41 protein-coding genes and 1 pseudogene (2 of these 42 running past the window's edge) are annotated in these 57671 nt (G+C 70.4%); 20 read left to right on the forward strand and 22 right to left on the reverse strand.

Annotation, left to right across the window (positions count from 1 at the left end; all coding sequences use genetic code 11):
• The 3 genes from ABT009_RS24120 to ABT009_RS24130 form a co-directional block, all read left to right on the forward strand.
• Positions 1-48, forward strand: partial view of a sialidase family protein gene (locus tag ABT009_RS24120; protein WP_351298476.1) — the 3' portion only. It extends 1038 nt beyond the left edge of the window; only the last 48 of its 1086 coding nucleotides appear in the window; its start codon lies off the left edge, out of view; the stop codon is at positions 46-48.
• Between the two features lie 97 nt (positions 49-145).
• Positions 146-862, forward strand: a complete 717-nt coding sequence (gene npdG, locus ABT009_RS24125) for an NADPH-dependent F420 reductase (RefSeq protein ID WP_351298479.1) — start codon at positions 146-148, stop codon at positions 860-862.
• Positions 863-962: 100 nt separating this feature from the next.
• Complete coding sequence (locus tag ABT009_RS24130; RefSeq protein ID WP_351298482.1) at positions 963-1205, forward strand: hypothetical protein; 243 nt, start codon at positions 963-965, stop codon at positions 1203-1205.
• 54 nt (positions 1206-1259) lie between these two features.
• Here the strand turns inward: ABT009_RS24130 and ABT009_RS24135 are convergent, their stop codons facing one another.
• A complete protein-coding gene (locus tag ABT009_RS24135) occupies positions 1260-2060 on the reverse strand; it encodes a site-2 protease family protein (RefSeq protein WP_351298484.1) in 801 nt (266 codons plus the stop codon).
• Positions 2061-2277: 217 nt separating this feature from the next.
• Here ABT009_RS24135 and ABT009_RS24140 point away from each other — a divergent pair, with 217 nt between their 5' ends.
• Entirely contained in the window at positions 2278-5982 is a 3705-nt protein-coding gene (locus ABT009_RS24140) for an AfsR/SARP family transcriptional regulator (protein ID WP_351298487.1), read from the forward strand.
• Between the two features lie 22 nt (positions 5983-6004).
• Here the strand turns inward: ABT009_RS24140 and ABT009_RS24145 are convergent, their stop codons facing one another.
• The 3 genes from ABT009_RS24145 to panB form a co-directional block, all read right to left on the reverse strand.
• The gene (locus tag ABT009_RS24145; protein WP_351298490.1) at positions 6005-6832 is read right to left on the reverse strand and encodes an ABC transporter permease; all 828 of its coding nucleotides are present in this window, start codon (positions 6830-6832) and stop codon (positions 6005-6007) included.
• Positions 6829-7860 carry an ATP-binding cassette domain-containing protein gene (locus ABT009_RS24150; RefSeq protein ID WP_351298492.1) on the reverse strand — a complete coding sequence of 344 codons (1032 nt, stop codon included), beginning with the start codon at positions 7858-7860 and terminating at the stop codon, positions 6829-6831. The genes ABT009_RS24145 and ABT009_RS24150 overlap by 4 nt, the downstream gene beginning before the upstream one ends.
• Before the next feature lie 269 nt (positions 7861-8129).
• Positions 8130-9014, reverse strand: a complete 885-nt coding sequence (gene panB, locus ABT009_RS24155) for a 3-methyl-2-oxobutanoate hydroxymethyltransferase (RefSeq protein WP_351298495.1) — start codon at positions 9012-9014, stop codon at positions 8130-8132.
• Between the two features lie 235 nt (positions 9015-9249).
• Here panB and ABT009_RS24160 point away from each other — a divergent pair, with 235 nt between their 5' ends.
• From ABT009_RS24160 to ABT009_RS24175, 4 genes are all read left to right on the forward strand, one after another.
• A complete protein-coding gene (locus tag ABT009_RS24160; RefSeq protein ID WP_351298498.1) occupies positions 9250-10836 on the forward strand; it encodes an MFS transporter in 1587 nt (528 codons plus the stop codon).
• Between the two features lie 139 nt (positions 10837-10975).
• Positions 10976-11575 (forward strand): TetR/AcrR family transcriptional regulator, encoded by a 600-nt coding sequence (locus ABT009_RS24165; RefSeq protein ID WP_351298501.1) that lies wholly within the window; start codon positions 10976-10978, stop codon positions 11573-11575.
• 211 nt (positions 11576-11786) lie between these two features.
• Positions 11787-12809 (forward strand): endonuclease/exonuclease/phosphatase family protein, encoded by a 1023-nt coding sequence (locus tag ABT009_RS24170; protein ID WP_351298504.1) that lies wholly within the window; start codon positions 11787-11789, stop codon positions 12807-12809.
• Positions 12810-12976: 167 nt separating this feature from the next.
• Positions 12977-14191: an MFS transporter gene (locus ABT009_RS24175; protein ID WP_351298506.1), complete on the forward strand. Its 1215-nt coding sequence runs from the start codon at positions 12977-12979 to the stop codon at positions 14189-14191.
• A 250-nt stretch (positions 14192-14441) separates the two neighbouring features.
• Here ABT009_RS24175 and ABT009_RS24180 read toward each other — a convergent pair whose 3' ends face one another.
• The 5 genes from ABT009_RS24180 to ABT009_RS24200 all read right to left on the reverse strand — a co-directional run bounded on the left by ABT009_RS24180 (position 14442) and on the right by ABT009_RS24200 (position 22227).
• A complete protein-coding gene (locus tag ABT009_RS24180) occupies positions 14442-16196 on the reverse strand; it encodes an NAD+ synthase (RefSeq protein WP_351298509.1) in 1755 nt (584 codons plus the stop codon).
• A gap of 129 nt (positions 16197-16325) precedes the next feature.
• Entirely contained in the window at positions 16326-17948 is a 1623-nt protein-coding gene (locus tag ABT009_RS24185) for a multicopper oxidase family protein (RefSeq protein ID WP_351298512.1), read from the reverse strand.
• 681 nt (positions 17949-18629) lie between these two features.
• A complete protein-coding gene (locus tag ABT009_RS24190) occupies positions 18630-20570 on the reverse strand; it encodes a S53 family peptidase (RefSeq protein WP_351298515.1) in 1941 nt (646 codons plus the stop codon).
• 305 nt (positions 20571-20875) lie between these two features.
• Positions 20876-21481, reverse strand: coding sequence for a DUF305 domain-containing protein (locus tag ABT009_RS24195; protein WP_351298774.1), 606 nt, complete (start codon positions 21479-21481; stop codon positions 20876-20878).
• A gap of 80 nt (positions 21482-21561) precedes the next feature.
• Complete coding sequence (locus ABT009_RS24200) at positions 21562-22227, reverse strand: thioredoxin-like domain-containing protein (protein WP_351298518.1); 666 nt, start codon at positions 22225-22227, stop codon at positions 21562-21564.
• 162 nt (positions 22228-22389) lie between these two features.
• Between ABT009_RS24200 and ABT009_RS24205 the strand changes: the two genes are divergently transcribed.
• Positions 22390-22824 carry an RrF2 family transcriptional regulator gene (locus ABT009_RS24205; protein WP_351298521.1) on the forward strand — a complete coding sequence of 145 codons (435 nt, stop codon included), beginning with the start codon at positions 22390-22392 and terminating at the stop codon, positions 22822-22824.
• Here ABT009_RS24205 and ABT009_RS24210 read toward each other — a convergent pair.
• Complete coding sequence (locus ABT009_RS24210) at positions 22821-24005, reverse strand: globin domain-containing protein (RefSeq protein WP_351298524.1); 1185 nt, start codon at positions 24003-24005, stop codon at positions 22821-22823. The two genes, ABT009_RS24205 and ABT009_RS24210, sit on opposite strands and share 4 nt — an antisense overlap.
• 332 nt (positions 24006-24337) lie before the next feature.
• Between ABT009_RS24210 and glnA2 the strand changes: the two genes are divergently transcribed.
• Together glnA2 and ABT009_RS24220 are read left to right on the forward strand one after the other, a co-directional pair.
• Entirely contained in the window at positions 24338-25699 is a 1362-nt protein-coding gene (gene glnA2 / locus ABT009_RS24215) for a gamma-glutamylpolyamine synthetase GlnA2 (RefSeq protein WP_351298527.1), read from the forward strand.
• A 438-nt stretch (positions 25700-26137) separates the two neighbouring features.
• The gene (locus ABT009_RS24220; RefSeq protein ID WP_351298530.1) at positions 26138-26872 is read left to right on the forward strand and encodes a hypothetical protein; all 735 of its coding nucleotides are present in this window, start codon (positions 26138-26140) and stop codon (positions 26870-26872) included.
• Between the two features lie 55 nt (positions 26873-26927).
• Here ABT009_RS24220 and ABT009_RS24225 read toward each other — a convergent pair.
• Together ABT009_RS24225 and ABT009_RS24230 are read right to left on the reverse strand one after the other, a co-directional pair.
• Positions 26928-27452 (reverse strand): annotated as a pseudogene (locus ABT009_RS24225) (pyridoxamine 5'-phosphate oxidase family protein).
• A gap of 92 nt (positions 27453-27544) precedes the next feature.
• On the reverse strand, positions 27545-27949 hold the full coding sequence (locus ABT009_RS24230) for an ATP-binding protein (protein ID WP_351298533.1): 405 nt from the start codon (positions 27947-27949) through the stop codon (positions 27545-27547).
• A gap of 704 nt (positions 27950-28653) precedes the next feature.
• Here ABT009_RS24230 and ABT009_RS24235 point away from each other — a divergent pair.
• Positions 28654-31647, forward strand: coding sequence for a bifunctional [glutamine synthetase] adenylyltransferase/[glutamine synthetase]-adenylyl-L-tyrosine phosphorylase (locus tag ABT009_RS24235; RefSeq protein WP_351298536.1), 2994 nt, complete (start codon positions 28654-28656; stop codon positions 31645-31647).
• Positions 31648-31840: 193 nt separating this feature from the next.
• Here the strand turns inward: ABT009_RS24235 and ABT009_RS24240 are convergent, their stop codons facing one another.
• Positions 31841-32728: a phosphatase PAP2 family protein gene (locus tag ABT009_RS24240; RefSeq protein WP_351298539.1), complete on the reverse strand. Its 888-nt coding sequence runs from the start codon at positions 32726-32728 to the stop codon at positions 31841-31843.
• A gap of 100 nt (positions 32729-32828) precedes the next feature.
• Positions 32829-33896 (reverse strand): LacI family DNA-binding transcriptional regulator, encoded by a 1068-nt coding sequence (locus ABT009_RS24245; RefSeq protein ID WP_351298542.1) that lies wholly within the window; start codon positions 33894-33896, stop codon positions 32829-32831.
• A gap of 537 nt (positions 33897-34433) precedes the next feature.
• On the opposite strand from ABT009_RS24245, the gene ABT009_RS24250 reads away from it, so the two are divergent.
• The 7 genes from ABT009_RS24250 to ABT009_RS24280 all read left to right on the forward strand — a co-directional run bounded on the left by ABT009_RS24250 (position 34434) and on the right by ABT009_RS24280 (position 47349).
• Entirely contained in the window at positions 34434-35708 is a 1275-nt protein-coding gene (locus tag ABT009_RS24250) for an extracellular solute-binding protein (RefSeq protein ID WP_351298545.1), read from the forward strand.
• A gap of 138 nt (positions 35709-35846) precedes the next feature.
• Positions 35847-36845, forward strand: a complete 999-nt coding sequence (locus ABT009_RS24255; RefSeq protein WP_351298548.1) for a carbohydrate ABC transporter permease — start codon at positions 35847-35849, stop codon at positions 36843-36845.
• A gap of 13 nt (positions 36846-36858) precedes the next feature.
• Positions 36859-37767 carry a sugar ABC transporter permease gene (locus ABT009_RS24260; protein WP_351298551.1) on the forward strand — a complete coding sequence of 303 codons (909 nt, stop codon included), beginning with the start codon at positions 36859-36861 and terminating at the stop codon, positions 37765-37767.
• 91 nt (positions 37768-37858) lie between these two features.
• Complete coding sequence (locus ABT009_RS24265; RefSeq protein ID WP_351298554.1) at positions 37859-39532, forward strand: glycoside hydrolase family 13 protein; 1674 nt, start codon at positions 37859-37861, stop codon at positions 39530-39532.
• A 333-nt stretch (positions 39533-39865) separates the two neighbouring features.
• A complete protein-coding gene (locus tag ABT009_RS24270; protein ID WP_351298557.1) occupies positions 39866-41248 on the forward strand; it encodes an alpha-amylase in 1383 nt (460 codons plus the stop codon).
• 240 nt (positions 41249-41488) lie between these two features.
• Complete coding sequence (gene pulA, locus ABT009_RS24275) at positions 41489-46897, forward strand: pullulanase-type alpha-1,6-glucosidase (RefSeq protein WP_351298777.1); 5409 nt, start codon at positions 41489-41491, stop codon at positions 46895-46897.
• 92 nt (positions 46898-46989) lie between these two features.
• Positions 46990-47349 (forward strand): 5-carboxymethyl-2-hydroxymuconate Delta-isomerase, encoded by a 360-nt coding sequence (locus ABT009_RS24280; protein ID WP_351298560.1) that lies wholly within the window; start codon positions 46990-46992, stop codon positions 47347-47349.
• A 102-nt stretch (positions 47350-47451) separates the two neighbouring features.
• On the opposite strand, the gene ABT009_RS24285 is transcribed toward ABT009_RS24280, so the two are convergent.
• The 3 genes from ABT009_RS24285 to ABT009_RS24295 all read right to left on the reverse strand — a co-directional run bounded on the left by ABT009_RS24285 (position 47452) and on the right by ABT009_RS24295 (position 50888).
• Positions 47452-48177: a TetR/AcrR family transcriptional regulator gene (locus ABT009_RS24285; RefSeq protein WP_351298563.1), complete on the reverse strand. Its 726-nt coding sequence runs from the start codon at positions 48175-48177 to the stop codon at positions 47452-47454.
• A 127-nt stretch (positions 48178-48304) separates the two neighbouring features.
• On the reverse strand, positions 48305-50272 hold the full coding sequence (locus ABT009_RS24290) for a hypothetical protein (protein WP_502989948.1): 1968 nt from the start codon (positions 50270-50272) through the stop codon (positions 48305-48307).
• An 85-nt stretch (positions 50273-50357) separates the two neighbouring features.
• A complete protein-coding gene (locus tag ABT009_RS24295; RefSeq protein WP_351298569.1) occupies positions 50358-50888 on the reverse strand; it encodes a tetratricopeptide repeat protein in 531 nt (176 codons plus the stop codon).
• A gap of 243 nt (positions 50889-51131) precedes the next feature.
• On the opposite strand from ABT009_RS24295, the gene ABT009_RS24300 reads away from it, so the two are divergent.
• Entirely contained in the window at positions 51132-51590 is a 459-nt protein-coding gene (locus ABT009_RS24300) for a hypothetical protein (RefSeq protein WP_351298571.1), read from the forward strand.
• Between the two features lie 72 nt (positions 51591-51662).
• On the opposite strand, the gene ABT009_RS24305 is transcribed toward ABT009_RS24300, so the two are convergent.
• From ABT009_RS24305 to ABT009_RS24325, 5 genes are all read right to left on the reverse strand, one after another.
• Positions 51663-53234 carry a DUF1996 domain-containing protein gene (locus ABT009_RS24305; RefSeq protein ID WP_351298574.1) on the reverse strand — a complete coding sequence of 524 codons (1572 nt, stop codon included), beginning with the start codon at positions 53232-53234 and terminating at the stop codon, positions 51663-51665.
• A 243-nt stretch (positions 53235-53477) separates the two neighbouring features.
• Positions 53478-54467: an NAD-dependent epimerase/dehydratase family protein gene (locus tag ABT009_RS24310; protein WP_351298577.1), complete on the reverse strand. Its 990-nt coding sequence runs from the start codon at positions 54465-54467 to the stop codon at positions 53478-53480.
• Positions 54468-54588: 121 nt separating this feature from the next.
• Entirely contained in the window at positions 54589-55296 is a 708-nt protein-coding gene (locus tag ABT009_RS24315; protein WP_351298580.1) for a winged helix-turn-helix domain-containing protein, read from the reverse strand.
• A gap of 424 nt (positions 55297-55720) precedes the next feature.
• Positions 55721-56749: a glutamine synthetase gene (gene glnII / locus ABT009_RS24320; protein ID WP_351298583.1), complete on the reverse strand. Its 1029-nt coding sequence runs from the start codon at positions 56747-56749 to the stop codon at positions 55721-55723.
• 330 nt (positions 56750-57079) lie between these two features.
• On the reverse strand, positions 57080-57671 hold the 3' portion of the coding sequence (locus tag ABT009_RS24325; RefSeq protein ID WP_351298586.1) for an SCO2207 family protein. 80 nt of this gene lie beyond the right edge of the window; the window shows 592 of its 672 coding nt (coding positions 81-672); its start codon lies off the right edge, out of view; the stop codon is at positions 57080-57082.

Consider the following 57671-nt stretch of genomic DNA (forward strand, 5'->3'; position numbering starts at 1 on the left):
GCGTACGAGACGATCACGTTCCGGCGGGTGCCCGTGGCGGACCTGTAGCCGTGGGCCGAGCCTGCCGGAGACGGTCGTACGGAGTGATCCACCACACTCTCTCGGCAAGGTGATCCGCGGCCGGACCCGCACGTATGGTCGCCCTATGACTTCCAGTGATGACGCGAAGACGGCTCCCGCCAAGGCCCCGGCCAAGGACCCCTGGGACCTGCCCGACGTGTCCGGTCTCGTCGTCGGCGTCCTCGGCGGCACGGGCCCGCAGGGCAAGGGCCTCGCCTACCGGTTCGCCAAGGCCGGCCAGAAGGTGATCATCGGCTCGCGGGCCGCCGACCGGGCGCGGACGGCGGCCGATGAGCTCGGGCACGGCGTCGAGGGCGCGGACAACGCCGAGTGCGCGCGCCGCAGCGACGTCGTCATCGTCGCCGTGCCGTGGGACGGGCATGCGGCGACCCTCGAGGCGCTGCGCGAGGAGCTCGCCGGCAAGCTCGTCGTCGACTGCGTCAACCCGCTCGGCTTCGACAAGAAGGGCGCGTACGCGCTGAAGCCGGAGGAGGGCAGCGCCGCCGAGCAGGCCGCCGCGCTGCTGCCGGACTCGCGGGTCACGGCCGCCTTCCACCACCTCTCCGCCGTCCTCCTCCAGGACCCGGAGGTCGACGAGATCGACACCGACGTGATGGTGCTGGGCGAGTCCAGGGCCGACACGGACGTGGTGCAGGCGCTCGCCGGGCGCATCCCCGGCATGCGCGGTGTCTTCGCCGGGCGGCTGCGGAACGCCCACCAGGTCGAGGCGCTGGTGGCGAACCTCATCTCGGTGAACCGCCGGTACAAGGCGCACGCGGGTCTGCGGGTCACGGACGTCTAGGCCGCTTCTCCCGTTCCGGTCGCCGGTTGCCGGCGCGGTGCGGGCATGGGGGACACTGGAGGGCGTACCACCTCTGAGTCCCGGACAGGAGCCGACCCCCATGCCCCGCCTCGCTCTGTACGCCCTCGTCGTCTGCCTCCTGTCCGTCGCCGCGGCCGTGGTCTCCTTCGCGCAGGGCAGCTGGCTGGGCATCGTGTGGGTGCTGCTGGCGGGGCTGTCGTCGAACATGACGTTGTACTACGCGCGCAGGGCGAAGGCGGCGAAGGCCCTGAAGGCCGCGCAGGCGGCGCACGCGGGGGCGGCGGTCCCGGGTCAGCCGCGGGGCACGTCCACCACGCGCTGACGGAAGACGGAACAGGTCAGGTCCATCACTCCCTGACCTCGCGGTTCGGCTCCGTCACGCGTTGACGGAGCAGATGGGGTTCGTGTCCGTCCAGAAGCGGTAGAGCGACTGGCCGCAGTAGCTCTGGAACTCGTCGATGCCGAGCCCGCGCAGAAGCGCGTGGACCGCGTCGAAGAACACGACGTTCACCTCTGGGATCCACAGGACCGCGAACACCGCCAGCAGCCCGAACGGCGCGAACGGCTCCACCTGCCGGCGGATCCGATGCGACAGCCAGGGCTCGATCACGCCGTATCCGTCCAGGCCCGGCACCGGCAGGAAGTTCAGGATCGCCGCCGTCACCTGCAGCAGCGCCAGGAACGCCAGCGCATAGCGGAAGACGACTGGCACGCCGTCCAGCGAGTCCAGCCAGAACGGCGCCGTGCACACGACCGCGAACAGCACGTTCGTGAGCGGCCCGGCCGCCGAGATCAGACTGTGCCTCCAGCGGCCCTGGATGCGGCCCCGCTCGATGAACACCGCGCCGCCCGGCAGACCGATCCCGCCCATCATCACGAAGAGGACGGGCAGCACGATCGACAGCAACGCATGGGTGTATTTGAGCGGGTTGAGGGTGAGATAACCCTTCGCCTCGATCGAGATATCGCCGCTGTGCAGCGCCGTACGCGCGTGTGCGTACTCGTGCAGGCAGAGCGAGACGATCCAGGCCGCCGTCACGAAGAGGAAGACGGCGAACCCGGGCTGCTCGGCGTAGCCGGTCCAGGTGGCCCAGCCCGCGACCGCCGTAACGGCCACGATCCCCAGAAAGACGGGGCTGATCCTCCGGTCGCTGCGGCGCATCGTGGCGGTGGCCATGGGCGGGTCTCCTGAGGGTTGGACGAGGGTGGGCGGAGGTGCGGGCGGGCGACGGTCGGGTTCGACCGTATCGGTGGTGTGGGGGGAACGTCCCGCGGACCGGCCGGGGTTCCTGGACCGCTCCGGTTCGTTCCTGTGGGTGTCGAAACCCACACGAGTGTCGAAACCCTCACGCGAGTGGAAACCCGGACGCGGTGCCGGGGCGTCCCCGGAGACAATGGACCCCGTGCGCTACCGCGTCCTCGGCACCACCCAGGCACTCCGCACCGACGGCACCCCCGTTCCGGTCGGCGGGGCGCGGCTGCGTGCCCTGCTGACGGTGCTCGCGCTGCGGGCCGGGCGCTCCGTGCCCGCGTCCGTGCTGGTCGACGAGGTGTGGGGCGATGAACCCCCGGCCGACGCCATGGGGGCGCTGCAGGCGCTGGTCGGGCGGCTGCGCAGGGCCCTCGGCGCGGACGCCGTCGCCTCCGTCGATGGCGGTTACCGGCTGTGCGCGACCGCCGACGACGTCGATCTGTACCGCTTCGAGCGGCTGGCAGGCGAGGGTGCGCGGTCGCTGTCCGACGGCGACCCGGCGAAGGCGGCCGCCGTGCTCGACGACGCGCTCGCCCTGTGGCGCGAGCCCGTGCTCGCCGACCTGCCGGACCGTTCCGCCGAGGCCGCCGGCTGGGCGGCACGGCACCTCGACGCGCGGCGCGCCCGGCTGGCCGCGGCCCTCGACCTGGGCGAAGCGGAGCGGGTACTGCCCGAACTCGCCGCCCTCTGCGAGGGGCACCCCTTGGACGAACCGCTGCAGGCGCTGCGTCTGCGTGCCTTGCGCGACGCGGGCCGCCAGGCCGAGGCGCTCACGGTGTACGAGGCGGTACGCCGCGACCTCGTGGACCGGCTCGGCGCTGATCCCGGCCCTCAACTACGTGCCTTGTACGAGGAGTTGCTGCGGAGCGTTCCCGGTGCCGGGGACGCTGCTCCGTTCCCCGGAAGCTCTGGGGGTGGCGCGGCCGGCACGGTCGGCACCCCGGGCTCTGCGCGTACCGCCGGGGACGGCCTCGGTACAGGCGCGCGGCCGTCCGACGGCGGTGGCCGCGATGCGCCCGCGCCGCCCTCCGGCGGCGCGGATGTCTCGTCGGGCCCTGGCGGCTCCTCCGCCGGCCCCGTCCCCTCGGCGGCCGACGCCCGGGAACGCGGCGCACGGCCCTCGTCGTCAGGCGGCCCCGGCAGCCCGAGCACCCCACCGCCCGCCCCCGGCAACCTCCGCGCCCGGCTCACCTCCTTCGTCGGGCGGGAAGCCGATATCGCCGCGATTCGGGAGGATCTCGGGCGGGCCCGGCTCGTGACGCTGCTCGGGCCCGGTGGGGCCGGCAAGACGCGGCTGTCGCAGGAGGCCGCGGAGGCCGTGGCCGGGGGCGTGCCGGATGGCGTGTGGCTCGCCGAGCTCGCGCCCGTCGACGATCCCGAAGCCGTGCCCGAGGCCGTCGTCACCGCGCTCGGTGCCCGCGAGACCGTGCTGCGCGGCGCCGGTGCCGAGGAGCTGCGGGTCGCGTCGGACCGGCACGCCGACGACCCCCTCGTACGCCTCGCCGAGCACTGCGCCGCCCGCCGCATGCTGATCATCCTCGACAACTGCGAGCACGTCGTCGAGGCCGCCGCGCACCTCGCCGACCACCTTCTCGCCCGCTGTCCCGGCCTGACGGTCCTGGCCACGAGCCGGGAGCCGCTGGGAGTGCCGGGGGAGTTGCTGCGCCCGGTGGAGCCGCTGCCGCAGCCGGTCGCGCTGCGGTTGCTGGGGGAGCGGGGTGCGGCCGCGAGGCCGGGGTTCCGCGTCGAGGACGACATGGAGGCGGCCGGCGAGGTCTGCCGTCGGCTCGACGGGCTGCCGCTGGCGATCGAGCTGGCGGCGGCACGGCTGCGGATGATGACACCGCGTCAGGTCGCGGACCGGCTCGACGACCGTTTCCGGCTGCTGACCGGCGGGGCACGCACCGTACTGCCGCGCCAGCAGACGCTGCGCGCGGTCGTGGACTGGTCCTGGGAACTGCTGGACGCCGCGGAACGGGCCGTACTGCGCCGGCTGTCGGTGTTCTCCGGCGGCTGCGACCTGGCGGCGGCGGAAGCGGTGTGCGGGCCAGGGGCCTTCGTCGCGCCGACCACGGAGTCTGCCGCGGCCGCCGGGTTCGCTGCCCCGGATGGCACCGCGGACACCTCCGAGGACGGCTTCGAAACGGCCGGAGCCCGACCCGGCCCGGGCCGTCAGGCACAGCCGCGCCCGGCGGCGGGCGACCCCCATACCCCGAGCGGCGGCGACACCTTCGACACCCTCGACGTCCTCGGCTCCCTGGTCGACAAGTCCCTGGTGGTGGCTGCCCCTTCGGCGAGCGGTGAGATGCGGTTCCGGCTGCTGGAGACGGTCGGCGAGTACGCCGCCGAGCGGCTCCGCGAGGCGGGTGAGCTGGAGGCGACGGCCCGGGCCCACCTCACGTACTTCCGGGAGCTCGCCCGGACCACCGACCCGCTGCTGCGCGGTCCCGCCCAGAGCGCCGCGATCGAGCGGCTCGAGGCCGAGTACGAGAACCTGCGCACCGCGCTGCGGCACGCCGTCGCGGTCCGGGACGAGCAGGAGGCGGTGTGCCTCATCCATTCGCTCTTCTGGTACTGGCAGATCCGCGACCTGCGCATCGAGGTACGCAACTGGTCCCGCGAGGTCATGGCGCTCGGCCCCGACCCCTTCACCCCGTCCGCCGGACCCATTCCCCCGGTGCCCGACCGCTGCACGGACGCGCCGCCGCCCATGAGCGCCGAACTGCTCGAAGAGGGTCGGCGCGGAGTGCATCTGGCCCATCTGGCCTGCATGGACACGGAGATGGACGCCTGGCAGACGCCGGAGGCCCAGGCGAAGCTGCGCGCCATCAGCGAGGCGTACCGGCCGGGGCTGCCGCAGACCTGCCGCACCCCCGGCAACCTCTGGTTCTACGCCGTGCTGCTGAGCGGCGACATGGAGCGGGTGCGTACCGTCGTCGACGCGAACGTCCGGGCCTGCCGCGAGTTCGGCTACGAGTGGGAGCTGGGCATGGCCCTGCAGATGCGGGCCAACATCCTCGCCAACCGCACCGACTGGGCCGGCGACGCGGGCCGGGACGCCGACGAGGCCCTGGAGATCTTCACCCGGCTCGAAGACGCGTGGGGTGCCGCCGAGGCGCTCTCGGCGCGCGGCGAGGCGCGCGAGCGCAAGGGCGAGTACGCGTCCGCCGCCCAGGACTACGAGGCGGCGATCGCCCGTGCCGAGGGGCTCGGCGCCCACGCTCAGGCGGCGGTGCTCGGCGCTCGACTCGGCAGCGTACTGATCGAGTTCGGCGACACCGCGCGGGGTGAGCAGCTGCTGCGCGACGTCGTGGAGTACGGCCGCGGTTCCGTCAACGAAGCCAGCGCGGCGCGGCTCTTCCTCGCGACATGGCTCGGCCGCAGCGGCCGGAGCGGGGAAGCGCGCGAACAACTGCGGCTGCTGCGCGAGGAGTTCGGCGTGGTCTCGTTCGTCGTCTTCGACAGTTTCCTGCTCGGTGTGGAGGCCTGGCTGGACGGAGTCGACGGCCGCTACGAGGAGAGCCTCGTCAAGGCGCGGCAGGCGGTGGCGCAGGCCGGGGAACCCCTGGCGCGGACCATCGCGCCGCACATGGCCGCGGTGCATCTCACCACCGGGGCCGTCGCCCTCGCCGGGCTCGACGGCGGCCGCCGCGCCGCGGACGCCGCACGGCTGCTCGCCGCCGCCCAGAGCCTGCAGCCGCCGGGGCACTTCGCGTCCGCTGTGGAGCGGGAGCTGCACGACCGGGCCGAGGAGAGCGCGCGCGCCGTGCTCGGAGACGAGGCGTACGACGCGGCATACGCCGAGGGCGGCGGCCTCTCCCTCGTGGAGGCCGCCGCCCTGCTCTGACATTCGCCGCCCTGCGAGAACGTCAGCTCTTGGTGCGGAACTTGTGGATCGCGATCGGCGCCATCACCGCGGTGAGGACCACCGACCAGATCAGCGTGACCCATACGTCGTGCGCGATGGGCGCCCCGCCGTTCATCAGGCCGCGGGCGGCGTCCGCCAGCGACGACAGCGGGTTGTAGTCGGTGAACGCCTGGAGCCAGCCCGGCATCGAATCGGTGGGCGCGAAGATCGACGAACCGAACTGCAGAGGCATCAGCACGAGGAACCCCATTCCCTGGATGGCCTGGGCGTTCTTCATCACCACACCCATGGTGAGGAAGATCCACATGATGCCCGAGCCGAAGACGAGCGCCAGACCGATCGCGGCGAACAGTCCGGGCACGTTCGACACGGACAGACCGAGCATGAAGCCGACGGCGAGCAGGATCGCGGTGGCGACCAGCATGCGGCCGATCTCGACGGTGATCTTGGCGATCAGTACCGAGGACCGCGCGATGGGCAGGGACCGGAAGCGGTCCATCACGCCCGTCTGGAAGTCCTGGTTGAAACCCGTGCCGACACCCATGGCGATGTTCATGCCCATCATCGCCATCAGGCCGGGCACCACGTAGTTGACGTACTGGTCCTGGTTGCCCTTGCCCGCGATCGCGCCGCCGAAGACGAACACGAACAGCAGCGTGAAGACGATCGGCATGAGCACGGCGTCGAACATCGACTCCGGGTCCTGCCGGATCCACAGCAGGTTGCGGCGGGCCAGGGCGCCGGTGTGGCGCAGATGGGCGCGGATCCCGATACGGCCGTCGGCCTGGTCGACCTTCGGGGAGGGCGCGCTGAGAGTGGCGGTGCTCATACGGCGACCTCCTGGAGTTCGGGACGGGCGTCCTGCGGGGCATTGGCCTTGTGGCCGGTGAGGGACAGGAACACCTCGTCCAGGCTGGGCAGTTCGGTGGTGATCCCGGCGAGCGTGATGCCACGGGCGGTGAGTGCGCCGACGACGGCGGTGAGCTGTTCGTCGCTGAGGATCGGGACGAGGACGGTGCCGGACTCGGCGTCGACGGTCGCGGACGCCGGACCGGTCAGGCCGAAGTCGTCGAGGGCGGCGGCCGTCGGGCGCAGCTCAAGCGGGTCGGCCGGGCGGATCCGGAGCGTGCGGCCGCCGACCTTGGCCTTGAGTTCGTCGATGCGTCCGCCCGCGATGACCTTGCCGCGGTCGATGACGGTCAGCTCGGAGGCCAGCTGCTCGGCCTCCTCCATGTACTGCGTGGTGAGCAGCACGGTCACACCGTCGCCGACCATCCTCTGGACCTCGTCCCACACCTCGTTGCGGGTGCGCGGGTCGAGGCCGGTCGTCGGCTCGTCCAGATAGAGGACGGCCGGGCTGCCGATCATCGAGGCGGCCAGGTCGAGACGGCGGCGCATACCGCCGGAGTAGGTGCTCACGGGGCGCTTGGCGGCCTCGGTGAGCGAGAACCGCTCGAGGAGCTCGTCGGCGCGGGTGCGGGCGTCCTTACGGGACAGGTCGAGCAGCCTGCCGATCAGGTACAGGTTCTCCCGGCCGGAGAGCTTCTCGTCGACCGAGGCGTACTGACCGGTGAGGCCAATCACGCGGCGCAGCTGCCGGGGCTGCTTCACCACGTCGTACCCGGCGACGAACGCCGAGCCGGAGTCGGGGGTGATCAGGGTGGACAGGCAGCGTACGAGGGTGGTCTTGCCGGCTCCGTTGGGACCGAGGACGCCGAGGACGGTGCCCTCGCGGACGTCCAGGTCGACGCCGTCCAGCGCCTTGGTCTCGCCGTAGTGCTTGACCAGCCCCCGCACGGTGACCGCGCTCTGGGCGGCGGTCCCTTCTCGCTGGAGTTGCTTGTCGATTCGCGTCATGCCGACCAAGGTGCCAGCCGCCACCGACAAACCACCGACAGGCCGCCGACAGCCGCCCACAACTCGCCGACAGTTGGTCGCCGGTGCGGGCAGTCGTTCCTCCCCGCCGAAACCGCAACCATCAATTGAGGAACCCCCACGGCGACCAGCCAGGTCCGCGAGAGCGGCGCCGGTTTAGGTGCAAAAAGGAGGGCAGCCCGCCGACGGGGGGAAGATCGACGGGCTGCCTGGAACCGCTGGGGGCGCCCCCAGCGGTAGCTGGGGGAGGCTCAGTGCACGGAGTGCTCCTCCAACGGGAACGTCCCGCCGACCACGTCCTCGGCGTACGCCTTCGCCGCGTTCCCCATGACCTCACGCAGATCGGCGTACTTCTTCACGAACTTCGGCACCCTGCCACCGGTCAGACCCAGCATGTCGGTCCACACCAGCACCTGCGCGTCGCACTCGGCACCGGCGCCGATGCCGACGGTCGGGATGTGCAGGCCCCGGGTGACCTCGGCGGCCAGCTCCGCCGGAACCAGCTCGAGGACGACCGCGAACGCGCCGGCGTCCTGCACGGCCTTGGCGTCGCGCAGCAGCTGCTGGGCGGCCTCCTCGCCGCGGCCCTGGACGCGGTAGCCCATGGCGTTGACGGACTGCGGCGTCAGCCCGATGTGCGCCATGACCGGGATGCCGGACTCGACCAGCAACTGAATCTGGCCGTGCGAGCGCTCGCCGCCCTCCAGCTTCACGGCACCGACCCCGGCCTCCTTGATCAGCCGGGTCGCGCTGCGCAGCGCCTGCACAGGGCCCTCCTGGTACGACCCGAAGGGCAGGTCGGCGACGATCAGGGAGCGGTTCGTGCCGCGTACGACGGCCGCGGAGAGCATCGTCATCTCGTCGAGGGTGACGGGCACGGTGGTCTCGTACCCCAGGTGGCAGTTGCCCGCCGAGTCGCCGACGAGCAGGACCGGGATGCCGGCCTCGTCGAAGACGGACGCGGTCATCGCGTCGTATGCGGTGAGCATCGGCCACTTCTCGCCGCGCTCCTTGGCGGTGGTGATGTCGCGGACGGTGATACGACGTGTGCCCTTGCCCCCGTACAGCGCCTTGCTGCTGTCGGACGTGCGGCCAGTGTCCTGGCCGGGCTTCTGGGCAGCCGAAAGCTGCGTCATTGCAACGGCTCCTTCTGTCATCTCGTGGCGCCCTGACGGCGTCCCCGGATCAGGTCCATGGTGGCACTTCGTGCCGCCCGACGGCTAGACGGGGCGCCTCCGGACGTCGTAACCCGTGCGCCGCTCCTTCCCCACCGCCGTCAGGAGCCTCGCAGTCCCACCGTTCCGTAAGGCCTGCGTAAAGTCTTTCCAATACGAGACGGTCTCGTATTGAATTGAATCTAGGCTCACCTCCATGACCTCTCCTGCCGTCCCGGGCCCCCGGATACCGGAAGCCGTCCACCGGCGCCGCTGGGTGATCCTGGCCGTCCTCATGCTGAGCCTGCTCATCGTGGTGCTCGACAACTCGATCCTGAACGTCGCCATCAAGACCATCTCCACCCCGGCGCCCACCGGCCTCGGCGCCACGCAGGGTGAGCTCGAGTGGGCCATCAACGCCTACACGCTGGTCTTCGCCGGCCTGCTGTTCACCGCCGGCCTGCTGGGCGACCGGCTCGGCCGCAAGAAGGTCCTGCTCGCCGGTCTGGCCGTCTTCGGCATCGCCTCGGCGCTGGCCGCCCAGTCCGCGTCGCCGGAGCAGCTCATCACTTTCCGCGCCGTGATGGGTCTCGGCGCCGCCTTCGTGATGCCCGCCACGCTGGCCGTCCTCATGAACGTCTTCGAGCGCGACGAGCAGCCGAAGGCCATCGGTATCTGGGCGGGCGGCGTCGGTCTCGCCATCGCCATCGGCCCCATCACCGGCGGCGTGCTCCTGGACCACTTCTGGTGGGGCTCGGTCTTCCTGATCAACGTGCCGATCGTGATCCTCGCGCTCGGGCTGATGCTGTGGCTGGTGCCCGACTCCCGCGACCCGAACCCGGGCCGCATCGACCCCGTCGGTGTCGTGCTCTCCGTCATCGGGCTCGTCCTGCTCGTGTACGGCATCATCAAGGGCGGCCAGCTCGCCGACTTCACCGACCCCGCCGTGCTGTCGACCATCGCCGCCGGTGTCGTCGTGCTCGTCGCCTTCGTCGTCTTCGAGAAGCGCAGCGACCACCCGTCCATCGACGTCACGTACTTCAGGAACAAGGTCTTCTCGGCCGCGATCGCCGCCATCGCGCTGGTCTTCTTCTCGCTGATGGGTGTGACCTTCTTCTCGGTCTTCTACACCCAGAGCGTGCGCGGCTACTCGCCGCTGCAGACGGGCCTGTTGATGCTGCCGCTCGCCGCCGCCCAGATGATCTTCGCGCCGCGCGCCCGGCTGCTCGTCGACCGCTTCGGCAACAAGGCCACGACCACGGCCGGCCTGCTGATCTGCGCCGCGATGCTCGCCGCGTTCGCCACGCTGGAGGCGGACACGCCGATCTGGATCCTCGAGGTGATCTTCTTCCTCATGGGCACCGGCATGGCGCACATCATGACCCCGGTGAGCGTCGTCATCATGCAGGCCCTGCCCCGCGAGAAGGCCGGCTCCGCCTCCGCGCTCAGCAACACCTTCCGCCAGGTCGGCGGCGCCCTCGGCATCGCCGTCCTCGGCTCCGTGCTGTCGACGGCGTACCGCACCAGCATCGAGGACAAGCTCGGCATGCTGCCCGCCGGCGTCCGCCACACCGCGGGCGAGTCCATCGAGGCCACGCTCGGCGTCGCCGCGAAGCTCGGCCCCCAGGGCAAGGCCTTGATCGCCCCGGCCAACGACGCGTTCCTGCACGCCATGCACGTCACGGCCCTGTGCGGGGCGGGCGTTGCGCTGATCGGTGCGATGGTGGTGTTCCTCTTCCTGCCCGGGCGCGCCCCGGCGGAGCAGAAGGAGGAGGAGAACGAGCTGGTGGCCGCAGAGAACTGACGCCGGGTCGGGTGCTCCCCCATTGCCTTAAGGGCATGGGAGGTACCCCCTCTGCCGGCGCACCCGACTTCCTGTACCCGGCCCGGGTACAGGGAGAATCGGGGGAGCGGCGAAAGCGAGACGGAAGGGCGGACCACAGGTGGACCTCGCGGAACGGCACGAGCAGCGGCGGGGCCGCCCCCGCAGCGAAGCGGTGGAGCGCGCCATCATCGACGGTGTCGTCGCACTCGTGGAGCAAGGCGTGCCGCTCTCCGAGGTTTCCATCGAACGGGTGGCACGCACCGCCGGCGTCGGCAAGGCCACCATCTACCGCCGCTGGAGCGGCAGGGAGGAACTCTTCTGCGACGTACTGCGCGCAGTGGAGCCCGAAGACCCCCAGCTCACCGGCGCATCGATGCGCGACGACCTGATCGCCCTCCTGGAGTCGATGCGCCTCCGCGGCCTCGCGAACCGGTCGTCCGCGCTGCTGCACAACGTGTTCGCCCAGATGAAGAGCCAGCCGAAAGTCTGGGCGGCCTACCACGCCACGGTGATAGAGCCACGGCGCAGGCTCACTCTCGAGGTGCTGCGCCGGGGCGTGGAGAACGGAGAGATCCGCGGCGACATCGACCTCGAGCTCGTCAACGACCTGTTCACGGGCCCGATGCTCGTACGGTCCGTGATGCGGCCCGACGCCGAGCTGGAGGCGGAACTGCCGGAGCGGATCGTCGACAGCGTGCTGCGGGGGCTGCGCCCGTGACGTGGGCCGGGGACCCCGTGTGAACGTACGTGAGTGAATGTGAGCGTTTCGTCACAGAGAGCGGTTACGGTCCGTGCATCCGGAACCCCGGAAGCAGACTTGTTCGTCATCGCGCCCGTACGGCCGTCGGTGACGGCAGGGAACGACTCCGTTCATCGCCTAGGGTTTTGAGGCGGGGGACGGTGTGCACGGCAGGCAGTGAGGCGACGGTATGGCGCAGGCGTACATGACGGAGACGGGTAACGGCGGCTCGGGGCCCGAGCGCCAGGGGTCCCGGCTTCGGCGCCTGGTGGACCGCTGGCGGGGCGACCGCGGTATCTGGCGGCGCGGCCTCGTCCTCGCCGCGGTCGCGGTCGTCGTCGCGCTGGTGATGCTCTTTCACGCGCAGATCCCGAACACGTTCGGCAACCTCGGCAGCCTCACGGAGACGTTCCTGCCCTGGCTCGGCCTTCTCGTGCCGCTGCTGCTGGTCCTGGCGCTGGTCCGCCGCTCGGCCACCGCGCTGATCGCCCTGCTGGTGCCGGCGGTCGTCTGGCTCAACCTGTTCGGCGGGCTGCTCACCGACAAGGCCGGCACCGGCGGCAACCTGACCGTCGCCACCCACAACGTCAACGCCGAGAACGCCGACCCGTCCGGCACCGCCCGCGATGTCGCCGCCTCCGGGGCGGACGTCGTGGCGCTCGAGGAGCTGACCACGTCCGCGGTGCCGGTCTACGAGAAGGCGCTGGCGGGGACGTACCCCTACCACGCCGTCGGCGGCACTGTCGGGCTGTGGAGCAAGTACCCGCTGAGCGACACCGAGCCGGTCGACATCAAGCTGGGCTGGACGCGGGCCCTCCGGACGACGGTCACCACCCCGGAGGGGAAGGTCGGCGTCTACGTCGCCCATCTGCCCTCCGTACGCGTCAAGGCCGACGCCGGGTTCACCGCCAGCCAGCGCGACAAGAGCGCCGACGCGCTGGGCGAGGCCATCGCCGACGAGAAGCTGAAGCGGGTCGTCCTGCTCGGCGACCTCAACGGCACGATGAACGACCGCGCGCTGCGGGCGGTCACCTCGCAGATGCGCTCCACGCAGGGCGCTGCGGGCAACGGCATGGGCTTCAGCTGGCCGGCGTCGTTCCCGATGGCCCGGATCGACCAGATCATGGTGAAGGGCGTGGAACCGATGTCGTCGTGGTCCCTGCCGGAGACGGGCAGCGACCATCTCCCGATCGCCGCGAGGGTCAAGCTCTGACAGGGCCCCTGCTTCGACCCGGGACGGGATCCGTCCCGGGCCTGCTTTCGCGCGGCCGCCTCGACGCAACCCCCACTTAACCCCGCGGAATACTGAGCCTGAGAGACTTTGTTCCGTACTTGAACATACGAAAGTCCCTCCCGCTCTGTGAAAGGCCCGCATCTCTCATGCCCCTGGCCCTGCTCGCCCTCGCCGTGGGCGCCTTCGGCATCGGCACCACCGAGTTCGTGATGATGGGCCTGCTGCCCAACGTCGCGGACGACCTGCACATATCCATCCCCACCGCCGGCCACCTGGTCTCCGCGTACGCGCTCGGCGTCGTCATCGGCGCCCCGCTGCTCGCCGCGGTCACCGCCCGGCTGCCCCGCCGGCACGTTCTCATCGGCCTGATGGTGCTCTTCGTCGCGGGCAACGCGCTGTCCGCGGCCGCACCTGACTACCACTGGCTGGTCGCCGCGCGCTTCGTCAGCGGGCTGCCGCACGGCGCGTTCTTCGGTGTCGGCGCGGTCGTCGCCACCGGTCTGGCCGCCCCCGAGCGCAAGGCCCGCTCGGTGTCGCTGATGTTCCTCGGCCTGACCGTCGCCAACATCGCGGGCGTACCGGTCGCCACGCTCATGGGCCAGCACTTCGGGTGGCGCGCCACGTTCCTCGCGGTCAGCGCGATCGGGATCGCGGCCGTCGCGGCCCTCGCCCTGCTCGTCCCCGCGGACCGCGGCCACGCCGAGCGCACCGGCCTGCGCCGCGAACTCGGCGCACTCCGCTCGCTCCCGGTCTGGCTGGCGCTCGGCACGACCGTCGCGGGCTTCGGTGCGCTCTTCGCCGCGTACAGCTACATCACGCCGATGCTCACCGGCACCGCCGGATACTCCGAGTCCAGCGTGACGCTGCTCCTCGCCCTATTCGGCGTGGGCTCCACGGCCGGCAACCTGCTCGGCGGGCGGCTCGCCGACCATTCGCTGCGGCGCACGCTCTTCGTCGGACTCACGTCGCTCACGGTCGTGCTCGCGCTCTTCCCCGTCCTCATGCGCACCGAGTGGAGTGCGGCACTGGCCGTGATTCTGCTCGGTTTGGCGGCCTTCGTCACCGGGTCTCCGCTGAACATGATGGTGATGGAGAAGGCCGCGGCGGCGCCGTCGCTCGCGTCCTCGGCGAACCAGGCCGCGTTCAATCTCGCCAATGCGGGTGGGGCGTGGATCGGCGGTGTCGCCCTCGCCGCGGGCTTCGGGCTCACCTCGCCGGCGGTTGCCGGGGCGGGGCTCGCGGTGCTGGGCCTTGGCGTCGCGGCGATCGCGTACGCGGTGGACCGGCGCCGCGCGCCCGCTTCCACGGGCCGACTGGTGGCGGCCCATGTCCCGCAGCCGCAGGAGGCGGCGCGCCGCTGAGTGTGCCCCACCGGCACCGGGCACAGGTACGACGCGATGGCACCCGCCGTCGTGGGTTGTGCCCACCCTCCCCCAGCTACCGCTGGGAGGTGCCCCCAGCCCTGCGGAACGCCTGCCCACAACGGTAGGGGACGGCCTGTAGGCGTCCTACTGCCGTGGCCCCGCCCCCAAGACGCAGGGGCGCACGGTTGTGCCCTTGTCCGCTGATAACCAGCGGGCAAGGGCACAACCACCCCGCGTACCCGAGGCGTCAGCCGGATTCGCGCCAGCGGTTCGTGATCGGCAGCCGCCGGTCCTTCCCGAACCCCTTCGCGGAGATCTTCGTCCCCGGCGGGTACTGCCGCCGCTTGTACTCCGCCGTGTCCACCAGCCGCAGCGTCCTCGTGACCAGCTCCGGGTCGAACCCGGCCGCCACGATGGCGTCCGCGCCCTGGTCGCGGTCCACGTACAGATCGAGGATGGCGTCCAGCACCGGGTAGTCCGGCAGGGAGTCCGTGTCGACCTGGCCGGGCCGCAGCTCCGCGCTCGGCGGCTTGGTGATCGAGTTCTCAGGGATCGGCGGCGTCTGGCCGCGCTCGGCAGCGGCCCGGTTGCGCCACTCGGCCAGCCGGAAGATGGACGTCTTGTAGACGTCCTTGATGGGCCCGTACGCGCCCACCGAGTCCCCGTAGAGCGTCGAATAGCCCACGGCCAGCTCGGACTTGTTGCCCGGCGCGAGCACGATGTGGCCCTCCTGGTTGGAGATCGCCATCAGCATCGTGCCGCGCAGCCGCGACTGGAGGTTCTCCTCGGCGAGCCCGGTAAGCCCCAGCTCAAGCATGTACGCATCGAACATCGACTCGATCGGCACGGTGCGGAAGTGCAGCCCGGTGCGGCGCGCCAGCTCGGCCGCGTCGCCCTTGGAGTGGTCCGAGGAGTACTTCGACGGCATCGAGACGCCGTACACGTTGTCCGCGCCCAGCGCGTCGCACGCGATGGCGGCGGTGAGCGCCGAGTCGATGCCGCCGGAGAGCCCGATCAGCACGCTCTTGAAGCCGTTCTTCGCGACGTACGCGCGCAGGCCCACGACCAGCGCCGAGTAGACCTCCTCGTCGTCGTCGAGCCGGTCCGCGTAGCCGCCGGCGAGCTGCGGCTCGTACGCGGGAAGGGGCTCGGACGAGATCGTCAGGTGGTCGATGCGCAGCCCGTCGTCGACGACGCCGGACGGCTGCTCGGGGCTCGCGGCCGGCAGATCGAGGTCGAGGACGACGCACCCCTCGGCGAACTGGGGCGCACGGGCCACGACCTCGCCGTCCGCGTCGACCACGATCGAGTCGCCGTCGAAGACCAGCTCGTCCTGGCCGCCGATCATCGCCAGGTAGGCCGTGGTGCAGCCGGCCTCCTGGGCGCGCTTGCGCACCAGCTCAAGCCGCGTGTCGTCCTTGTTCTGCTCGTACGGCGAGGCGTTGATGGAGATCAGCAGCCCTGCCCCGGCGCTGCGCGTTGCCGGGACGCGGCCGCCCTCCTGCCACAGGTCCTCGCAGATGGCGAGGGCGACGTCGACGCCGTGCACTCGTACGACCGGCATGGTGTCACCGGGCACGAAGTAGCGGAACTCGTCGAAGACGCCGTAGTTCGGAAGGTGGTGCTTGGCGAAGGTGAGCGCGACCCGGCCGCCGTGCAGCACGGCGGCGGCGTTCTGCGGGGCGCCGGCCGGCTGTCCGTACTTCGGCTGGGCGGACTCGCTGCGGTCGAGATAGCCGACGATCACCGGCAGCTCCCCGAAACCCTCGTCGGCGAGGCGCGCGGCGAGAGCCCGCAGCGCGCTCCGGGAGGCCTCGACGAACGACGGGCGCAGGGCCAGGTCCTCGACGGGGTAGCCGGTCAGCGCCATCTCGGGGAACGCGACGAGATGCGCCCCCTGCTCGGCGGAGTGCCGGGTCCAGCGGACGATCGACTCGGCGTTCCCGGCGAGATCGCCGACGGTCGAGTCGATCTGATTCAGGGCGAGGCGAAGTTGAGGCACGGGGCCAGTGTAATCGTCAGAGCGACACGATGTAGGGGCGCCGGGTGTGGGGCGCCCCACTGCCGGGGCTCACGGTCGGGGCGCTGCCGAGGGGCGCCCCGAACACGCATCGGCGAGGTGGCGCTGCCGTCACTTGAGGTAGGCGAGGTTGGTCATCATGCCGGACTCGGAGTGGTACTGGTTGTGGCAGTGGAGCATCCACAGGCCCGGATTGTCCGCGTCGAAGTCCAGCACCAGCTTGCGGTGCGGCAGCACCGGGGCCGTGTCCTTGCGCGGTCCGACCGAGTCCAAGCCCGTCACGGCGAACGTGTGACCGTGCAGATGGATCGGGTGCCACATGTCGGTGGCGTTGATGACCGTGAGCCGGACCCGCTCGCCGAAGCGGATCGGGCGGCGCTCGGTCGTGCGGTAGGTGGTGTGGTCGAAGGCCCAGTTGAAGTCCCGCATGTTCCCGGTCAGCCGAAGGCGCAGCTCGCGGTCCGGTTCACGCCGGGAGAGGGCCACGGACTCGTCCGGCACCAGGCGTCTGGCCGGCACCAGCTTCCCGTCCAGCTCCGAGGGGTACACGCCGTACTTCGGAGCGGTCCCGCCGCCGGTGCGCAGGATGGCCAGCGCCGCGTCCTTCTTGCCCTCGGCGAGTGCGACCAGCGGGAACACCCCGTCCTTGGCGGTGATGCACACGTCGTACCGCTCGGCCATGCCGATCAGCAGCGCGTCCGTCCTCGTATGCCGGACCGGGTAGCCGTCCGTGTGGGTCACGGTCATCTCGTGGCCGCCGAGGGACACCCGGAAGGCGGTCTCTCCTCCGGCGTTGATGATCCGCAGCCGGATGCGGTCGCCAGGGCGCGCCCGGAACTCCGAAGGCGCCGTCGGCAGGCGTCCGTTGATCAGGTAGTAGGGGTACTTCACGGCGCCGCCCATGCCCTTCAGCAGCCTGCTGTGGCTGCCTTTGAGGATGCGGGAGGGCCCGGTGGACTTCTTGCCGTCCGCGGCCCCATGGCCGGAGTGGTCGTCGCCATCCTCCTCGCCCATGTCCATGCCGCCCATGCCGCCACCCAACTCGGCGAGCACAGCGTCCGGCGTGGAGCCGTCCACGCCGTCCAGCCAGTCGTCCAGGACGACGACCCACTCCTTGTCGTAGGACAACGGTTCCTTGGGGTCCTCCACGATCAGCGGCGCGTACAGGCCCCGGTCCAGTTGCATGCCCGAGTGCGAGTGCAGCCAGTACGTGCCCGGGTGCTCGACCGCGAAGTGGTAAGTGAAGTCCTCACCAGGCTTGATGGGGCGCTGGGTGAGGTCCGGGACGCCGTCCATGTCGCAACGTAGGCGAATGCCGTGCGAGTGCAGCGTCGTCGAAACGGGCAGGTGGTTGGCGAGGGAGATCTGAAGGATGTCGCCGGCGGTGACCCGGACCTCCTTGCCTGGCAGCGCGTCGCCGTACGCCCACGACCTGACCGTTCGGCCGCCCAGGTCGATGGGGGTCGGGGTGGCCGTGAGGTCGTACTTGCGAACGGGGCCGGATCCGCGCTTCTTCTCGACAGCGAGGACCTGGGGACCGCTCGGATCCACGAATCCCTTCGGTCCCTTGGGAACGAAGGGCTCTTTGGCCTGTCCGCCGGGGCCAAGGCCGCTGCTGCCGGAACGGGAGTGCGAGCCGGTGTGGGAGTCCGAGCCGGAGCAGGCGCCCAGGATGACCGAGCCGGCGACCGCGATCGAGGCACCGAGCACGGTGCGCCGCGTGTGTGTACGCATGACTGAATAACACCTATTCGTGGGGGTGCGTATGAGGTGCCTGTGAGCAGTGGAGGACCGGCGCGTCTGCTGCTTCCCCTGCATCGGACGGGTACGGCGAAGCAGCCGGTACACCGGCCTGGATGCGCAGCACCGACAGACGGGAGACGAGGGCCCGGCGTGGGGAGCGGTTCAGGCCGCGGCGTGGGTGGCAGCCACGCGCCCGGAGCCGCCTGGAAGAGCAGGCCCGGAGAGGGGTCGCGGCGCCCCGGCCGTCAGCAGCAGGAGCGTGACGCTCCCGGAGTGGCCGTGCATATGGAGAGGGGGGCTCTGCCCGGGACCATGAAGGCGGGCACGCGCGCGTGGCCTCGCGTACCGTTGCCCCCGCCCACCCTCACGTGCGCCAGCGCACGGTCCGGCGTATGCGTCGTCGAGCGGCCGCGGCGTCCGGAGAGACCGCCTGGCAATGCGTCAGACGGCAGCAGCCACGGCAGCAGCCGCTCGGCTGCTGCCGCACGCGCGCGTGGCGCACTGCTCCCGGTCGTCATGAGCCGCACACTATCTCCGCCCCGCGGCCACGGCCCGTCGGCCTACGCCGACCGGGGCTGATCTTGACCCACGGTGCACCCGGACAGCACGGCGCCCGCCCCCGAGGCGGGGACGGGCGCCGGTGAGCGCCGGCCGGGAGCCGGGCAGCGCGGGTCAGTAGCCGTACGAGTACACGTAGCCGGGCGCCGGAGTGCCCACCCCCGTGACGTCGTCATAGCCGCGTACGGCAGTGAGCGAGCTGTCCTTGCCGAGGCTGCGCACCGACGTGAGGAGCCCGTCGGCCGCGTCGAAGGAGTTGGCGAAGTCGACGCGGGCCACCGCGAGGTCGTGTCCCGTGGGGCGGTCGGTCACGTCGTGGTAGGCCGCCGAGCCGTAGCGGGCGTAGATCGCCGGGTTGGCGAACCCGATCGGCCCGCCGCCGTGCGCCTGCTGCGCAAGCGCCTGCACGCCCGCGATCACCGGAGCGGCCAGCGAGGTGCCGCCGATGCGGTACTCGTCGTACTTCAGCGAGCCGTCCGGGAACGTCTGCGTCTGGCCGACCAGGAAGCCCGTGTTGGGGTCGGCGACCGCCGCGATGTCCGGGACGGTCCGCATCCGGGCCGCCCCGTTCGCCTTGGCGAGCGAGTCCGGCACGACTCCGCGCTGGTAGAACGGCTGGTGCACGGTCCGGCTGGTGCCGCCGCCCGCGCCCGAGGTGAACGCGCCGGGGAAGTCCGTCCAGCTCTTGCCGTCCGCGGACAGCATGGCCTTGTCGGTGCCCCAGCCGGTCTCCCACTGGTACGTGTCGCCCTTGCCGACGGCCAGCGAGGTGCCGCCGACCGCCGTCACCCACGCCGAGTTCGCGGGCACGTCGACCTGCTTGGTGCCGGTGTTCGCGACCTCGTCGCCGTTGTCGCCGGACGAGAAGTAGAAGCCGATGCCCTCGACTGCGCCGAACTTGAAGATCTGGTCGTAGGCGGCGGCGAGGGACGGAGTCTGGTTGGCCTCGATGTCGCCCCAGGAGTTGGAGACGATGTCCGCCAGGTGCCCGTCGACGATCTTGCCGAGGGAGTCCAGGAGGTCGTCGTCGTAGCAGGACGACGCACCGACGTAGGTGATGTCGGCGGCGGGCGCGACCGCGTGCACGGCCTCGACGTCGAGGGTCTCCTCGCCGTACCAGCCGGCCGCCCCGCACTCCTCCGTGCGCGTGTACTGACCGGGCAGCACCTGCGTCAGCTGCCCGCTGCGGTAGGCGGTGTCGCCGTTGCGAGCGGCGTAGGTGGCCGCGTCCGAGGCGATCGTCGGCGAGGCGTACGCGTCGGTGATGGCGACCTTCACGCCCTTGCCGCTCAGCTTGCCCGCCCCGTACGCGGCGCGCAGCTGCTTGCCGGTGTAGCCCTTCACGGCGTACGGGATCTTCGTCCCGTAGGCCTCGGGCAGGCTGCTCGCGATGTTCGACCCGTAGTAGCTGGAGAACGGGCCGGAGTTGTGGAACACCGCGTCCGGCGGCGGCAGTTCGTCGTCGTGACTCGCCTTGTGCGGGGCATTGTCCAGGCCGGTGACGGTCAGCACCGCGCCGTTCAACGAGGCCGGGGCGGAGGCGGTGGCCTCGGGTGCCCGGTAGGTCTTGCTGCCCTTGCTGAAGGTGTGCAGCTGGGTGCCGAACGCCTTCTCTGCGGCGGCGACGTCACCGGTGACGGAGACGTAGTGGCGGCTGGTGCCGGTGACCGTCAGACCGGCCGACTTCAGCCAGGACGTGACCTCGGCGACCTGCTGCTTCGTCGCGCCGAAGCGCTGCTGTGCCTGACTGGTCGTCAGATACTTCCCGTACGAGGCCGACTGCGGGTCGGACACGGCCTTGGCGTACGAGGCCAGGCCCGCCGCGTCGCGCCCGGCGAGATAGACGCGGGCGCTGACCTTGCTGCTGTCCTTTGCGGCACCCTGGTCGGCCTTGGCGGTGGCCCACAGCGGCTTGGTGCCCTGGATGGCGTCCCTGGCGCCCGGGTTGGTCTCGGCCTGGGCGGCCGGTATGCCGAGTGCGAGGGCACCGGCGAGCAGGGGCAGTGTCGCTGCCATGCTCAGCCCGGCGCGCACTGCGGCGCGGTTGGATCTCATGAAACCCCCTGCGATGCGGTTCGTCGCGTGTCGCGTTGGTGACCCGTGTGCCAGATGAGAGACACACGTGCTGGATCACTCTTGCGATGAACCGTTCATGCCAGGGGAATGGAACAGGCATGGAAAGGCATGGAAGGACCAAGAAGCCCCCAAGAGGCGCTGCGGAAAGGGGCTTTGGCGGAGATTGGGGGTGTTCCGGAAGAGCTTCGCGTCGCTGAGGGTCGCGGCTTCCCGCCCGCCAAGCCGCGGCTTCGCGCCCTGAGGATCGCGGCTTCGCGGCGCTCAGGACCGAGGGTTCCCGCCCCTCAGGACCGCGGCTTCGCCCCCCGCTCCTTCAGCATGTCCGTCATCAGGTCGATCTCCGACCGCTGCGCCTCGACCATGCCCCGCGCAAGCCGCTCCTCCACGCCGACCGTGCACTTCTCCACACAGCCCTCGGCCATGTGGATGCCCCCCTTGTGATGGTCGATCATCAGCTGGAGGTAGAACACCTCGGCCTGTCTGCCGTTGAGCGTGCCGAGTCTCTTCAGCTCGGAGTCGGTCGCCATGCCCGGCATCAGCGCTCCGTCCTCGCCCGACGCCATGTCACCCATGCCCATCCAGGTCATCGGAGGGTCGGCAGAGACCTTCGGCAGCTCCCACAGGTCCAGCCAGCCAAGGAGCATGCCGCGCTGGTTGGCCTGCGTCTGCGAGATGTCGTACGCGAGCCGCCGCACCTCCTCGTCGTCGGTGCGGTCGCGCACGATGTACGACATCTCAACGGCCTGCTGGTGGTGGACGGCCATGTCCCGGGCGAAGCCCGCGTCCGCGGAGTCCGCCGTCGGGATCGCGGGACCGGCGGGGTCCCCGTCGGCGACCGCGTAGGTGATGGCCCCGCCCGCGAGGAGCGCCGCCGCAGCGATGCCGGCGATCCAGCCCGCGCGTCTGCGCGGCCGCGTCGGCGTCGTCGTATCGGCCGGGCGCGCGGGCGTCGCCGGACGCGCCGCCGGGCTCACTGGGAGAGGCCGCCGGTGCAGGCGGCCCCCGGCTCGGGCGTCTGCTTGCCCTGGACGTACGTCTCGAAGAACGTGTCCACGTTCGGGTCGCTCGCACCCGTCACGGTGCGCTGCTTGCCCCAGGCGCTGAGCATGATCGGGTCCTTCTGGTCCTCGACCGGGCTCATCAGCGTGTACGGGGTCTTCCCGACCTTCTCCGCGAGCGCCTTCACATCGGCCTCGGAGGCCTTGCTGTTGTACGTCACCCAGACCGCGCCGTGCTCCAGCGAGTGGACGGCGTTCTCGTTCTTGACCGCTTTGGTGTAGACGTCGCCGTTGCAGTTCATCCACACCTGGTTGTGGTCGCCGCCCACCGGCGGTGTCATCGGGTAGTCCACGGCCGTGGCGACGTGGTTCTGGGACAGCTTTTCGCTCCAGGTCTTCATGCCGTCCTTGTCCGTCGTGAAGTGACCCGCGCTCTTGGAGTCGCCCGCCGTGCTGTCCTTGTCGTCGGACTGCGAGTTCACGAGGACGACACCGCCGACGACGAGACCGGCGACGACCACGACGCTGGCGGCGATGGTGAGCACGCGGTTGCGGCGTTCGCGGGCACGCTCGGTGCGCCGCATCTCCTCTATTCGTGCCTTGCGCGTCGCGGTGCTGCTGCTGTTGGCGGAACCCATGGGTCGAGTCCTTCAGGGGAAAGGGACGATCGGGCCCGCTGATCGTAAGGGGGCAGAACGGCGGCGTGGGTGGTCAGGGCACAGGAAAGGCCGGATCGATACGCAGCCGCATACGCCGACGAATAATTTGAACCGCAAATGCGCATTATCTACGCTGCCGGTATGCGACTGTTGCGATCCACCGACCTGGCGCTGCGCGTGCTGATGCGGCTCGCCGTGGCGGGCGACGCCACGCCCACGACCCGTGACGTCGCGGCCGACATGGACGTCCCCTACACGCACGCCGCGAAGGTCGTGGCCGAGCTCCAGCACCTGGGCCTGCTCGACGCCCGCCGCGGCCGGGGCGGCGGACTCGCGCTCACCGACAAGGGGCGCACGGCGTCGGTGGGCGCAGTGGTGCGCACCTTCGAGGGCGACGGGGACGTGGTCGACTGCGAGGGGGCCTCGCCGTGCCCACTGAACACCGGGTGCCGGCTCCGTGGCGCCCTCCGCCGGGCTCAGGAGGCGTTCTTCGCGTCGCTGGACCCGGTGACCGTGGCGGACATGGTCGCCGAGCCCACCGGGCCGCTTCTGCTGGAGATCTCCCGGGCTTCCTAGCCCTGCGCCAGCCAGAGGTCCGGCCCGAACACCTCGTAGTGGATGTCGGCCGGCGCCACGCCCCGTGCGATCAGCTGACTCCTCACGGCCCGCATGAAGGGCAGCGGACCGCACAGGTACGCGCGCGTGCCCGACGCGATCGGCAGGGACGTGAGATCGACCAGCCCCGCGCGGGCGCCCGCCGGGGCGTCCTCCTCGTACCAGAAGTGCACGGCCGCGTCCGGCAGCTTGCCCGCGTACGCCTCGTGGTCGGCGCGCAGGGCATGGTCGGCGGGGGAGCGGTCGCCGTGCACGACGGTGACCGGGGCTCGGTGCCCGGTGTCCGCGAGCTGCGCCAGCATCGCGATCATCGGGGTCACACCGATGCCCGCGGAGGCGAGGAGCAGGGGCGTGTCGGCGTCGTCGTCGATGACGAGATCGCCGTACGGGTCGGAGAGCTCCAGGGCGCTGCCCTCGTGCACGCGCGCGTGGAGGTGGTTCGAGACCTCACCCTCCGGTGTCGCGCCGTCGTACACCCGCTTCACGCTGATCTGCCGCACCGTCGAGCCGGGCGCCCCGGAGAGGCTGTACTGCCGTATCTGGCGGGCGCCGTCCGGAAGTGCGACGCGTACGGACACGTACTGACCCGCGCGGAACTCGGCCACCGGCCCACCGTCGAGGGGTCGCAGCCGGAAGGTGGTGACGTCGGCGGTCTCCGCGACCCGCTCGACGACCTCCCACGCCCGCCACGCATGCCCTCCACGCTCCTCGTACAGCCGCTTCTCGATCGCGGTCAGCGCGTTCGCCATCAGCCAGTAGACCTCGTCCCAGGCGGCCGCGACCTCGGGCGTCACGGCGTCGCCCAGGACGTCGGCGATCGCGGCGAAGAGGTGCTCGTGGACGACCTCGTACTGCTCGGGGGCGATGCCCAGGGATGCGTGCTTGTGCGCGATACGGCTCAGCATGGCGTCGGGCCGCTGGTCCGGGTGGGCCACGAGGTGGGTGGCGAAGGCGGCGACGGAGCCCGCGAGGGCCTGGCGCTGGGTGCCGGCGGCCTGGTTGCCGCGGTTGAAGAGGTCGCGCAGCAGCTCGGGGTGGGCGGCGAACAACCCGGCGTAGAAGCGTTCGGTGATCTCGTCGAGCGATGCGCCGACGGCGGGGAGAGTGGCGTGGACGGTGGCGGCGGACTGCTCGGACAGCATCGGGGCTCCTCAGGTTCGGGCCGGGCCGCGGGATGGGCGGATTGCGCCCTTCGCGGCTGGGCGGCACGCTATTAAAACTTGCATCTGAGATGCAAATTAAGTGCCGTGAGGAGAGACCGAGCGGGCGGCCATTACGGATGTCGGTGCGAGCAGGCAAGATGGGCGGCAGAGCCGTACGCCTGCCGTACGCGAGGCGTTCAGACGGAGGTCGGCCGACCGATCAAGGTCCGCAACGCACGTGAAATGGTGTTGTGGTGGGATGCTCATGTGCCCTGGTGTCCCCGAGCGCGGGAGCAGGCGGTCTGACCAGCAAGGATGGGTGGAAGCGGAAGATGGACAAGCAGCAGGAATTCGTGCTCCGGACCCTGGAGGAGCGCGACATCCGGTTCGTACGCCTGTGGTTCACGGATGTGCTGGGCTTCCTGAAGTCGGTGGCCGTGGCGCCTGCCGAGCTGGAGGGTGCCTTCGACGAGGGCATCGGCTTCGACGGCTCCGCGATCGAGGGCTTCGCCCGTGTCTACGAGTCGGACATGATCGCCAAGCCCGACCCCTCGACCTTCCAGGTCCTGCCGTGGCGCGCTGAGGCCCCGGGCACCGCCCGTATGTTCTGCGACATCCTCATGCCGGACGGCTCCCCGTCCTTCGCAGACCCGCGCTATGTACTGAAGAGGGCCCTGGCCAAGGCCTCCGACCTGGGGTTCACCTTCTACACCCACCCCGAGATCGAGTTCTTCCTGCTGAAGGACAGGCCGCTGGACGGCTCGCGCCCGACGCCGGCCGACAACTCGGGGTACTTCGACCACACCCCGCAGAACGTGGGCATGGACTTCCGCCGCCAGGCGATCACGATGCTCGAGTCGATGGGCATCTCGGTCGAGTTCTCCCACCACGAGGGCGCGCCGGGCCAGCAGGAGATCGACCTGCGGTACGCGGACGCGCTGTCCACGGCCGACAACATCATGACGTTCCGCCTGGTCATGAAGCAGGTCGCGCTGGAGCAGGGCGTGCAGGCGACCTTCATGCCCAAGCCCTTCAGCGAGCACCCGGGCTCCGGCATGCACACGCACCTGTCGCTCTTCGAGGGCGACCGGAACGCGTTCTACGAGTCGGGCTCCGAGTACCAGCTCTCCAAGGTCGGCCGCTCCTTCATCGCGGGCCTGCTGCGGCACGCGGGGGAGACCTCCGCGGTCACCAACCAGTGGGTCAACTCCTACAAGCGCATCTGGGGCGGCTCGGAGCGCACCGCGGGCGCCGGCGGCGAGGCCCCCTCGTACATCTGCTGGGGCCACAACAACCGCTCGGCACTCGTCCGCGTCCCGATGTACAAGCCTGGCAAGACCGGCTCGGCCCGCATCGAGGTCCGCTCCCTGGACTCCGGCACCAACCCGTACCTGGCGTACGCGGTGCTCCTCGCGGCCGGCCTCAAGGGCATCGAGGAGGGCTACGAGCTCCCCGCGGGCGCCGAGGACGACGTGTGGGCCCTGTCCAACTCCGAGCGCCGCGCACTGGGCATCGAGCCCCTGCCGCAGAACCTCGGCGAGGCGCTCACGCTGATGGAGCGCAGCGACCTGGTCGCCGAGACGCTCGGCGAGCACGTCTTCGACTTCTTCCTCCGCAACAAGAAGCAGGAGTGGGAGGAGTACCGCAGCGAGGTCACGGCGTTCGAGCTGCGGAAGAACCTGCCGGTGCTGTAAGCACAGGTCAGCGCGGGCATCCCGCCAGTACGGCACGCAGGGCCGACGGTCACGGACCGTCGGCCCTGCGGCATCTCACCGCCCCTGGGCCGTCTCCGGGCCGCTCGGCGCCGCCCCGATTCACGGCATGTCCGACGAGTCCCACGGGTACCATCTGCCGGGCTCGAGGCAGGACGACGACGGGGGAGCATGGTCGTGAGCGCGTACGGAGGAGGCGGGTACTGGAATCCGCCGAACGGCACCGGGGGGCAGCCGCCGGGCCCCAGCCCCGCTCCGCAGCCGTACCCCGGCCCTGTAGGCCCCTTTGCCCCGTCGCACGTTCCGCCACAGGGACATCCCGGCCCGCCCGGGCCGTGGCAGCAGGGGTGGGGCCACCCGCCGAACCGCTACGGCGGCCTACTGCCTCCAGCTGCTCCGCCCCCACCTCCGCCGACGCGTATGCGGCGCATCCTGCGGTGCGTCTACAACCCGTTCCACGCCGCCCAGAGAGTCTTCCGGCCCTCCCGCCCGGACCTCGTCGAAGACACCACGGTGCGCAAACTCCAGCTGTGGCGGACGGCTCTCGGCGTCGTCGCCTGGGGCTTGCTGACGTACACGTACAGCACGATCAGTGACGCCGGAGCTGCCGCCTCGGACCGGTTCAACCAGAGCTGGATCAGTGTTCTCGTCCTGATCTGCACTTTCCCCGTGGTGGTCGGCGTCTTCGTGACCTCCGCCCGGGGACAGCTGCGGCGCCTCTATCTGCGGCGCGCCCTGCGGCCCCTCGGGGCGATAGTGGCCCTGATGGCTTCGATGTCCACCTTCCCCCTCGCCATGGCCCCGGAGTCACAAGGTGTCCGGGACTTCATCGGCCTCCCCGGCAAGATCGCTCTCGGGATCGCGTGCTTCTGGTCGCTGGGGTTCGCCGTCTACGGAATCGGCCTCGCCCTTGTCCACGTCTTCCGGACCGCCGACATCCACGAACTGGTGCCTCCGGTTCTCGCCACCACCCTGGTGTGCGAGATGGCGATTCTGGACGTGGTCAACGGCGCCTACGCGCAGGTCCCCCCGCTCGCAAGGGCGGCATTCGTGCTGGGCGCCCCCGTATCCGTGACGGCCCTGTCGTGCTGGGAGATCTACCGGCTGCGCAGCCGCCACGGCTTGACCATGCGTCGGGCACTGCGCCCCGAATAGCCTCGCATCAGTCCCGGCCGGGTCCCACCCTCCGAGTGATCGCCGGGCCGTGCCGTCAGTGGAATCGCCAGCGGGTCTGGCTGAACGGTTCGCCCTTGCCGAATCCGAACACCGTACGCGGAGCGACCCGGAAGACCAGGGCGCGTCCCGGAGCGTGGTGGAAGCAGCCGTCCCGCACGTCGAAGTGCCAGACGCTGCCGTACTTGCTCTCCCAGGCCGCCGCGAGCTGCCGCAGCCGGGCGTCGTCGCTCACGCGGACGGCCTCGCCCTCGACCACCATGTCGAAGCCCGCGTTCCAGAGGTTGGTGCCCGTGGTCAGGGCCACCTGTGGGTTCTGCTCCAGGTTTCTGGCCTTGCGCTCCTCTGGACCGGTGCAGAAGTGCAGCGCGCCGTCGAGCCACACCGCGAGCAGCGGCGTGATGTGCGGGCGCCCGTCGGGACGTACGGTCGAAATCTAGAAAAGCTCCGCCGTCTCCAGAATCGCCGCAGCATCGGACCATGCTGCGGCCGTGGCTCCGGCATCGCTGTAGCGTGCGTCGAGCTCGGCGTGGGGTTCGTCGGGGGGTTCCTTCTGCGGCATGTTCCGGCCTCCTCCTCGATGGTGGCTGCCGAGTACAGACCGCGCATGCGGACGGAACCCATCGGTGCTCGCGACGGCGGCGCGGGGGGCGCCTACGGCCGCTTCAGCTCGAACCACACCGTCTTGCCCGTGGCGGTCCGCTCCGCGTCCCACAGGTCGGCGATGGCGGACAGCAGGACGAGCCCGTGGCCGTCCTCGTCCAGCAGGTCGCCGGTGACCCGGATGTACGGCAACTCCGGGCTGCTGTCCCGCACTTCGATCCGTACGGCATCGCCCCCGAGGCACCGGAGCGTGACCGTGGAGGACCGGTCCGGCACATGTCTCAGCACGTTGGACAGCAGCTCCGTCACACCCAGCTCGGCCGCGTCCGACAGTTCGGACAGCCCCCAGCGGTCCAGATGCGCTCGTACGATGCGCCGGACGTGCCGCAAGCTGTGCTCGCCGACGGACGGCAGGTGCAGGCGGTAGAAGTCGAGAGTCTCGATATCGCATTTCAATGGGCTCAGCCTCCGGCCTGACGGCAACGCTTGCTGTGGGAAGTGGTGCGGCCTGATGCGGCGATGACGCGGTTCAGGGACTGGCGGCTCAAGGCTTCCCATAGGCCGAACCGGCTCGGCCGTCAGGACCTGCTCAGGACCTGCCGCCTCGCCCGGAGCCCCTGGGGTGCGGTGCCTCACCGTGTACGCGGCGCGATCCCGCTGCATCGTTCGATACTCCGTACGCCGTGCGGTCCCCGAGTGCTGCGCGGTTCTCGCCGGTCGGCCGGCTGTCAGCCCGGCGTACGACTCCTGGGAGGCGGCCACTGCACGTCGGTTGCCCCGTCGTCGGCGGGGGCGAGAGGGACCTGAGCCACCACAGGCCGAAGTGCGACGGCGGAGGGCCGGAGGGCGGCGGAACCCGCGGCGGGAGGTCTCCCGGCGGAGAGCGGCATGTCGTCCAACGAACTTCCTCTTCATGGGGGGTGAATGCACTTGACGAGAACATGTCCGGCATTGCCGAAGAAACGTTTCGTCAGTCGCATGTTGGATTATCCGAAGCCCGTTGACCGTTCAACAAGAGTCACTTTTCGGCCATTGCGTGGATCACCACCTGGACGCCCGCAACGCGCAGGCGACGAGATGCCCCGCAGCGCACGGGCGCTTCCGCGCGCCGCTCCGGTTAGGCTCAAGTCGACGACCTTGATCGAACGGGAGACCGCGCGATGAACGTGCCGCAGGGGCGGAGGAGCAGTACCTTCACACGGTTGCTGCGGCACGGCTTCACCGACCCGTCCGCCGCCGAGCGGCTGCTCGACAGTGACGAACTGTCCCCCCTCCGCGCCGATCCGGTACTGCTGGACGCCCTCGGCGCGACCGCCGACCCCGATCAGGCGTTGCTCGGACTCGTCCGGCTGCTCGAGGCGCAGCCCGATCGCACGGCCCGGCGGGAGCTGCTCGACACGCTCATAGCGTCGAAGCCACTGCGCGACCGGCTGCTCGGGGTGCTCGGCGCCTCCGCGGCGCTCGGCGACCACCTGGCGCGGCATCCGCGGGACTGGCAGGCCCTCGTCATGTACGAGCCGGAGGATCTGCACCCGGGCGTCGAGGAGTTCGAGCGGGGGCTCGCCGGGGCCGTCGACCCCGTGTCGCTGCGCGTCGCCTACCGGCGCTGCCTGCTGTCGATCGCCGCGCGCGACGTGTGCGGGACGACCGACGTCGCGCAGACGGCGGCCGAGCTCGCGGACCTGGCGACGGCGACGCTGCGCGCCGCGCTCACCATCGCGCAGGCTGCGGCGCCCGAGGACGCGGCGCTGTGCCGGCTCGCCGTCGTCGCGATGGGCAAGTGCGGCGGCCACGAGCTCAACTACGTCTCCGACGTGGACGTGATCTTCGTGGGCGAGGCCGCCGAGGGTGCGGACGAGGGCAAGGCGCTGCAGGCCGCAACGCGCCTCGCCTCCCACCTCATGCGGATCTGCTCCGAGACGACCGTCGAGGGGACGATCTGGCCCGTCGACGCCAATCTGCGGCCCGAGGGCAGGAACGGGCCGCTCGTACGGACGCTCTCATCGCACCTCGCGTACTACCAGCGCTGGGCCAAGACCTGGGAGTTCCAGGCACTGCTCAAGGCGCGGCCGGTCGCCGGGGACCTCGAGCTCGGCGAGCAGTACGTCGCCACGCTCGCGCCGCTCGTCTGGCAGGCGGCCGAGCGCGAGAACTTCGTCCCCGACGTGCAGAAGATGCGGCGGCGGGTGGTCGCCAACATCCCGGCCGCCGAGATCGAGCGGGAGCTGAAGCTCGGTCCCGGCGGGCTGCGGGACGTCGAATTCGCCGTGCAGCTCCTGCAGTTGGTGCACGGACGGTCCGACACCAGCTTGCGCAGCGGCACGACGCTGGACGCGCTGAAGGCCCTGGCAGCGGGCGGGTACGTCGGCCGTGCCGACGCCGCGCAGCTCGACGAGGCGTACCGTTTCCTCCGCTCGATGGAGCACCGCATCCAGCTGTACCGGCTGCGCCGCACCCACCTCGTACCGGAGGACGAGGCCGATCTGCGGCGCATCGGCCGCTCACTGGGCCTGCGGACCGACCCCGTCGGCGAGCTGAACCGGGCCTGGCGGCGGCACAGCTCCGTCGTACGCCGCCTGCACGAGAAGCTCTTCTACCGGCCGCTGCTCGACGCGGTCGCCCAACTCGCCCCCGGTGAGACCAGGTTGAGTACCGACGCGGCGCGGGAGCGGCTGGTCGCCCTCGGCTACGCCGACCCGGCCGCCGCCCTGCGCCATCTGGAGGCCCTCGCATCCGGCGTGACGCGCAAGGCGGCCATCCAGCGCACGCTGCTGCCGGTGCTGCTCGGCTGGTTCGCGGACTCCGCCGACCCGGACGCGGGCCTGCTGGGCTTCCGCAAGGTGTCGGACGCGCTCGGCAAGACGCCCTGGTACCTGCGGCTGCTGCGCGACGAGGGCGCGGCCGCCCAGAACCTCGCGCGGGTGCTGTCCGCCGGGCGCCTCGCCCCCGACCTGCTGATGCGCGCACCCGAGGCCGTCGCCCTGCTCGGCGGCCCCAGCGGGCTCGAACCCCGCGACCGGGGCCATCTGGAGCAGGAGATCCTCGCCGCGGTCGGCCGGGCCGACGGCGGCGAGCAGGCGGTCACGGCGGCCCGCGGCGTACGGCGGCGCGAGCTGTTCCGCACCGCGGCCGCCGACATCGTCGCCTCGTACGGCACGGAGGAGAGCCCCGCCGAGGCCGACGCCGGCGCGCTGGTGGACCGGGTCGGGAACGCCGTCTCCGACCTCACGGCCGCGACGATCGCCGGTGCGCTGCGGGCCGTGGTGCGCGACGGCTGGGGGGACGAGCTCCCCACCCGCTTCGCCGTCATCGGCATGGGCCGCTTCGGCGGGCACGAGCTGGGCTACGGCTCGGACGCGGACGTGGTGTTCGTGCACGAGCCGCGCGACGGCGTCGACGAGCAGGAGGCCGCGGAGGCCGCGAACACCGTGGTCGCCGAGATGCGGCGGCTCCTGCAGCTGCCCAGCCTGGACCCGCCGCTGCTGATCGATGCCGACCTGCGCCCCGAGGGCAAGACCGGGCCGCTGGTGCGCACCCTGAAGTCGTACGAGGCGTACTACCGCCGCTGGTCGCTGGTGTGGGAGTCGCAGGCGCTGCTGCGCGCCGAACCGGTCGCCGGCGACGAGGACCTGGGCCGCCGCTTCATCGAGCTGATCGACCCGCTGCGGTTCCCCGCCGAGGGGCTCGGCGAGGACGCGGTCCGTGAGATCCGGCGCCTGAAGGCCCGCATGGAGTCGGAACGGCTGCCGCGCGGCGCCGATCCGACGCTGCACGCCAAGCTCGGCCGCGGCGGCCTGTCCGACGTCGAATGGACCGTGCAGCTGCTGCAGCTCCGCCACGGCTGGGCGGAGCCCGGCCTGCGCACCACGCGCACCCGCGAGGCGCTGGCGGCGGCTTGCGCGGCCGAGCTGATCTCCGGCGAGTACGCCGCGATCCTCGACGACGCCTGGATCCTCGCGACGCGCGTCCGCAACGCCGTCATGCTCGTCCGCGGCAGGGCCGGCGACACGTTTCCGTCGGACGGCCGCGAACTCGCCGCGGTCGGGCGGTACCTCGGGTACGGCCCCGGCCACGTGGGGGACATGCTCGACGACTATCGGCGTACCACGCGGAGGGCTCGGGCGGTGGTGGAGGAGCTCTTCTACGGGGCGTAGCGCAGTTCCACGGTTCGCGGAACTGCGCGGGGGGTTCTGGGCCGGGCGCCCCCGTCCGGCCGGTTGTCTTTCTGCGGAACCGGTGGTCGGGATGGCCGAGGCCGGTTCGGTACCGCCGGGCTCCGCCGTTGTGGTTGCGCGCCGTTGCGGCGGGGATTTTCTTGCCCGCCGCCCGTCAGGGGGAGCTCAGCGCCTACTGGTGGTTCGCCGGCTGGGCCGCTGGGGTGCCCCAGCGTGGGGGCTCGCCGTGGGACACCCGGCGCGGCAGGACATGCGGAAACGCCCCGTACCATGTGCGTGCCACCCCGTAACCGAAGGCCAGGCAGGCCATGCCGCCCACCGCGTCCAGCCAGAAGTGGTTGGCTGTGGCAACGATGACGAGCAGGGTGCCGGCCGGGTAGAGCAGGCCCAGGACGCGGGCCCAGGGGACCTTGGCCAGGGCGAAGATGGTCAGGCCGCACCAGACGGACCAGCCGATGTGCATCGACGGCATCGCGGCGTACTGGTTCGACATGTTCTTCAGATCGCCGGACGCCATCGAGCCCCACGTCTGGTGGACGAGCACCGTGTCCACGAAGCGCCCGCCGTTCATCAGCCGGGGCGGCGCCAGAGGATACAGGTAGTAGCCGAGCAGGGCGACGCCCGTAGTCGCGAACAGGGCCGTGCGCGCCGCCGCGTAGCGGCCGGGGTGGCTGCGGTAGAGCCACACCAGCACTCCCAGCGTCACCACGAAGTGCAGTGTGGCGTAGTAGTAGTTCATGCCGACGATCAGCCACTTCACCGAGTTCGCGGCGTGGTTGACGGTCTGCTCGACAGCGATCCCGAGTGTGCGTTCCACTCTCCAGATCCAGTCGGCGTTGCGCAGCGCCTGCGCCTTCTGCTCCGGTACGGCGTTGCGGACCAGCGAGTACGTCCAGTAACTCACCGCGATCAGCAGGATCTCGAACCAGAGCCGTGGACGCCGAGACGCTCGCGCGCGGTGCAGGAGGCTCTGCTCCGAACGGCCGTCGGCCTCGCCCGCGACGGGTGATGGAGCGGCCGTCCGGCGGCCTTCCAGAGTCGTCACGGTCGTCTCACCCATAGGGACAGAGTCTGCCAGAAACGACCCCCCGACCGATCATCCTCTGGTCGAGTTCCGTTCGTATTCTCTACGCCGTACGGACGACCGGCTGCCGTACGGGCTACTGCGCTCGTTGCGGGTGGACCGTGTGGCCTTGCGGGCGGCCGCGTTCCCCGGGGGCCGAGGCGGTCGAGCCGCGCACCACAAGCTCGGGCATGAAGACGAACTCGCTGTGCGGAGCGGGCGTACCGCCGATCTCCTCGAGGATGGTCCGCACCGCCGCCTGGCCCATCGCGGGGACCGGCTTGCGGATGGTCGTCAGCGGCGGGTCGGTGAAGGCGATGAGGGGCGAGTCGTCGAAGCCGACCACCGAGATGTCGTCCGGCACCTCAAGGCCCTGCTGTCGCGCCGCCCGGATGGCGCCGAGCGCCATCATGTCGCTCGCGCACACGATCGCCGTGCAGTCCCGGGCGATGAGTGCGGAGGTTGCGGCCTGGCCGCCCTCCAGCGTGTAAAGGGAGTGCTGGACGAGTCGCTCCTCGACGTCGTCGGGGCTGAGGCCCAGCAGGTCCTGCATGGTGCGGACGAAACCCTCGATCTTCCGTTGCACGGGCACGAACCGCTTCGGGCCCAGCGCGAGCCCGATCCGGGTGTGCCCGAGCGAGACGAGGTGGGTGACGGCGAGCTGCATCGCGGCCCGGTCGTCGGGCGAGATGAAGGGTGCCTGCACCTTCGGCGAGAACCCGTCGACGAGCACGAACGGCACGCCCTGGGCGCGCAGCTGCTCGTAGCGCTGCATGTCGGCGGTGGTGTCGGCGTGTAGCCCGGAGACGTAGATGATGCCCGAGACGCCGCGGTCCACCAGCATCTCGGTGAGCTCGTCCTCGGTGGAGCCGCCCGGCGTCTGCGTCGCCAGCACGGGCGTGTATCCCTGGCGGGTCAGAGCCTGGCCGATGACCTGGGCCAGCGCCGGGAAGATCGGGTTCTCCAGCTCGGGCGTGATCAGTCCGACGAGGCCGGCGCTGCGCTGCCGCAGCCGCACCGGACGCTCGTAGCCGAGGACGTCGAGCGCGGCCAGCACGGACTGGCGGGTGGTCGACGCGACTCCCGGCTTCCCGTTCAGAACACGGCTCACGGTTGCCTCGCTGACCCCCGCCTGGGCTGCGATGTCGGCGAGCCGTGCGGTCACGGGAGTGGACCCTACCGGGCGGATGTCGGGATGCCCACCAACCGGACGCCGTATCCGGGCACTTGGACCGCCCGCTCGGGGCTGCTGCGTCATCGTGCTCCCTCGTGTTCCTGGTGGGTGACCGGTGGGGGTGTGGTGACCGGCGGCTGTGCGCCATCCGGAGGGGTGTCCGGTGGATGGGGTGACCGTCGGGTGCGGTGACCGGTGGGCGACCTCTGCAAGGACCGGACGGGGCGATGATTCCCGTATCGGACGATCCTGGCAAGGGCTTGCAGAGTCTTGCACAGCAGTGAGAGGCCTGTCGCGACCCCCCTGCCAGCTGGGCCGAGCCGATCTCGCGGGCGCCACGCGGAAGTTACGAAGCGGTAACTGGTCCAGGGTTCTTGCACTTTTTTGCTGCAAGGTCTTTCGCAAAGCTTGCAGCGCTGTTACGTTCTCGTCGCCCGGCGGCCGCAACGGAGCAGTCGGCAAGTCGGCCAGGGGAGCGGGCGGGACCGCATCCCCCACCACACGGGCATTCACCCTCAAGGAGATCTCATGCGGCGTGGCATAGCGGCCACCGCGCTCGCGGCGTCCCTCGCCCTCACGGCGACGGCCTGCGGCGGAAGCGACAGCGGCAGCGACAAGTCGGACGGGCCCGTCACCATCACCTGGTGGGACACGTCCAACGCCACCAACGAGGCCCCGACGTACAAGGCCCTGGTCAAGCAGTTCGAGAAGGCCAACCCGGACATCAAGGTCAAGTACGTCAACGTCCAGTTCGACCAGGCGCAGAACAAGTTCGACACCGCCGCCGGTTCCAAGGGCGCCCCGGACGTGCTGCGCTCCGAGGTCGGGTGGACCCCCGCGTTCGCCAAGAAGAGCTACCTGCTGCCGCTCGACGGCACCGAGGCCCTCGCCGACAAGGACAAGTTCCAGTCGAGTCTCATCGAGCAGGCCCAGTACGAGGGCAAGACCTACGGTGTGCCCCTGGTCACCGACACCCTCGCGCTGGTCTACAACAAGGAGCTTTTCGAGAAGGCCGGCATCACCGAGGCGCCCGCCACCTGGGACGACCTGAAGTCCGCCGCCGCCAAGATCAAGTCGAAGACGGGCGTCGACGGCTACTGGGGCTCCACCGACTCGTACTACGCCCAGCCGTTCCTCTACGGCGAGGGCGCCGACACCGTCGATGTCGACGCCAAGAAGATCACGGTCAAGAGCGACGCCGCCGTCAAGGGCTACAAGACCTGGCAGGGCCTGTTCGACGGCAAGGGCCTGCACAAGGCCGACACCACCGCCGACGCGTACGCCCACATGCAGGACGCCTTCGTGAGCGGCAAGGTCGCCGCGATCATCCAGGGCCCGTGGGAGATCACGAACTTCTACAAGGGCTCGGCCTTCAAGGACAAGTCCAACCTCGGCATCGCGACCGTCCCGGCCGGTTCCTCGGGCAAGGCGGGCGCGCCGACCGGCGGTCACAACCTCTCCGTGTACGCGGGCTCGGACAAGGCCCACCAGGAGGCCTCGCTGAAGTTCGTGAAGTTCATGACGTCGGCGAAGACGCAGGAGCAGATCGCCCTCAAGAACTCCACGCTGCCGACCCGCGACGACGCCTACACGGCCGCGGTCAAGGCCGACCCGGGCATCGCCGGCTTCCAGACGGTGCTCTCCGCCGCCCAGCCGCGCCCCGAGCTGCCCGAGTACAGCTCGCTGTGGGGCCCGCTCGCCACCGAGCTGATCAAGATCGCCGGCGGCAAGGAGTCGCTGGACAAGGGCCTGACCAACGCGGAGACCGCGATCGCCAAGCTGGTGCCCGACTTCAGCAAGTGACCTTCAGTGGCCGCCGGATCCCGCCCGTCGAGGGGGCGGGCGGGATCCGGCGGCCACCGGCACGCCCTCAGTAGAACGGGCAGCACCCGGCAGCACCGGGCAGTCAGCGAGCAGATCTCCCTCAGAAGGTGTCGAACCATGACAGTCGCCGTCGAGAGCGCGGCCACCAAGAGCCGCGGTGACCGCGGGCCGCGCACCGGCCCGCTGCAGCGCCTGAAGCGCTCGTACCAGAGGCACTGGTACGCGTACGCGATGATCACCCCCGTCGTCGTCGTGCTCGGCGTGCTGGTGCTCTATCCCCTGGTGCGGGGCTTCTACCTCACGTTCACCGACGCCGACAGCCTCAACTCGGCGCGCACCATCGGCGTCAACCACATCGACGCCACGTACAAGTTCATCGGCCTGGACAACTACGCCGACATCCTGTGGGGCCCGACCTCGTACGACCGCTTCTGGTCCCACTTCATCTGGACCGTCGTGTGGACGGCGCTCTGCGTCACCTTCCACTACGTCATCGGACTCGGCCTCGCCCTGCTGCTGAACCAGAAGATGCGCGGCCGCACCGTCTACCGGATGCTGCTGATCCTGCCCTGGGCGGTGCCCACCTTCGTCACCGTCTTCTCCTGGCGGTTCATGCTCGCCGACTCGGGGATCATCAACTCCGTTCTCGGCTCGCTCCATCTGCCGCAGCCGCAGTGGCTGGAGGACACCTTCTTCCAGCGCTTCGCCGCGATCATGGTGAACACCTGGTGCGGTGTGCCGTTCATGATGGTCTCGCTGCTCGGCGGCCTGCAGTCGATCGACGCGTCCCTGTACGAGGCCGCGGAGATGGACGGCGCGAGCCCCTGGCAGCGCTTCCGCTACGTCACGCTGCCGGGCCTCCGCGCGGTCAGCTCCACCGTCGTGCTGCTCGGCGTCATCTGGACGTTCAACCAGTTCGCCATCATCTTCCTGCTGTTCGGCGGCACCGCCCCGGACGCGGACATCCTCGTCACCTGGGCCTACCAGCTTGGCTTCGGCCAGCAGCCGCGCGAGTACGCCGAGTCCGCCGCGTACGGCGTGCTGCTGCTGTCCATCCTGATCGTCTTCACCTCCGTCTACCGCCGCTGGCTGGCCCGCAATGAGCAGCTCGTCTGAGGCAGGAGTCCCCATGAGCACCACGACCCTCGACACCCCGGCCGCGGCGACGGACAAGGCCACGGCGGCGCCGGTGCGCCGGGCACGGCGGCGGGGCGAGCGCAGTACCGCCGTCACCGTCCTCACGCACGGCGTACTCATCGTCGCGAGCCTGATCGCGCTGTTCCCGATCGCGTGGCTGATCTTCCTGTCGCTCGGCCCCGGCAAGGACGACTACCTCCACCCGGGGCGAATCCTCGACACGGCGACCCTGTCCAACTACTCGTTCGTGCTGCAGCACACCAACTTCTTCAAGTGGCTGGGCAGCACGCTGGTGGTGTCGCTCGGCACGACGGTGATCGGCGTGATGTTCGCCGCCACCACCGGCTACGCGGTCTCCCGCATGCGCTTCCCCGGCTACCGGAAGTTCATGTGGGTCCTGCTGGTCACCCAGATGTTCCCAGTCGCCGTGCTGATGGTCCCGATGTACGAGATCCTCTCGGAGCTGGGCCTCATCGACTCCTACGGCGGCCTCATCCTCATCTACTGCTCCACGGCCGTGCCGTACTGCGCATGGCTGCTCAAGGGCTACTTCGACACCATCCCCGTCGAGATCGACGAGGCGGGCCGCGTCGACGGCCTCTCGCCCTTCGGCACGTTCGCGCGGCTGATCCTGCCGCTGGCCCGCCCGGGCCTCGCGGTGGCCGCCTTCTACACCTGCATCACCGCATGGGGCGAGGTCGCGTTCGCGTCCACCTTCCTGCTCGACGACACGAAGTACACCTTCGCCGTGGGCCTGCAGAGCTTCATCAGCGAACACGATGCGCAGCGCCACTACATGGCGGCCGCCGCGGTCCTGATCGCCGTCCCGATCTCCGCTCTCTTCTACCTCGTCCAGAAGAACCTGGTCACCGGCCTCACCGCCGGCGGCACCAAGGGCTGAGCCCGAGCACACACGGAATAAGTATGAGTGCCCCGATTCCGTAACTTCCGTGCGCCACCGTTTACTTACCCCTTTACGCAGCAAGGACGTCATGAGTCAGCACACTGCCGAGCAGCCGCAGAGCTCCGCTCTCGCCACCGCGCCGACCCCCGGCTGGTGGCGCGACGCGGTGATCTACCAGGTGTATCCGCGCAGCTTCGCCGACAGCAACGGCGACGGCATGGGCGACCTGGAGGGCGTACGTTCCAGACTGCCCTACCTGCGCGACCTGGGCATCGACGCCGTGTGGCTCAGCCCGTTCTACGCCTCTCCGCAGGCCGACGCCGGCTACGACGTGGCCGACTACCGGGCCGTGGACCCCATGTTCGGCAACCTCCTGGACGCCGACGCGCTGATCCGCGACGCCCACAAGCTGTCCCTGCGGATCATCGTCGACCTCGTGCCCAACCACTCCTCGGACCAGCACGAGTGGTTCAAGCGCGCGCTCCAGGAGGGGCCGGGCTCGCCGCTGCGGGACCGGTACCACTTCCGCCCCGGCAAGGGCGCGAACGGCGAACTGCCGCCGAACGACTGGGAGTCCATCTTCGGCGGTCCCGCCTGGACCCGGGTCACCGAGCCGGACGGCACCCCCGGCGAGTGGTACCTGCACCTCTTCGCGCCCGAGCAGCCCGACTTCAACTGGGAGCACCCGGCGGTCGGCGACGAGTTCCGCTCCATCCTGCGCTTCTGGCTCGACATGGGCGTAGACGGCTTCCGCATCGACGTGGCGCACGGCCTGGTGAAGGCCGAAGGCCTGCCCGACCTCGGCTCGCACGACCAGCTGAAACTGCTCGGCAACGACGTCATGCCGTTCTTCGACCAGGACGGCGTGCACGACATCTACCGCAGCTGGCGCAAGATCCTCGACGAGTACGCGGGCGAGAGGATCTTCGTCGCCGAGGCGTGGACCCCGACCATCGAGCGCACCGCCAACTACGTCCGCCCCGACGAGCTGCACCAGGCGTTCAACTTCCAGTACCTGAGCACGTCCTGGGACGCCGGGGAGCTGCGCGAGGTCATCGATCGCTCCCTCGACTCCATGCGCCCGGTCGGCGCGCCCGCCACCTGGGTGCTCTCCAACCACGACGTCACCCGGCACGCCACGCGGTTCGCCAACCCGCCCGGCCTCGGCACGCAGATCCGCCTCGCCGGCGACCGCGAGCTCGGCCTGCGGCGCGCCCGCGCGGCCACGTTGCTGATGCTGGCCCTGCCCGGCTCCGCGTACATCTACCAGGGCGAGGAGCTCGGCCTGCCGGACGTCGTGGACCTGCCGGACGAGGTGCGCCAGGACCCCGCCTACTTCCGGGGCGCCGGCCAGGACGGCTTCCGCGACGGCTGCCGGGTGCCGATCCCGTGGACCCGCGCCGGCTCCTCGTACGGCTTCGGCGAGGGCGGCAGCTGGCTGCCGCAGCCCGCCGAGTGGGGCGAGCTGAGCGTCGAGGCGCAGACCGGGGTCCCGGGCTCCACGCTGGAGCTGTACCGCAGCGCGCTCGCCGTGCGCCGCGAGCAGCCCGACCTCGGCGCCGGGGACTCCGTCACCTGGCTCGACGCGCCCGCGGGCGTACTGGCCTTCCGCCGCGGCGACTTCTTCTGCACGGCGAACACGACCGGGGAGACGGTGCGCGTGCCGGCGCCCGGCCGTGTCCTGCTCGCCAGCGGCGACGTCACCGTGGACGGCGAGGCGGAGCTACCGGCGGACACCACGGTGTGGTGGACGATCGGCTGACCTGCTACGAGGCCACCCGCTTGCAAGAGATTGCTGCGGTATTTCAGAGGCCTGCCGCTTGATCGCGCGGCAGGCCTCTGCCGCGCTTCGAGCCGGTCTTAGCAGGGTCGTGGCAGGTCATCGCGCCACCAATGGCCGCCGCTGTAGGGCGATTTCGTAAATGTGACGAGAGCATGTCCAAAGGGTTGACCCCGTGCGTGCGGGCTCATACCGTCTGGTCACTGCAATTCTCTGACAGCTTGCAGCAAGAACCTTCAACTGTCCCCCGGGCAGTCGTGTCGCCCTCGTTCCGAGGGCGGGTCGCCCCCCACGTACACGCAGAAGGAACCCGACATGGCCAGCAGAACCCTCTCCGGCGCGCTCGCCCTCGTGGCGGCCGCGACGGTCGCGGTCGCCATCCCCGGCGCCACCGCGCAGGCCTCACCACCCGGCACCAAGGACGTCACCGCGGTGCTCTTCGAGTGGGACTTCGACTCCGTCGCGCAGGAGTGCACGAACCGTCTCGGCCCGGCCGGCTACGGCTTCGTCCAGGTGTCGCCGCCCGCCGAGCACATCCAGGGCTCGCAGTGGTGGACCTCGTACCAGCCGGTCAGCTACAAGATAGCCGGGCGGCTCGGTGACGCCGCCGACTTCCGCGACATGGTCACCACCTGCCACAACGCCGGCGTCAAGGTCGTCGTCGACACCGTCATCAACCACATGTCGGCGGGCAGCGGCACCGGCACCGGCGGCTCCTCGTACACCAAGTACGACTACCCCGGCCTGTACTCGTCGAACGACTTCGACGACTGCACCGCGCAGGTCTCCAACTACCAGGACCGGTGGAACGTCCAGCACTGCGAGCTGGTCGGGCTTGCAGACCTGGACACCGGCGAGGAGTACGTCCGCTCGGCCATCGCCGGTTACATGAACACGCTGCTCGGGTACGGCGTCGACGGGTTCCGGATCGACGCCGCCAAGCACATGCCGGCGGACGACCTCGCGAACATCAAGTCACGGCTCAGCAACCCCTCCGTGTACTGGAAGCAGGAGGTCATCTACGGGTCCGGCGAGGCCGTGCAGCCGACCGAGTACACGGGCAACGGCGACGTCCAGGAGTTCCGCTACGCGTACGACCTCAAGCGGGTCTTCAACAACGAGAACCTCGCCTATCTGAAGAACTACGGCGAGGGCTGGGGCTACATGAGCAGCGGCGTCGCGGGCGTCTTCGTCGACAACCACGACACCGAGCGCAACGGCTCCACACTCAGCTACAAGGACAACGCCAACTACACCCTCGCGAACGTCTTCATGCTCGCCTGGCCGTACGGCGCCCCGGACGTCAACTCCGGCTACGAGTGGTCCAGCACGGACGCGGGCCCGCCCAACGACGGCACGGTGAACGCCTGCTGGCAGGACGGCTGGAAGTGCCAGCACGCCTGGCCCGAGATCGAGTCCATGGTGGCCTTCCGCAACACGACCCGCGGTGAGTCCTTCACCAACTGGTGGGACAACGGCAACGACGCCATCGCCTTCGGCCGCGGCAGCAAGGGCTTCGTGGCCATCAACCACGAGTCCTCGTCGCTGACCCGCACCTACCAGACCTCGCTGGCCGCAGGCACGTACTGCGACGTCCAGAGCGACACCGCCGTCACAGTGAACAGCTCGGGTCAGTTCACGGCGACGCTCGGCACCAACACGGCGCTCGCGCTGTACGCAGGCAAGTCCAGCTGCTGACTCTCTGCGGCCTTGGCCGCTGCCGCCCCTGGTTCCGGCCGCCCGGCGCCTCCTGCCCCGCTTGCGCCGGGCGGCCGTTCTTCTCGCTCCGCCTCTGCGTTCTCGTACTGCCCCCTGCGTTCTCGTACCGCCCCCCTGCGTTTTTGTACCTCCTCCTGCGTTCCCGCACCGTCCCCTGCGTTCCCGCACCGCCCTCTGCGTTCTCGTACAGCTCGTACATCCAAGGGAGTTCCCGCGTTGATACGCCCTTCCTCGTCCCGTCCGCGCCTCGCGCGAAGAACCGCGGCCGCCGTGGTGGCGGCCCTGTACGCCGCGCTGGTGCCCGCCGTGCCGACTGCGGCCGCGGCGGCACCGCCGCCGCCCTCCGACGCACGGCTCGCGGCCGAGCCCGCCCGCCACGACCTCACACGCGAGCAGTTCTACTTCGTCCTGCCGGACCGTTTCGCCAACGGTGACTCCTCCAACGACCTCGGCGGACTGACCGGTTCGCGGCTTGCGACGGGCTACGACCCGACGGACAAGGGCTTCTACCAGGGCGGCGACCTCAAGGGCCTCACCAAGAAGCTCGACTACATCAAGGGCCTCGGAACCACCGCCATCTGGATGGCGCCGATCTTCAAGAACCAGCCCGTGCAGGGCGAGGGCAAGGACGCGTCGGCCGGATACCACGGCTACTGGATCACGGACTTCACCCAGGTCGACCCGCACTTCGGCACGAACAAGGACCTTGAGACCCTCATCTCCAAGGCCCACTCCAAGGGCATGAAGGTCTTCTTCGACGTCATCACGAACCACACCGCCGACGTCGTCGACTACAAGGAGAAGTCCTACAGCTACCTCTCCAAGGGCGCCTTCCCCTATCTGACGAAGGACGGCGAGCCCTTCGACGACGCGGACTACGCGGCGGGCGGCCAAGGCTTCCCCAAGACCGATGCGGGCACCTTCCCGCGTACGCCCGTCGTGCCGGAGGCGAAGAAGGACCTCAAGGTCCCGTCGTGGCTCAACGACCCGACGATGTACCACAACCGCGGCGACTCCACCTGGTCCGGTGAGAACGCCACGTACGGCGACTTCGTCGGCCTCGACGACCTGTGGACCGAGCGTCCCGAGGTCGTCGCGGGGATGGAGAAGATCTACGAGCGGTGGGTCAGGGACTTCGACATCGACGGCTTCCGGATCGACACCGTGAAGCACGTCAACATGGAGTTCTGGACCCAGTGGGCCACCGCCCTCGACAAGTACGCAGCTCAGCAGGGCCGCGACGACTTCTTCATGTTCGGCGAGGTGTACTCGGCGGACACGTCCGTCACCTCTCCGTACGTCACGCAGGGCCGTCTCGACTCGACGCTCGACTTCCCCTTCCAGGACGCCGCCCGCTCGTACGCGTCCCAGGGCGGGAGCGCGAAGAAGCTGGCCGCCGTCTTCGGCGACGACTACAAGTACGCGACGGACAAGGCCAACGCGTACGAGCAGGTCACCTTCCTCGGTAACCACGACATGGGCCGTATCGGGACGTTCCTGAAGCAGGACAACCCGAGCGCGAGCGACGCCGAGCTGGTGAAGAAGGACCGGCTCGCCAATGAGCTGATGTTCCTCAGCCGCGGCAACCCCGTCGTCTACTACGGCGACGAGCAGGGCTTCACGGGCGCGGGCGGCGACAAGGACGCCCGCCAGACGATGTTCGCCTCCAAGGTCGAGGACTACCTCGACGACGACGAGCTGGGCACCGACCGTACGCACGCCAGCGACGCGTACGACACGAGTGCACCGCTCTACAAGGTGATCGCTGCTCTCTCCAAGCTGCGCAAGGACAACCCGGCGCTGGCGGACGGCGTGCAGACGGAGCGGTACGCGGCGGACGGCGCCGGTGTGTACGCCTTCTCCCGTACGGACGCGAAGAGCGGCACAGAGTACGTGGTTGCCGTGAACAACGCCGGCGAGGCGAAGACGGCGACCTTCGCGACCGGGTCCCCGGAGATGACCTTCCGCGGGATCTACGGCACCGATGACACCGTGACCAGCGACGGCGACAAGAAGATCACGGTCACCGTCCCGGCCGGTTCCTCGGTCGTCTTCAAGGCGGCGGGCAAGCTCGCCGACCCTGCCGCCAAACCGTCGATCACCCTCAAGGCCCCGGCCGATGGCGCCACCGGCACCGTCGAGATCTCCGCCGACGTCGACGGCGGACAGCTCAACCGCGTCGTGTTCGCCGCCCAGACCGGCGACGGCAAGTGGCAGGCGCTCGGCTCCGCCGACCACGCCCCGTACAAGGTCACCCAGATCCTGGGCGAGGACCTCCCGGCCGGAACCGCCCTGCGCTACAAGGCCGTCGTCATCGACTCGGCCGGGCGCACGGCGAGCGCGACTGCCACCAGCACGACCGGTACCCCGCCCGCCGAGGAGATCCCGACGGCCTCCTCACGCGACTACGCGATCGTCCACTACAAGCGCGAGGACGGCGACTACACGGACTGGCGGCTGTACGCCTGGGGCGACCTCGCCGACGGCGAGGCGACCACCTGGCCGGCCGGCCACGACTTCGTCGGCCGGGACGCCTACGGCGCCTTCGCCTGGGTGAAGCTGAAGCCCGGTGCGTCGAACGTCGGCTTCCTCGTCATCGACAAGGACGGCAACAAGGACGTCTCCGCCGACCGCTCGATCGACGTCACCAAGACCGGCGAGATCTGGGTCGAACAGGGCAAGGAGGCCGTACGGACGGAACGGCCCGAGTCCGAGTACCCGGCGCCCGACAAGACCAAGGCGACCCTGCACTACCACCGCGCCGACGGCGACTACGACGGCTGGGGCCTGCACGTCTGGAGCGGTGCCGCGAACCCCACCGACTGGTCGAAGCCGCTGGAGCCGGTGAAGACTGATGCCTATGGCGCTGTCTTCGAGGTGCCACTCGCCGAGGGTGCCACCAGTCTCAGCTACATCGTCCACAAGGGCGACGACAAGGACCTGCCCACCGACCAGTCGCTGGACATCACGGCGAACGGCTATGAGGTGTGGCTGTTGAACGGCCAGGAGAAGTACCTGCTGCCGCAGGCGGAGGGCTCCGCGGCCGCGCTCGACCTGACCACCTCCAAGGCGGTGTGGATCGACCGGAACACTGTGGCCTGGAACGGCAGCGAGGCCGCCGCCTCCACCCAGCTGCTGTACTCCCGCACCGGCTCCATCGCCGCCGAGGACGGGGCGCTGACCAGCACCGACGAGCGCTGGCTGCGGCTCGACAAGACCACGCTCACCGACGCCCAGAAGAAGAAGTTCCCGCACCTGAAGGACTACACCGCCTGGTCCGTCGACCCGCGCGACCGCGACCGGGTGCGCGAGGCGCTGCGCGGCCAGATCGTCGCCTCGCAGCGGGCCGCCAACGGCGCGGTGCTCGCGGCGACGGGCGTGCAGATCGCGGGTGTGCTCGACGACCTGTACGCCAGTGCAGGTGCGACCAAGGCAGACCTCGGGCCGGTGTTCCACGACGGGAAGCCGACGCTCTCCGTGTGGGCCCCCACCGCGCAGAAGGTCGCCCTCGAGCTCGACGGCACCTCCGTACCCATGAAGCGGGACGCCTCGACCGGGGTCTGGTCGGTGACCGGCCCGAAGTCGTGGAAGGGCAAGCCGTACCGGTACGTCGTCGACGTCTGGGCGCCAACCGTCCAGAAGATCGTCACGAACAAGGTCACCGACCCGTACTCGGTGGCCCTCACCGCCGACTCCGAGCAGAGCCTCGTCGTCGACCTCGGTGACCCGTCCCTCGCCCCGTCCGGCTGGTCGTCCCTGGAGAAGCCGAAGGCCGTCGCGGTGAAGGACGCGCAGATCCAGGAGCTGCACATCCGCGACTTCTCCGTCGCGGACAGCACCTCGCAGCACCCCGGGACGTATCTCGCCTTCACCGACAAGGACAGCAAGGGCTCCAAGCACCTGCGGAAGCTCGCCGAGGCCGGAACGTCGTACGTCCATCTGCTGCCGGCGTTCGACATCGCCACGATCCCCGAGAAGAAGTCCGACCAGGCGACGACCGACTGCGACCTCGCCTCCTATCCCGCGGACTCCGAGAAGCAGCAGGAGTGCGTGGCGAAGATCGCCGCCAAGGACGCCTACAACTGGGGCTACGACCCGTACCACTACACCGTGCCCGAGGGCTCGTACGCGACCGATCCGGACGGGACCGAGCGCACCGTCGAGTTCCGGCAGATGGTGGAGGCGCTGAACAAGGACGGCCTGCGGGTCGTCATGGACGTCGTCTACAACCACACCGCCGCGAGCGGACAGGCGAAGACCTCCGTCCTCGACCGGATCGTGCCCGGCTACTACCAGCGGCTGCTCACCGACGGGACGGTGGCCAACTCCACCTGCTGCGCGAACACCGCAACCGAGAACGCCATGATGGGCAAACTCGTCGTCGACTCCGTCGTCACCTGGGCCAAGGAGTACAAGGTCGACGGCTTCCGCTTCGACCTGATGGGACACCACCCGAAGACCAACATCCTGGCGGTCCGCAAGGCCCTCGACGCGCTGACCCTTGAGAAGGACGGCGTCGACGGCAAGAAGATCATTCTCTACGGCGAGGGCTGGAACTTCGGCGAGGTCGCCGACGACGCCCGCTTCGAGCAGGCCACGCAGAAGAACATGGCGGGCACGGGCATCGCGACCTTCTCGGACCGGGCGCGGGACGCCGTCCGCGGCGGCGGCCCGTTCGACGAGGACCCGGGCGTCCAGGGCTTCGCGTCCGGCCTCTACACCGAGCCCAACTCCTCCAAGGCCAACGGCACCGAGGCCGAGCAGAAGGCCCGCCTGCTGCACTACCAGGACCTCATCAAGGTCGGGCTCTCCGGCAACCTCGCCGACTACACGTTCACCGACTCCAGCGGCAAGGAGGTCAAGGGCTCCGAGGTCGACTACAACGGCGCCCCCGCCGGATACGCGCAAGCACCCGGTGACGCCCTCGCGTACGTCGACGCGCACGACAACGAGACGCTGTACGACGCGCTCGCGTACAAGCTGCCCGCATCCGTGAGCGCCGGTGACCGGGCGCGCATGCAGGTGCTCGCCATGGCGACAGCCGCGCTGTCGCAGGGCCCGGCGCTGTCCCAGGCCGGCTCGGACCTGCTGCGCTCCAAGTCCCTGGACCGCAACTCGTACGACAGCGGGGACTGGTTCAACGCCATCCACTGGGACTGCGCCGACAGCAACGGTTTCGGACGGGGGCTGCCGCCCGCGGCCGACAACAAGGCCAAGTGGCCCTATGCCCAGCCGCTGCTCACGGCCTCCACGCTCAAGGTGGGCTGCGCCCAGATCAGCGGCGCGTCGGCCGCGTACCAGGACCTGCTGAAGATCCGTACGAGCGAGGACGCCTTCGGACTCTCCACGGCCGACGACGTGCAGTCCAAGCTCACCTTCCCGCTGTCGGGGAAGGACGAGACGCCGGGCGTCATCACGATGCGCCTCGGTGACCTGGTCGTCGTCTTCAACGCCATGCCGGAGCGGCAGACCCAGCGGGTCGATGCGCTGGCGGGTACGCAGTACGCGCTGCATCCCGTGCAGGCCGCGGGCGCGGACGACGTCGTCAAGAAGGCCGCGTACGAGACGGGCTCGGGGACCTTCACGGTGCCGGGGCGGACGGTCGCGGTGTTCACCGCGGCGGGATAGAACCGGATCGGCCGGTGTGCCGGGAAGGGGGCGGCTCCTCACGGGCCGCCCCCGTTTCCGCCGTCGTCGGTGGGATGCGCGAGGATGAGCCCATGCCTCAGATCACTGTTGACCATTCCGCCCAGCTGACCGACGCCTTCGACCGGCGGGGCTTCGCGCTCGCCCTGAACCCGCTGGTCGTCGAGGTGGCGGCCGCCAAGATCGAGAACTGCAAGATCGTCTTCCGTCCCGCCGACGAGACCGTGGTCGGCGACGCGGCGGACGGCCATGCCGTCGTGCACGTCACCATCGGCCTGCTCGCGGGCCGCACGGAGGAGACGAAGGCGCGGCTGACCGAGGGGGCGCTCGACCTCGTACGGCAGTTCCTCAAGGCCCCCACGGGACTGGCGCTGCATGTCTCGGCCGAGACGCGCGACCTCGACGACTCGTACCGGAAGTACGAGGAAGAGTGAGACTTCGCGGACCGCGGACCGCGGACCGCGGACCGCGGACCGCGGGACGTCGCGGTTCGCGGAGACGTCGCAGATCGCTGAGGCGCCAAGAACCCTGAGGCGTCAGGAGCGCTGAGGTGCCAGTGCGGTCAGCCGGCCGACCAGGTCGCCGAACGGGCCGTCGGCCGGTTCGTCCGCCAGCACGCGCCGCAGCACGTCCGCCATCTCCGTGTCGTACGCGGCGCTCACCGCGGTCAGCGCCGCGAAGTCCTGTACGAGCTGCTTCTCCAGCTCGGCGCGCGGGATGCGGCGGCCGTCGAGCCATATCAGTGCGGTCGCCTCGGCGAGCGAGATCCAGGAGCGCACGACGAGTTCGAGGCGGGCGGGCGGCTCGCTGATCCCGAGGTGCTCGAGGATCTGCTCGTACGCCGCCTGCCGCACAGAGTCGATGAGTGCGTTGGTGGTCGACGCCGTGTCCACCGGGCAGGCTCCGCCGACGGGCACCGCCGGCCCGCCGCGCATCAGTGCGGAGAAGCCGGGCCCGTGCTCGTCGACGAAGTCGAAGAAGCGGCCCATGACCTTGTGCAGCCGTGCCCCGAGCGGACCTTCGTGGGGCTCCATGAAGCGGTCCGCGAGATCCTCCGCGGCCCGCTTCAACGCCGCCTCGTACAGGCTGAGTTTTCCGGTGAAGTAGTGGTAGACGAGCGGGCGTGAAATGCCTGCCGCGGACGCTATTTCGTCGATCGAGACGTCTTCGGGCGAGCGTTGACTGAACAGTTCGAGTGCGACCTCGATCAACTGCTGCCGCCGCTCCTCGACTCCCATTCTGCGGCGCACCCCGGTTGTCATACGAACACCCTAGCGATCCGCAACCTTCATGTCGTCACGGGATCCCCTACGACTCGGCATGGTTCCGGCACGAGTTGTTCACCGCGGGCCTCCGGTAAACGGCCGCGCAGCCGGAGCCCGGAGGGAGCTAGCGCAGCACTGAGATGCCTCTGCCGTCTGCGAGTTGTCCTTTCAGGCCCGCCTGGACTCCCTGCTTGGTCCGTACGGACAGCACGTGGCCCCGGGCGCTGCCGATCACCGCTCCCGTGGCCTGGACGGACACCACCTGCCTGCTTCCCGCGGCCAGCAGGTACCACGCCCCGGACTGCGACTTCCACAGCACACCCGCCAGGACGTGCGGTTCGCGTGCGCCGCAGGCGGGGGAGTCCTCCGCTTTGGCCGCGACGGCCCCGGCCGCGCGGCCGGGCTCCACGAAGTGGGCGAGGACGCGGGTGCCGGTGCCGCGCCAGGTCTCGGCCCGGGTGCACATCCATGTGGCGGAGCCGTCTCCCTCGGGCAGTTGCTGCCGGGCGTACTGCCAGAGGTTCACGGACCGCACGCCGTGGGAGCGCACCGCGCTGAGCGAGCAGGCGGTGCGTGCCCAGCCGGCGAGCGACAGGGGCCCTGTCGACTCGCGGGGCGTCTCCGGGCGGCCGGAGGTGAGATGCGCGGGCACAAGCTCGCCGAGGTCGGTCATCAGCCGGGTCGATGCGTCGTGCTGGACCTGGAGGACGTTCCACGAGCGGCAGGCGCCGGCCCGCGCGGGACCGGCGAGCGGATCCGTGACGCCGTCCGGGGCGCGGCCCAGCTCCATCGGCTCCGCGTCGGGCTGCAGCAGGTCGCGCACGGACGTCGCGGACACCCAGGGTGCCGTCAGATAGCGGACGTTGCCGTCGGCCCTGGCGACCACCACGGCGTTCGCCTCCTCCGCGGTCGCCCCGTCGACCCGGGCGAAGTCCAGTGCGGCACCGCTCGTGCCGTTCTTCGGCTCGGCGTACCGCACGATGCGCAGCCCGTCGTACAGCAGCACCACCCGGGCCAAGTCCACCTCGCCCGCGTACAGCAGCTGCGCGGGTCCCGGTGGTGAGCCCGCCGGGGTGCCGGGCGTCGCGGACACCTGGACGGACGGGCCGGGCCGCGCCCACACGGCGAGGGCGCGCCGGAGCAGCGCCCGGTCGCCGGTGAGGCTGCCGCGCGCGGGCCACGCCGAGAAGTCCGTGCGCGCGGACTGCTTCCAGGCCGTGGGTGCCACCTTGGTGAGTTCGGCGGGGTCGAGAGCGGCCTCGGCGGCGGGATTCTGCGCGTACGGGGGAGCGGCCGCTCCGTCCGGGCCCCAGCCGGTGCCCGGCATCGCGAGCAGCGCCGCGCACACTGCCACGGCGGCCGCGGCGGCAGCGGCTGCCTTCATATGGTGCCTGCGGCGCACGAGATCGGTCGGGCGGGCCTGTAGGGAACACGGGTCGAACTCCGGGGATGCCAGCAGTTCGTACCTGGCCTCAAGACCGTCGGCCTCCCTGAGGGCCGCGCCCGGGTCTGCGGCACCGGCCGAGCCGAGGACCGCGGCCACATCGGCGTCCGTGAGCCGCTCCAGTCCGCGCAGCACATAGGCGGCCCGGGCGGGTGCGGAGAGCGCGGACAGGCGCTGGTCCAGGGCGAGTTCGGCGGCGCCGCCCGACCGGGGGAACAGCCGCAGCCCCCACACCTGCGGCAGCAGCGGCGGCAGTTGCGCGCGCCAGGGCCAGGTCCGCCATCTGAACGGGCGTCCGGCCCTGAGCGCGGTGCGCAGCACCTGGAGCCTCACATACGCGTAGCCCGGATCGCCGTTGCGCCCAAGGCCCAGGCCCGCGCCCGCACCCGCACCCGCGCCGGGTCGCGGCTCCGGTACCACCGCGAGGGAGTCCGGCGCCTCCGAGGCTCGGCCGCGCGGCAGCGCGCGCTGGGTGACCGCGTGGGCCGTCAGCACCCGGCGGCCCGGGCCCAGGCTCGGCGGCAGCACCAGATAGGCGAGCCGGACGAGCCGCGCATAGTGCTCGACGAGCGCGGCCTCGGCCTGCTCCACCGCGACGGCCTGGCCGCGGGCCTGATCGGGGAGGGTGACGACGTCCTGTGACTGCACGTTCAGCAAAACGAGCGAATCATCGGATGGTCACCTCGGCGGGGTACACCCGGGCGTGTCGCGATCGCTGCGGCCGGGTCCTCCGTCAGTCGCTGTCCGGTTCCACCAGCAGCCGCGCGTAGTTCGCCATCGACCGCTGGTAGCGGGGCAGATGCGGGGCCAGCGCGCCCAGCACGAGCGAGAGCCCCTCGCGTTCCCGCCCGAGATCCGCGAGGCACAGCGCCAGGACCGCGCGCACGGCATCGTCCAACTCGTCCGGCTCGGCGTCGAGTTCGGGCGTGATTAGTCGTACGCCTTCCTCCGGCAGACCGGTGTTCCGCAGCGAACTGGACAGCTGGATCTTGGCGCGGCGCCTGCGGATGCCGGTGAGACCGCGCTCGATGGCGTCCCGGTACAGCGGTACGGCCTTGTCGGAGTGCCCGGTCGAGTCGAAGGCGCAGGCCCGCTCGAAGGGGCCGATCGCGCTGTCCGGGGGCAGCTCGGCGACGAGCTCGTCGATCAGGTCGCGGAACTCCGCCTCGTCCAGCTCGTCGAGGCGAGCCCAGGCCCCGGCGGCGCGCTGCTCCCAGTCCGCGCTCGCAGCGGGGGTCGTCGACTTCGTCGGTTCTGCGGTCACGGGCCCACACTGGCATGCGCGTACCCGTGGATCCCCGGATTTTACGAGCTCGAGACGGTCTGCTCCCTGTTGACTGAACCGGACGGTTGCGCGGGGCCGTGAGGCGGTTGTCGATTGAGCACGCAGCGTGCGGGAGCCGTATCGAAGGCGGGACCCCGGACGAGGGGTCCAGCGGCATGGGCGGTTCGGCCGCCCACGATCACGTCGCCAGGCGGGGTCGCCGGACGGAACCGGAGGGAACGTATGAGGCTGACGCGGGAGAGGCTTGCGGCTGCCGGAGCCGTCGTGCTGCTGGCGCTGACCGGCTGCGGCGCGGGCGGCGACGCGGACGCCGTGCCGAAGACGGCGACGGGGAGCCTGGAGCACCTGGCCGGCGAGGTGGACTGCAAGCCGGACATCCAGACGGATGCGGACGAGCTGCGCCAAGCGATCTGCAAGAACGGCGACGGCCGGTTCGTCCTCGCCACCTTCGCGACCGACCGCGGTCAGCGCGAGTGGCTCAACCAGGCCAAGGACTACGGCGGTTCATATCTGGTCGGCCGCAAGTGGGTCGCCGTCGGCGAACCGAAGGTGGTCACGGCGCTGCGCGGCCGACTCGGCGGGACCGTGGAGACCGGGGCCTCGCACCACTCGGGGAGCAGCGGTGGAGGGGACGGCGCGGACGGGCACTCCGGTCACCACATGGGCATGGACATGGGATGACCGCGAAGTGTGGGGTGCGGCGGGCGGGGACTCGGGGAGCCCGCCCGCCGCGACGTCGCAGCAGGTGCCGGATCAGCGGCAGCGCCGGCCGCCGTTGATGCAGTCGACCATCTTGTTCATCAGGTTCTCGTCGAAGACGTTGATGAAGTCGTCGTGGTCGGTGATGGGCTTGTGCAGCTGCTCGGGGAATCCGTCCACGGCGAACGGGTTCTGCACCTGCCCGTTCTCGACCGTCGGCCGCTGCACGTCGTACACCAGGCGCATCGTCAGCTGCGGGATCGCCTTGAAGTTCGCCGGGCAGGCCCCGGTGGCCGGATCCGCGAAGGCCACGTGCGTACGGTGGTTGGCGCTGTCGATGTTCTGGCCGTCCCAGCAGCTCTGGAAGTCGAAGGTCCGCACGACCTTGCTGCCGTCGGGGCACAGCGGGTACTTGTCCGTCAGCTGCCGGTCCTCGAACCCGGTACAGCTCCACGAGGCGTTGGCGTTCGCGTCGCCGTTGGTGAGGGCCTTGGCGTCACCGGTGATGATCCGCAGGAACTTCGGCATGGCGACGACCTTGCTCTGCGCGTTGCCGACGAACTTGATCTGGGCCTGTTCGGCACGCAGGACCCGGCCGACGTTCCCCTCCTTGCCACCGCCGTCCGCGCCCGCGTCGAACTCGTTCGTGCCGTCCTGCACGCGCAGCACCGGCCAGTAGTACGAGGACTTGTCGCCCTGGTTGGCGCAGGTGGTCTCGGCGTTCGCGAACGTGTCGTTGTTGGCGAAGGCGTCGTTCGCCTGATTGCCGACGTAGTCGTGGAGGTGGTGGGCGCCGTTGCTGACGCCGGGCGCCACGATCACGTTGTCGGTGTTGAACTTGCCGTTCTCGTTGGTGCCGCAGGAACTCGTGAACGAACCCCGCGACGCGTTCTGGCCCCGTCGGGGCTTCTGGACATTGGGCTGGACGGTGGTGATGTCGACGAAGTCGTCGGCGGCGGGTCCGTTTCCGGCCTGACCGCCGTTGCCTTGGTTCTGACCGCCGCCCTGGTTGCCTCCCCCCTGGTTCTGGCCGCCGTCGCCCTGGTTGCCACCGTCCTGGTTCTGGCCGTCGCCGTTCTGGTTGCCGTCGTTCTGGTTGCCGTCGTTCTGGTCCTGGCCGTCGCCGGCCTGCCCGTCGTTGGTCTGGGGCTGGTCCGCCGCACGTCCCGTGCAGGGGGCGAGGGAGTCCAGGTTGTCCGGCGGGGTGCCGCCAACGCGGCTGATGATGAGCTCGAGCCGGTCGATGACCGCCGCCCGTTTGTCCTTGAGCGGACCGAGTATGGCGTTCTGGACGAAGTTCGGGTCACGGGACGCCGCGTCGCGGGTGGTGGCGAGGCGGGTGTAGGCCTCGGTGATCTGGCGGTCGAGGTTGGCGAGTTCGCCGTCGACGCCCGCGCGCGCACCGTCCGGCACGTCGGTCAGTTCGTTGCCGACGTCCGGGCAGTCGATGGTGGCCACCTGCGCGGCCGTGGTCTGGCTCTGACCTCTCCGGGTCGAGTTCTCCTCGTGTGCGGAGGCGTAGAAATTCGCCGCGATGAGTCCGCCGCCGCCCAGAACGAGGGCCGCCGAGGCGGCGATCGCACGGTTGGCGACGGTGGAGCGGCGTTTTCGCGATGTGCGTCCCATGGAACTCCTCTGACTTCCTTGCGGGGCATCGAGGCGCCCGACAGGAGTGAAGCGGCTCCGTTCCATACGGACGACGTCCCTGGGGTGTTCAGCCGTCACAGAAATTCGGCGGAGGATCGAAGGCTGCCCGCCGCTGTGGGCAGGCGTGCCGCAAGGGGCATGGGAGTACCTCCCATGCCCTTAAGACAATGGGGGAGGGTGGGCACAGCGGAACCCCGACGACGGGCAACGCCTCAATCGGTGTCAGCCACCCAGTACCTTCGCCTCCACCCCCGCATCCAGCCCCACACTCGGCCGATCCGCCCGCTGCGGCGCCACGCCCCCAATGGACCGCAGCCACTCCCACGTGTCGCCGACCGTCTCCGCGACGCCGCGGCACCGCAGACCCGCCCCCAGCGCCTTCGAGACGCCGATGCCGTGCAGCGCATCGTGGCCCTCGCTGCCCGGCGGCACCCAGACGGGCAGCTGCGTCCACGGCTCGATCCCGGCGCCGAGGATCACCTCGGGCTCCGTCCAGCGCAGCTCCGCCGCGGCCCCCGTGACGCGTACGCAGGTGTCGAGGAGTTCCCCCATCGTGGTGTGCCCCTGCGGGCTCGCCAGGTTGTACGGGCCGCTCAGCCCGCCCGCCGCCGCGTCGAGGATCCACTCGGCGAGATCCCGGGCGTCGACGTACTGCAGGGGCAGCGAGCGCGGGCCGGGCGCCAGGACCGGGCCGCCCCTGGCGATCCGGCTCAGCCACCACGGGAGACGGCCGATGTTCTCGTGCGGGCCGAGGATCAGCCCGGACCGGACCAGCAGCGACCGGTCCTCGCCGAAGGCCCCCACCGCGGCCAGCTCGCCGCCCCGCTTGTCCTGCGCGTAGTCGGTCTGGTCCGCGTCCGGCGAGCCGTCCGCCAGCGGAGCGTCCTCCGCGTAACCCGCCGCCGGCGGCCACGCGTACACCGAGCAGCTCGACACATAGACGTAGCCCCCGGCCCGGTCGGCCAGCAGCGCCGCGGTGTCCCGCACGACGCTCGGCGCGGCCGACCAGGTGTCGACCACCACGTCCCACTCGCCGTCGGCGAGCGCCGCGAGCCCTCCCGGCGCCGTGCGGTCGCCGCGCAGGGCACGCGCCCCGGCGGGCGGCGCATGGCGACCGCGGTTGAAGACGGTCACCTCCCAGCCCCGCGTCAGCGCCGCCTCCGCGACGGCGCGCCCCGCGAACTCCGTACCACCCAGCAGCAGAATCCTCATGTCGGTGACTCTGCCCCCGGCACCCGCCACGGGACATCGGATTCCGCCCGCAGGGAAACCATTCCGCTGAGGGGCGAATCCGCGAGGCGCTACCGGGGGAGAGGTGACCGGAGCAGCGGCATCATCCGGCCGTGGGCGGCGTGTACTTGTAGCCGACGCGCCGCACCGTCTGGATCGCCTGGCGGTGCTCGGCACCCAGCTTGCGCCGCAGCCGCGCGATGTGGACGTCGACGGTGCGGCCGTCACCCACGTGCCCGTAACCCCACACGGTGGTCACCAACTGGTCGCGGGTGTGCACCCGGTGCGGGTGGGCGACGAGATGGGCGAGCAGCTCGAACTCGAGGTACGTCAGGTCGAGCGGCCGCCCGTCGACCTCGGCGGTGCGCTGGGCGGTGTCGATCCGCACGAGCTCGTCGCTCTGCCCGGACGACTCGTTCGACTCGACGACCGACGGGTTCGACTCGTACGCCTCGTGCAGGCCGTGCGAGTCCTGCGTGACGGCCGCAGCGGGCTGCCCGTCGAGACGCGGGCCAAGCCGGCGGAGCGGGCCGTCCTGACCCTCCGGCACCGGGAACGGCAGGACGCCCTGCTGGTCGGCGGGTACGAGGACCAGGTAGCCGATCATCGGCGGGCGGCCCGGCAGCGTGGGCAGGGTGTGCTGGGGTGCGGGCAGCCATGTGGCGCCCGGCGGCAGGAAGTCGGTCACATCAACCACCTCGTCCCGGTCGACGGCGCGCAGCCGGTGGCGGGCGGGGTGCTGTGGTGCGGCGGCCGGAGCGGTGGTCGCAGTGGTCGCGTTGGCGGTGGAGAAGGAACGGGTGTTCGCCATGGGAGGTCAGCTCTTTCGCGCGAGAAGTCGTCTGCGGCCCCTCCCAGGCCCTTGAGGCACTGGGGGAGTGTCGAGGACTGCGTGTTCAGGCCGCAGTCGTCGAGGGACGTACGTCGTGCGCGCTGGCCGAAGGCCGGGGTGAACGGCTTTAGAGGGCCCGCGCGTTCACACGCGACAACACACCCGGTCGAAGTCGTGGTGCTGACGGGAAGGCCAGAAGGGCTTGAGGTCGCGATGACCCGTCGCGGTGTTCTGGATGCCGTCCATGTCCCCATTGAAGCAGACGGCGGGTGAGCGCAGCAGCTCTCGGGCCGGGGTTCTCGTTCTTTGATACGGATCCCTCTGTACGGACCGCACCCGTACATGGGAAATGGAAGGGGCACCCGCCGATTCGGCGGGTGCCCCTTCCGGAAGTGCTGTCGGATCAGGCCTGGCCGGCCTTCTCCAGAGCGGAGCAGCACGTGTCGACGATCAGACGCGTCACCACGTACGGGTCGACGTTGGCGTTCGGGCGGCGGTCCTCGATGTAGCCCTTGCCGTCCTTCTCGACCTGCCACGGGATACGGACCGAGGCGCCGCGGTTGGAGACGCCGTAGCTGTACTTGTCCCACGGGGCGGTCTCGTGCAGACCGGTCAGGCGGTCGTCGATGCCGGCGCCGTAGTTCTTGACGTGGTCGAGCGGCTTCGAGCCCTCGCCCAGGGACTCGCACGCGGTGATGATCGCGTCGTAGCCCTCGCGCATCGCCTTCGTGGAGAAGTTGGTGTGCGCGCCCGCGCCGTTCCAGTCGCCCTTGACCGGCTTGGGGTCGAGGGTGGCGGCGACGCCGAAGTCCTCGGCGGTGCGGTAGAGCAGCCAGCGGGCCACCCACAGCTGGTCGGAGACCTCCAGCGGGGACAGCGGGCCGACCTGGAACTCCCACTGGCCCGGCATGACCTCGGCGTTGATGCCGGAGATGCCCAGGCCCGCCTTCAGGCAGTTCTCGAGGTGGGCCTCGACGACGTCGCGGCCGAAGATCTCGTCGGAGCCGACACCGCAGTAGTAGCCGCCCTGCGGGGCCGGGAAGCCGCCCTTCGGGAAGCCGAGCGGGTAGCCGTCCTTGAAGAAGGTGTACTCCTGCTCGATGCCGAAGATCGGCTCCTGCGCGGCGAACTTCTCCGCGACCTCGGTCAGCGGGGCGCGCGTGTTGGACGCGTGCGGCGTGAAGTCGATGTTGAGGACCTCGCACAGGACGAGGATGTCGTCACCGCCGCGGATCGGGTCCGGGCAGGAGAAGACCGGCTTGAGCACGCAGTCCGAGGCGTGGCCCTCGGCCTGGTTCGTGGAGGACCCGTCGAAGCCCCAGATCGGCAGCTCGGCACCCTTGGCGTCGTCCGCCAGGATCTTCGTCTTGGAACGGAGCTTGGCCGTCGGCTCGGTGCCGTCGATCCAGATGTACTCAGCCTTGAACGTCACGGGCCCATCCTCATTCGGTCTTCTGCGCCACAGACATGTCTTCTGCGGTGCAGACATAGCGGGTGCTGTGGTGGTAATAGGCAGCTTGTCAACCGGCGATTTCCCGATCATTGCCCGGTTGTGAACCCCGTGTTACCGGGTTCACCTGTGATCCATGAGCTGCGGTGAGTCACCTCGCGACGGTGTATGCGCCGGCTGTGAGCGGGTCCGGCCGGGGCTGCCGGCCGCTCGTATGCGATGGGTGCCGGTCCTGCTGCTCCTTGCCGGGACCCGGCGGGCGGGAGCGGCAGGACCGGGGTCGGGTGTCAGCCCACCTTCTCGAGCCGGATGTCAGCCCACCTTCTCGATGCGGGCGTTGCGGATCAGGAACTTGCCGGGCTCGCGGACCTGCTCGAAGGCCGCGTTGTTCAGCAGAGCGCAACTGCCGGACGCGGAGGTGACCTCGACCGTCGTGGACTTGTCGTTGTCCAGGTTCGTCACCTTCAGCCGCGTGCCGACCGGGAACTGGTTGCTGGACGCGGCGGGCGCCCCGCCCTCACCGGAGAGCGTCACGGTGGAACCCGCGCAGACGACCTCGCCGACGGCTCCGGCCTCCCCGCCCCCGGCTCCGGTGTCGCCCCCGGCCTCTTCGGCGCCACCGGTCTCGGCGGGCGCGGCCGTCTCGTCGGACCCGCCGGTCTCCGTGGGCGCGGCCGCCTCGTCCCCGGCTCCTGCCTCTGCTCCTGCCGCGCACCCCGAGGCCGCCTGCTTGCGCTTGATCTCCTCGATCACCGCGAGCCGGTTGGCGATCCGCGCCTCCGACTGCGCGTCGGGCTCGGCGCGTTGGCCGTCGATGAACTTCTGGTTGTTGGCGAGCGCCGTGGCCAGGCCGTCGCAGACCACCGACGTCGGTGCCGCGTTGCTGGTGCTCGCCATGGCGAAG

This window comes from Streptomyces sp. NPDC002896, assembly GCF_040295225.1.
Lineage (GTDB): Bacteria > Actinomycetota > Actinomycetes > Streptomycetales > Streptomycetaceae > Streptomyces.

Bases quoted from the DNA above. Each gene is read 5' to 3' on its own strand.
- ABT009_RS24315 (WP_351298580.1), bottom strand. From the start codon at position 55,296: ATGGCGAACACCCGTTCCTTCTCCACCGCCAACGCGACCACTGCGACC.
- ABT009_RS24310 (WP_351298577.1), bottom strand. From the start codon at position 54,467: ATGAGGATTCTGCTGCTGGGTGGTACGGAGTTCGCGGGGCGCGCCGTC.
- npdG (WP_351298479.1), top strand. From the start codon at position 146: ATGACTTCCAGTGATGACGCGAAGACGGCTCCCGCCAAGGCCCCGGCC.
- ABT009_RS24190 (WP_351298515.1), bottom strand. From the start codon at position 20,570: ATGAGATCCAACCGCGCCGCAGTGCGCGCCGGGCTGAGCATGGCAGCG.
- ABT009_RS24200 (WP_351298518.1), bottom strand. From the start codon at position 22,227: ATGGGTTCCGCCAACAGCAGCAGCACCGCGACGCGCAAGGCACGAATA.
- ABT009_RS24240 (WP_351298539.1), bottom strand. From the start codon at position 32,728: ATGGGTGAGACGACCGTGACGACTCTGGAAGGCCGCCGGACGGCCGCT.
- ABT009_RS24285 (WP_351298563.1), bottom strand. From the start codon at position 48,177: ATGACAACCGGGGTGCGCCGCAGAATGGGAGTCGAGGAGCGGCGGCAG.
- ABT009_RS24300 (WP_351298571.1), top strand. From the start codon at position 51,132: ATGAGGCTGACGCGGGAGAGGCTTGCGGCTGCCGGAGCCGTCGTGCTG.
- ABT009_RS24280 (WP_351298560.1), top strand. From the start codon at position 46,990: ATGCCTCAGATCACTGTTGACCATTCCGCCCAGCTGACCGACGCCTTC.
- ABT009_RS24205 (WP_351298521.1), top strand. From the start codon at position 22,390: ATGCGACTGTTGCGATCCACCGACCTGGCGCTGCGCGTGCTGATGCGG.
- ABT009_RS24130 (WP_351298482.1), top strand. From the start codon at position 963: ATGCCCCGCCTCGCTCTGTACGCCCTCGTCGTCTGCCTCCTGTCCGTC.
- ABT009_RS24145 (WP_351298490.1), bottom strand. From the start codon at position 6,832: ATGAGCACCGCCACTCTCAGCGCGCCCTCCCCGAAGGTCGACCAGGCC.
- ABT009_RS24250 (WP_351298545.1), top strand. From the start codon at position 34,434: ATGCGGCGTGGCATAGCGGCCACCGCGCTCGCGGCGTCCCTCGCCCTC.
- ABT009_RS24185 (WP_351298512.1), bottom strand. From the start codon at position 17,948: ATGCGTACACACACGCGGCGCACCGTGCTCGGTGCCTCGATCGCGGTC.
- ABT009_RS24305 (WP_351298574.1), bottom strand. From the start codon at position 53,234: ATGGGACGCACATCGCGAAAACGCCGCTCCACCGTCGCCAACCGTGCG.
- ABT009_RS24210 (WP_351298524.1), bottom strand. From the start codon at position 24,005: ATGCTGTCCGAGCAGTCCGCCGCCACCGTCCACGCCACTCTCCCCGCC.
- ABT009_RS24140 (WP_351298487.1), top strand. From the start codon at position 2,278: ATGGACCCCGTGCGCTACCGCGTCCTCGGCACCACCCAGGCACTCCGC.
- ABT009_RS24175 (WP_351298506.1), top strand. From the start codon at position 12,977: ATGCCCCTGGCCCTGCTCGCCCTCGCCGTGGGCGCCTTCGGCATCGGC.
- ABT009_RS24260 (WP_351298551.1), top strand. From the start codon at position 36,859: ATGAGCACCACGACCCTCGACACCCCGGCCGCGGCGACGGACAAGGCC.
- ABT009_RS24170 (WP_351298504.1), top strand. From the start codon at position 11,787: ATGGCGCAGGCGTACATGACGGAGACGGGTAACGGCGGCTCGGGGCCC.
- ABT009_RS24235 (WP_351298536.1), top strand. From the start codon at position 28,654: ATGAACGTGCCGCAGGGGCGGAGGAGCAGTACCTTCACACGGTTGCTG.
- ABT009_RS24270 (WP_351298557.1), top strand. From the start codon at position 39,866: ATGGCCAGCAGAACCCTCTCCGGCGCGCTCGCCCTCGTGGCGGCCGCG.
- glnA2 (WP_351298527.1), top strand. From the start codon at position 24,338: ATGGACAAGCAGCAGGAATTCGTGCTCCGGACCCTGGAGGAGCGCGAC.
- ABT009_RS24255 (WP_351298548.1), top strand. From the start codon at position 35,847: ATGACAGTCGCCGTCGAGAGCGCGGCCACCAAGAGCCGCGGTGACCGC.
- ABT009_RS24160 (WP_351298498.1), top strand. From the start codon at position 9,250: ATGACCTCTCCTGCCGTCCCGGGCCCCCGGATACCGGAAGCCGTCCAC.
- ABT009_RS24150 (WP_351298492.1), bottom strand. From the start codon at position 7,860: ATGACGCGAATCGACAAGCAACTCCAGCGAGAAGGGACCGCCGCCCAG.
- ABT009_RS24265 (WP_351298554.1), top strand. From the start codon at position 37,859: ATGAGTCAGCACACTGCCGAGCAGCCGCAGAGCTCCGCTCTCGCCACC.
- ABT009_RS24135 (WP_351298484.1), bottom strand. From the start codon at position 2,060: ATGGCCACCGCCACGATGCGCCGCAGCGACCGGAGGATCAGCCCCGTC.
- ABT009_RS24220 (WP_351298530.1), top strand. From the start codon at position 26,138: ATGCGGCGCATCCTGCGGTGCGTCTACAACCCGTTCCACGCCGCCCAG.
- panB (WP_351298495.1), bottom strand. From the start codon at position 9,014: ATGACGCAGCTTTCGGCTGCCCAGAAGCCCGGCCAGGACACTGGCCGC.